Consider the following 53,366-nt stretch of genomic DNA (forward strand, 5'->3'; position numbering starts at 1 on the left):
CGCCGACTTTTACTGCGTGTTTGCCAAGACCGATCCGGACGGCGGCACACGCGGCATCAGCGCCTTCATCGTCGACGCCACGGCCAAGGGCCTGGACACGTCGCAGCACATCCACGTGATGGCGCCGCACCCGCTGGCCACGCTGGCCTTCACGGATTGCCAGGTGCCGGCCACGGCCCTGCTGGGCGAGTTGAACGGCGGCTTCAAGCTGGCCATGCGCACCCTCGACATCTTCCGCGCCTCGGTGGCCGCCGCCGCCCTGGGCATGGCCCGGCGCGCGCTGGCCGAGGCCGTGCACCATGCGCGCCAGCGCCACATGTTCGGCCAGACGCTGGCGGACTTCCAGCTCACGCAGGCGCGCATCGGCGAGATGGCGGCGCTGGTGGACAGCGCGGCGCTGCTCACCTACCGCGCCGCCTGGCTGCGCGACGAAGGCGAAAAGCGCGGCGGTACGCGGGTCACCGCAGAGGCGGCCATGGCCAAGATGAGCGCCACCGAGAACGCCCAGCGCGTGATCGACATGGCGCTGCAGCTGCACGGCGGGCGCGGCGTGGAAGTGGGCAGCAAGGTGGAGAGCCTGTACCGCGACATCCGCTCGCTGCGCATCTACGAGGGCGCGACCGAAGTGCAGCAGCTCATCATCGGCAAGGCCGCCCTGCAGGCGTCCTGAACCTCCATCGAAGAGGAGCATTCCCATGGCCCACCCCAGCGCCCAGCCCGACCATTTCGTGCACGACCGCCTGCCGCCAGCGCAGGCCCTGCCCACGCTGCGCTACGGCGCACCGGAGCTGCAGATCCCCGACCAGGCCAACCTGGTGCAGGCCCTGTTCGACCAGGCCGAACGCGCCGGCCACGGCGACCGGCCCCTGCTGCGTGGCCCGCAGCGCAGCTACACCTACCGCGAGGCACGCACCGAGGCCGCGCGCATTGCCGAGCTGCTCACGAAAGAGCATGGCCTGGTGCCCGGCAACCGCGTGCTGCTGCGCGGCGGCAACACGGTGGAGATGGCGCTGGCCTGGCTGGGCGTGGTGCATGCCGGCCTCGTCGCGGTGGCCACCATGCCGCTGCTGCGTGCGGTGGAACTGGGCAGCATCATCGAGCGGTCCCAGCCCACGCTGGCGCTGTGCGATGGCCGGCTGCTGGCCGAGCTGCAGGCGGCGCAGGCGGATCACCCGGCGCTCGCGGCCATCGTCCCCTTCCACACCGCGCCCGATGCAGGCGACCTGCTGACGCGCGCGCAGGCCCTGCCGGGTAACCAGCCGGCCTGCCCGACCGCGGCCGACGACGTGGCGCTGATGGCCTTCACCTCGGGCACCACGGGCGCACCCAAGGCCGCCGTGCACACGCACCGCGACGTGCTGGCCGCCTGCGAGGCCTGGCCGCGCCATGTGCTGCGCGCCCGGCCCGAGGACATCGTGGCGGGCTCGCCGCCGCTGGCCTTCACCTTCGGCCTGGGCGGGCTGCTGGTGTTCCCGATGTGGGCCGGGGCCAGCGTCTACTTCCCCGACCAGCCCTACACGCCCGAGACCATGGTGCGCCTGATGCGCGAGGCCGGCGTGACCATCTGCTACACCGCGCCCACCTTCTACCGCCAGATGGCGCCCTTTGCACGCCAGCTGGGCCTGCCCACGCTGCGCACTAGCGTGAGCGCGGGCGAGGCCCTGCCCGACGCCACGCGCCAGCTGTGGAAGGAGGCCACGGGCATCGACATGACCGACGGCATCGGCGCCACCGAAATGTTCCACATCTTCATCTCGGCCGCGGGCGGCGAGAGCCGAGCCGGCGCCATCGGCAAGGTGGTGCCGGGCTACGAGGCCAAGGTGGTGGACGGCCAGGGCCAGGAACTGCCGCGCGGCACGGTGGGCAAGCTCGCCGTGGTCGGCCCCACGGGCTGCCGCTACCTCGACGACCCGCGCCAGGCCAAGTACGTGAAGGACGGCTGGAACTACCCGGGCGACGCCTTCGTGCAGGACGCGGACGGCTACTTCTTCTACCAGGCGCGCGATGACGACATGATCATCACCGCGGGCTACAACGTCGGCGGCCCCGAGGTCGAGGACGCCCTGCTGCGCCACCCGGCTGTGGCCGAGTGCGCCGTGATCGGCGTGCCCGACGAGGAGCGCGGCATGGTGGTCAAGGCCTTCTGCGTGCTCAAGCCCGGCCACACGGGCGACGCCGCCATGGCCAAGGCCCTGCAGGACCACGTGAAGGCCACCATCGCGCCGTTCAAGTACCCGCGCCTGGTGGAATTCGCCACCTCGCTGCCGCGCACCGAGACTGGCAAACTCCAGCGCTTTCGGCTGCGCCAGCGCGAAGCCGCAGCAGCGTCCGCCGCTGCCAACCCGACCACCAAGACACCATGAACACCCACTTGCAACCCCCTGGCTGGGTCACCCCCAAAGGCTACGCCAACGGCGTGGCCGCGCGCGGCACGATGATCTTCACCGGCGGCCAGATCGGCTGGAATGCAGCGCAGCAGTTCGAGAGCGATGACTTCATCGCCCAGACGCGCCAGACCCTGCTCAACGTGCGCGCCGTGCTCGAAGCCGGCGGCGCCGGCCCCGAGCACCTGGTGCGCCTGACCTGGTACGTGGTCGACCGCAACGAGTACAACGCCCGCTTGAAGGAACTGGGCGTGGTCTACCGCGAGGTGCTGGGCAAGCACTTCCCGGCCATGGCCTGCGTGCAGGTGGCCGGCCTGATGGAAGAGCGCGCCAAGATCGAGATCGAAGCGACCGCCGTCATCCCGGACGCCTGAACCCGCGGCCATTTCCCAACGCCGTGCCGCGGCAGAGTCGGCATGCACACTCTCCATGAATTCGCTATGACAAAATGGAATAGCGAACCAACATGGAGGAGAACGCATGCAATCCACGACACCACGTCCCCATCGACTCCTGGCCGTCGGCCTGGCCACCACCCTGCTGCTGGCCCTGGCGGCCTGCGGCGGCAGCGACGAGGGGCCGTCCATCCGCGTCCAGGGGGCGGTGGACAGGGCCGGCAACTACGACACCGCCGCACTGCAACGCCAGACGGCCGTCACGCAGTCGGTCACGTTCACGAGCGGCAGCGGAGCGCAGTCGCGCACCTACACGGGCGCCACGCTGTGGTCGGTGCTGAGCGGTGCAGGCATCACCCTCGACGCCAGCCGTAAGAACGATGGCCTGAACCGCTATGTGCTGGCCACGGGCAGTGACGGCTACCGCGTGGCCTTCGGCATGGGCGAGATCAACCCCGAATTCGGCAACAAGGCCAGCCTGGTGGCCTATGCCGAAACGCAAAGCGGCACCTCGGGCCCGCTGACCAGCGCCGATGGCCCCTTCCGCGTGACGGCGCCCGGTGACGTCAAGGGCGGGCGCTATGTCTCCAACCTCGTGCGGCTGGAGGTGCGGCCCTCGGGCTCCACGGCAGTGGCCGCGGGTGGCGGCGTGTCCGGCAGTTTGGCGGTGTCCGGCGCAGTGACCAAGCCAATGAGTTTCGACCTGGCCGCATTGCAGGCCCTGCCGGCCAGCACGGTCACGGTGGCGGGCACCACCTATACCGGCGTGAACCTGTGGACGCTGCTGAACGGCAGCACCGGCCTGAAGACCGACGCCACGGCCAAGAACCCCACGCTGGCCATGGTGGCCGTGGCCACCGGCAGCGATGGCTACAAGGCCCTGGTGTCACTGGGCGAGATCGACCCCGGATTTGGCGCCAAGGGCGCCCTGGTCGCCTATGCCGCCAATGGAGAAGGCCTGGGCGCCAACGGGATGGCGCGGCTGATCGTGCCCGGCGAGGTCAAGCAGAGCCGCTCGGTCTCGAACCTCAGCCACATCGAGGTCATCACCGCAGCGCCTTGAAGCCCATCAGCGGACAGGCGCGCCGCCTGAGGGTACTGAGGCCCCACGGCGCGCCCAGCGCGCCTGGATGGCCTTGCCGTAGAGGATGAACACCAGCGCCGCACCGATCAGCGGCAGCGCGGCATACACCCAGCCCGTGAGCAGCTCGCCGCCCAGCGCCACGCCCACCAGCAGGGCGACGGCGGGGTTCACGAAGGAGTAGCTGCCGGCCAGCGCAGCCGAGGTGTTCTGCAGCAGCCACAGGTAGGCGTTGAGCGCCACCAGCGTGCCGAAGAACAGCAGGTACACCCAGGCCGCCCAGGACTTGGCGCTGACTTGGCCCAGCGCGCTCACGGGCTCGAAGCACAGCGCCACCACCAGGCCCATGGCCCCGCCCGTGAACCACTGCGCGGCCGAGGCCATGGCCGGTGCGGGCAGGGACAGGCGGCGCGATGCGTAGGAGCCGATGCTCCAGCACAGCGGCGCGCCAAAGGCCAGCAGCGCGCCCAGCCAGGTGACCGAGAAGTCGCCCTCCATCGCCAGCAGCAGCGCCCCAATCACGCCCAGGGCCAGCCCGATCCAGCTGGTGGCGGGCACGCGCTCGCCGCCCCAGCGCGACCACAGGGCCAGCCACATCGGCATGGTAGTGACCACCGTGGCCATGAGGCCCGAGCCGATGCCCATCTTCTGCGCAAAGCCCATGAGGTTCATCGCCAGGAACACCATGCAGCCGCCGACCACGGCCGAGTTGCGCCACTGCACGGCCGTGGGCAGGGCATGGCCCTGCCACAGCGCCACCGCCAGCATGATGGCCCCGGCACAAAGGAAACGGATGGCATTCATCAGCAGCGGCGGCATGGTCTGCACCGCGATGCCGATGGCGAAATAGGTGGTGCCCCAGACGATGTACACCAGCAGCAAGGCGATGGCGATAGCCCACACACGGCGGTTACCTGCTTGCGCATTGAAAAATGTCGGCATATTCTTCACCTGACCGGAAAATTTATGGAAATCACAGGGATTTCGGAATTTTTACCAAATTCATGCGCTTATGCAAGCAAATATTCAGACAGATGAGATAGACGCCAGAATTATTTCTGCCTTGGGCACCGATGGCCGACGTTCATACGCCGACGTCGGGGCCGAAGTGGGCCTGTCGACGGCGGCTGTGCATGAGCGGGTGAAGAAGATGCTGGACAAGGGCGTGATCCGCCGCTTCTCGATCAGCGTGGACCACGAGCGCGTGGGGCTGAACTTCACGGCCTTCGTCGCCATCCGCAACAATGGCGGCATCCACTGCCGCGACGTGGCGCCACGCCTGCGCGCCATGCCCCAGGTGGAGGAATTGCACAGCGTGGCCGGCGAGTACGACTTCCTGGCCAAGATCCGCACCACGCATGCGCGCGCGCTGGAGGATGTGATCTACGAGATCAAGGCGATTGCCGGCGTGGCCCGCACCACCAGCACCGTGGTGCTCAACACCGAGTTCGAGGACCGGCCGCTGGACTTGAACTGGATGAACGACAAGGCAGGCTGACTCTTCAGATGGCGATGCCCACCGCGGCGTTATGCACAGCGCGCACAAGGCTGTAGACCGTGAGGGCCGAGGTCTTGGGGTTGGCAGCCAACGGCAGGTTCTCCATCTGCAGTTCCAGCCGACCGAAGGCGCCGCGCGCGATGACGGCGTGCACGTTGCGGGTGACGCCCGGGTCGGCCACCAGCTCCACCTGGGTGCGATCCAGCCCCAGACCCGCCAACGACACCGTGGCCGCTACGTTGGCATTCTTCGGGAACTGCCGTGCCGCTTCGCGCGCGCTGCCGCGAAAGATGACCTGCGGTGCCACCAGGCGGGCCAGGTCGAAGGCCTGCTCGGCCGGCGTGCCCGCCCAGCTCAGCGGCGGCTTGCGCCCCACGTAGGTCACCTCGTCGAGCCCGCCGAAGCGCGCCGCTGCCAATGCGTCGATGGCGCCGATGGCACCGGACACCAGCTGCAGCCGGGTTCCGCCCTCGTGCGCGGCAGCCTTCAGCCGCGTCAGCAGGTCCGCATCGTGCAGGGCGCCCACCGAGGCCATGGCGCAGGGGATGCCGGCCTGCAGTGCGGGCACCACATGGGCCAGCACCGCCGCATGGCCCGCGCATTCGACGACGAGATCGGGGCGCTGCACCGGCCCGAGATCCAGCGTGCTGGCCACGCGCACCTGCGGCGCGAGCGCCGCGCAAGCCGCCTGGGCGGCCGCGAGGGAAGCCGGGGACACGATGACCTGCGCCAGGTGCACACGGTCATCGCCCGCCAGTTCCTGCGCCAGGGCCTGGCCGATGGCACCAAAGCCGACCACGGCAAGCCGCAGCGGTGAACGGTGCCCTGTCATGCGGCCGTACCGGGGAAATGTGCCCCACAGCGCGCATGCCAGCTGCGCCAGTCGCGGCCCGGGTGCACCTCGCCGCAGTGCGCGCAGGTGCGTTCGGCCGGTGCCGAATCGTAGAACGCGGTGTAGGTGCGCGGCAGATCCTCGACGATGCTCGTGAGCTGCAGCTCGCTGCGCACCACCAGGCCGCCGCAGGCGGCGCAGTACCACTCGAAGGCGTCGATCGAGCCCACCGGCCGGTTGCGCTCCACCACCGTGCACAGGCTGCCCGACTCGGGCCGCTGGGGCGAGTGGCGCACGTGCGCGGGCAACAGGAAGATGTCGCCCTCGCGCAGGTGCACGCGCTCGAACTTGCCGCGGTCGGCGATCAGCAGCGAGGCATTGCCCTTGAACTGGTGGAAGTACTCCTCGTAGGGGTCGTCGTGGAAGTCGGTGCGCTCGTTGGGGCCGCCCACCACGGTGCAGACCAGGTCGGCGTTTTTCCAGATCTGCTGGTTGCCCACGGGCGGCTGCAGGCGCGCGCTGTGGGCATCGAGCCACTGCTGGAAGTTCAGGGGCTTGCTGTAGTGATCGTAGGCCAGATCGGCCGGTTGGTAGGGCATGGGAACACTCACTTTCGAGACAGGGAAAACCACCGCGCCAGCAGGCGCTGCAGCCTGTGCCACGGGGAAGGAGGAGGCAGGTGACCGGCAGGCACGCCCAGCACCCGGGCGAAGCGCTCGAAGAACTCTTCGCTGAGCTTGCGCGAGCTGGCCTCGACCAGCCGGTTGCCGAACTGCGCCAGGCGCCCGCTGAGTTGCACCTGCACCCACCAGTGCAGCACCGTGCCGCCGTCGCCGGTGGGCTCGAAGCGCACACGCGCCGTGCCCTGGCCGCTGCCCAGGGCGCCGGCCTGGCCCACGAAGACCATGGTCAGCGCGCGCGGCGGCTGCAGGTCGCGCAGTGTGACCTCGCTCTTGAAACGCACCGACAACGGGCCCAGGCCGACCTTGACCGTGGCCTCGTAGTCGGTGGCGCTGCGCTGCACCAGCGCTTCGCAGCCGGGGATGCTGGCCTGCAGGTTCTGTGCATCGAGGATGGCCTGCCAGACCTGGGCCGGCGGCGCCGCCAACGCCTGGCGGCCGCCGAAGCCGTCCTTGGGCACGGCTTCGGGGTCTGGCGTGGCAGGCGCCTGCCGAACCGCCGATGGCGCCAGCGGCGCATGGCGCGGCAGTGCCTCGCCCGTGAGGGCGGCCACGCAGCGCCGGGCCAGCACCCCGGCCAGATGGCAGCGATAACCGGCCGAGGCATGCAGGTCGCCCAGCGCCGTGAGGTCATCGGAGGGGATAGCAGACAAGGCCGCCAGGCCGAACTGGCCGCCAAGCGCCTGTTCGGCCCCAGGCCAGCGCGCGATGCCCATGCCCAGCCCGGTCACGGCCACGCGCACCTGGCCCGGCGCGGTATGCGCCACAGCCACGCCCACCAGCGCAAAGCGCGAGGCAGGCTGCTCGAACTTGAGGTAATGCAGGCCCTGCAGCCGGGGGAAGCGCACGCCGACGATCAGCTCGCCCGGTTCCAGCGCCGTGCTGTACAGGCCCTGGAAGTAATCGTCTGCCGCAATCTCGCGCCGCGCGGTGACGATGGTGGCACCCGCCGCCATCACCCCGGTGGGCCAGCAGGCCGCGGGGTCGTTGTGCGCCAGCGAGCCGCCGATGGTGCCCATGGCACGCACCTGCGCATCGGCGATGCCGCCGGCCAGGGCCGCCAGGCCCGGGGCGAAGCCCCGCACGGTGGCACTGGCTGCCACGCTGGCATGCGTGGCCATGGCGCCGATCCAGAGCGCTGGCGCACCCTGCGGCCCGGTCTCCACGCGGATGTCGCGCAGGCCCGGCACGTCCTGCAGGTCGATCAGCACCGCTGGCGTGGCCATGCCCAGCTTCATCGCGGCCAGCAGCGACTGGCCGCCAGCCAGCCAGGCCTGGCTGCCTTGCGCAGACGCGGGCATCAGCGCAAGCGCCTCGGCCAGCGAAGCAGGTCGATGGAAGTCCAATGCGTTCATGCCGGCTCCGTTCCGCGCATGGCGACCAGTCCCTCGCAGACCGCGTTCACGATGCCCTCGTAACCCGTGCAGCGGCACAGGTTGCCGCCCAGGGCATGGCGCACCCAGTGCGGGTCGATGGACTCCTCGGCGGCCTCGGGCTCATCAGCCAGAGCCACCGCGCGCATCAGGAAGCCCGGCGTGCAGAAGCCGCACTGCAGCGCATGGTGCCGGCTGAAGGCCTGCTGCATGGGGTGCAGCCGATCGGGTGCCGGGGCCAGCCCTTCGACCGTGCGCACGGCCCGGCCCTGCACCTGCAGGGCCAGCACATTGCACGACTTCACGGCCCGGCCGTCCACCTGCACCGTGCAGGCACCGCACTGGGCCGTGTCGCAGCCCTGGTGCGTGCCGCGCAGGGCCAGCGGGCCACGCAGGCAATCCACCAGCAATGTGTTGGCTTCCACCTGCACGCTGCAGACCTGGCCGTTGACCTGCAACTGGATCGGCATCCTCTGGCTCATGCGGGTGCGCGCCTCAGGCCAGGCGCAGGCCGCAGCCTGCAAAGGCTTCGCGCGTGGCAGCCAGCTCGGCCTCGGTCATGTTCAGCAGCGGCCGGCGCACGGGGCCGCCGTGCTGGCCCAGCAGTTCCTGCCAGGCCTTGCCATGCGCCTGCGGCTTGCCGGCGGGCTTGCTGGCGCGGAATGCGGCGCGCACCGGTTCCAGGCTGTCGCGCACCTTGCGCGCTTCGGCGTGCTGGCCGGCAAAGGCCAGGCGGGTGTACTCGTTCATGCGCTGGTCCACCTTGGTCTGCAGCAGGAAGGGCGGCGTGGAGCACAGGTAGAGCTTCCAGTTGAGCTCGATGATGTTTTCCAGCCAGTCTTCCTCGGAGGGGTTGCTCACCTGGATCTTGTGGCCGGCCAGTTCGGTCAGGCGCTTGTAGCGCGCGCGGTCGGCGCTGTACTTGATGGCCACGATGTTGGGCAGGTCGGCGATGCGGTTGCACAGCTCAGGGCTCATGGTATAGCCGCAGTCGGGGTGGTTCCACATGGCGATGCCGATGTCAAGCTGCTCCGAAAGGTAGCGGTAGTACTCGTAGATCGTCTCTTCCGTGTCGGCGCCGAAGTGCAGCACCGGGCTGTGCACGATCACGTAGTCGGCACCGACCTGGGCCGAATGGCGCGCCAGGTCGAGCACCACGTCGAGGTTGGTGTCCGAGCACGAGGTGATGATGCCGCAGCGGCCGATGCCGCCGCGGTTGCCCGCAGCCTGCGCGGCCTCGACCGACAGGGTGATCAGGCGCTTGCGCTCCTCGATCGACATGGCGAAGAACTCGGCCTGCTTGCCCGCGATGAACAGGCCGCCCAGGTTCAGGTCGCGGATCCAGTGGTCCATGTTCTGGCGCAGCGCCTTCTCGTCGATGCGCAGGGCCCCGTCGAAGGGCGTGAGGTTGGCAGCCCAGACGCCGACGAAGTGTTCGCGGGCGTATTCCTTGGCTTCAGACTTCTTGTAATCCATGGTGTTTTCCTTTCAAGACATGGGTTGGGTTCAGAGACCCTGGCCGCTCATCGCGCGCCAGAACTGTTCGGAGGTGAGGGGAAACTGCAGCGCGCATTCGCCCACCGGCGCCAGCGCATCGCGCGCCGCGTTCATCAGCGCGGCCGGCACGCCAATGCAGCCGGCTTCGCCCACGCCCTTGGCGCCCAGCAGGTTGTGCGGGCTCGGCGTGGAAAAACTGTGGATGTCGATGGCGGCCGGCATGTCGTCAGCGCGCGGCGCGGCATAGTCCATCAGCGAGCCGGTCACCAGCTGGCCCGCGCCGTCGTAGACCAGGCGCTCCAGCAGGGCCTGGCCCAGGCCCTGGGCGAGGCCGCCGATCAGCTGGCCCTTGGCCAGCTCGGGGTGGACGATGTGGCCGGCGTCGTCGGCCCAGGTGATCTGCTCGATGGTGGGGCGGCCGGTGTCGCGATCCACCGCCATGCGCGCGATCACGCAGCCGTAGCTCCAGGCCTCGCCGCCCGTGAAACGACCCGCCGAGGTCAGCGGCAGCGCCTCGCCCGCCGCACGCCGCGCCACCAGGTCGCGGCAGGCCTGCACAATGGCGCTGCCCGCAAGGGCGGTGCTGCGGCTGGCCAGCGCGCCCACGCCGGGCGGGCACAGTGCGGTGTCGCCATACACGACCTCGACCAGCTCATCGGCCATGCCCAGTGCCTCGCCGGCAATGCGCGCATAGGTTGTGCCGTGGCCCTGGCCTTGCGCGGGGGACCCCGTGGCCACGGTCACGCGGCCGTCTTCATGCCAGTCCACGCGCGCCGACTCCCAGCCCACGCCGCAGGGCTCGACATAGAGCGCCATGCCGATGCCCACCACCTCGCCCTCGGCGCGGCGCTGCGCCTGCAGCGCGCGCTGCTCCGCGTAGCCGAAGCGCTCGCAGGCCAGCTCCAGCGCACGCCGGTAGTCGCCACTGTCGAAGACCTCGCCGGTCGGCGTGGTGTAGGGCATGTCGGCGGCTTCCACCAGGTTGCGACGGCGCAGTTCCACCGGGTCGATGCCCGCGGCGCGCGCGGCCTGCTCGACCAGGGTTTCCATCAGCAGCGCGGCCTCGGGCCGGCCCGCACCGCGGTAGATGGTGACCGGGGCCGTGTGGGCCAGGCCGGCGCGCCCCTGCACGTCGAGCCGCGCCACGCGGTAGGGCCCGGGCAGGATGCGCGCCGTGTTGCGCAGCGGCACGACGGCCGAGAACGGCAGCCAGGCGCCCAGGGTGAACTGCAGCTCGGCCTGCAATGCGGCAAAGCGCCCTTGCGCCGTGACGGACAGGCGGCCCGACATGCGCGCCCCCCGGCCGTGCATGCCCGAGGTGAACTCGTCCGAGCGCGAGGAGATCCAGCGCACCGAGGCACCCACGCGGCGTGCGGCCAGCGGGATGGCCAGCTCCTCGGGGCAGAGCGAGGACTTGGCGCCAAAGGCACCGCCCACGTTGCCGGTGATGACACGCACGCGCGCTTCGTCCCAGCCCAGCGCGGCAGCGATATCCGCCTGCGCCCGGGTCGGCGACTGCGTGCCCAGGTGGACCGTGAGGCGGGCCGGTGCAGCATCGGCACCGACTGGCCCATGCCAGTGTGCGAGCATCCCGCGCGGCTCCATCGACAGGGCCAGCACGCGCGGCACCTCCAGCGCGGCGCTGGCTTCGCTGGCGACCACGTGGGTGGAGGCATCCGCTGCCTCGAAGTGGTGCTCTACCTCGGTCACGGGACGGGTGCCATCGAAGTCCGGCACGGGCACCAGCGGCTCGATGTCGAGCTGCACGCACGACGCAGCCTGCTGCGCCTGGGCCGGCGAACGGGCGAGCACCAGGGCCACGGGTTGGCCGACATAGACCACCTCGCCGCGCGCCAGCGGCTCGATGCGCGGCACGCTGGCCACGGGCAGCAGCGGGTTGGGTGGGGGCATGTGGACCACGCGGTCCGCATCCGACGGGGCCAGCAAGGTCTCGGCAATGAGCACCGCCACGACACCGGCGGACTGCTCGGCCGCCCCGGTCGCAATCGAACGCAGCCGGCCGTGCGCCAGCGGAGAGCGCACGAACACCGCATGCAGCACGCCTTCGGCCACCACGTCGCCGGTGTACTGCCCACGGCCCGTGAGCAGGGCGGGATCTTCGCGGCGAAGGGGGGTGAAGGCCGTTTTCAGCATGGAGCGGATTAGACCGATGCCCCCTTCGCCGGGCAATCGCATAATTTTGAAAGACTTTGAAGTTTGCCGACACAATCGCGCCATGGACCTCCTGGACAATCCCTCCAACCTCAGCCTGCGCCAGCTGCGCGCGTTCTGGCTCGTCGCGCACGAAGGCACCATGACGCGGGCGGCCGCGCGCATGCACCTCACGATCTCGGCGCTGTCGATGCTGGTGCGCACGCTGGAGGAAGAACTCGGCGTGCGCCTGTTCGAGCGCACCACGCGCCGCATCGAGCTGACCGAGGCCGGCCGCCAGTTCCTGCCCACGGTGCGCGACGTGTTCTTTGCCCTCGACTCGGGCCTGCAGACGCTGCAGGAGAGCAAGCGCCGCAAGAGCGAGCGGCTCTCGGTCGTGACCTCGCCGCTGCTGGCGGCCAGCCTGGTACCCGAGGTCATCGCACGCTTTCGCGAGCAGTTCCCGAACGTCACGGTGACCCTGGTGGATGCCCCCGTGGACCAGGTCGTGGCCCACGTGCGCGAGGGCAAGTCGGATTTCGGCATCTGCACCGCCGACCTGGCCTCGACGGACCTGGTCTCCCAGGTGCTCTACAAGGACACGCTGGTGCTGGCCTGCAGCCCCGACCACCCGCTGGCCGAGCGCCGCGAGGCGAGCTGGGGCGACCTCACGGACCAGAGCCTGATCCTGCTGACCTCGAACACGGGCCTGCGCCGGCTGGCCGACCAGACCCTGGGGCAGCTCACGCTGCGCCTGAAGCCCGCGTTCGAGGTGGCCAACATCCAGACCGCCGTCGGCCTGGTCGCGGCGGGCCTCGGGGTCTCGGTGCTGCCGGCCTACAGCCTGTCGCGCGTGGACGGGCAGCGCGTGGTCTCGGTGCCGCTGACCGACCCCGTGGTGACGCGGGAAATCGTCGCGCTGTGCACCCGCGCACGGCCATTTTCAATGGCCGCTGAAGCATTCTTGAAGCTGTTCACAAAATACGCAGACCAGAGCGCGATTTAAGCGGTTTTTCGATCGGTTTTGCTGGTGTTGCCTCTGTTCAGCGGGGCAGCGCACCAGTACAAAAGTAGGGCGCCCTCACATGTCCCGGCGCACACACAAGGAAACCGATCCATGAAACCCCTTTGCGGCGCCAGCCCAACCCAGGCCCCCTCCTCCCCCTTGTCCCGCCGCCAGGTCCTGGTGCTGGGCGCCGGCGGCACTGCCGCCTGGCTGCACGCCACGCCATCGATGGCGAACACCTGGCCTTCCAAGCCCATCAAGATCACCACCGCCGCCTCCACCGGCAGCGGGCCCGATGTCTCGCTGCGGCTGGTGGCCGAGCAGCTCGCGCGCCGCTGGGGCCAGCCGGTCATCGTCGACAACAAGCCCGGCGGCAACGGTGTCGTGGCCTTCAATGCCACGCGCAGTGCCGCATCGGACGGCCATGAGCTGATCCACCTGGACAGCACCATGCTGACCTCCAACGTGCACCTGTACAGCCGCCTGCCCTACGACCCGCAGCGCGACTTCGCGCCCATCCGCCCGACGCTGCAGACCGACTTCTTCGTCGCCGTGGCCAAGGACAGCCCCTTCAAATCGGTCGACGACATCGTGCAGGCCGCCCTGGCCGCGCCGGACCGGGTCACCTACGGCTCCTGGGGCCTGGGCAGCCCCGGCCACCTGGGCGCGCTGCGCCTGCTGGCCGCCACGAACACGCACATGACGCATGTGCCCTACAAGGAAATCCCGCAGCTGTTTGCCGCCGTGGCCACCGGCGAGGTGCAGTGGGCGCTGGGCAGCATCGCCAGCGCCGGGCCCATGGAGAAGTCGGGCCGCATCCGCTTCGTGGGCGTGGCGGCTGCGCAGCCCTCGCCGTTCGCGCCGGGAGTACCCGGCATGGCCGGCTCGGCACAGGCCAAGGCCTTCGTGGCCAATGCCTGGTTCGGCCTGTTCGCCCCGCGCAACACGCCCAAGCCCCTGCGCGAGAAGATCGCGGCGGACATCACCGAGGTCCTGGCCACGCCGGACCTCACCGACCGCTACCGCACGCTGGGCTACAACCGCTTCGACCAGAAGCCCGACGAGTTCGGCGAGTACATTGGCCGGGAGACCCAGCTGTGGGGCCGCGTGATCGCCGATGCCAAGCTCAAGCTCGACTAGCAAGGCACCGGCTCGCACCAGAACGACGGAGACAGAACGAAGATGATTGCACTCAAGGACATCAGCTACGTGCGCCTGGGCACGCGCGACCTCGATGGCGCCTGCCGCTACGCCAATGACATCCTGGGCCTGCGCGAAGGGCAGCGCTACGGGCCGCCGCGGCATGGCAGGGCCGTGGGCTTTCGCAGCGACGCGCGCGAGCAGACGCTGGTGTACTTCGACGGCGACCCGGCGGACCACACCACCGGCTTCGAGCTCGCGTCCATGGCCGAACTGCAGGCTGCCGCAGCCGAGCTCGAACGCCTGGGCCATGCGGTGAGCGAGGGGCGCGCCGACGAATGCGAGCAACGCCGCGTGCAGGCCTTCATCGGCTTCAACGACCCGAGCGGCAACGCCATCGAACTGGCGGTGTCGCCCTTCCACAGCGGGGTGCGCTTTTTTCCGACGCGCGACACGGGCAACACCGGCTTCTCGCACGTGGGCCTGCGCAGCACCGACCCGGCGCGCGACGAGCGCTTCTGGACCACGGTGCTCAGCGCCAAGGTCAGCGACCGCATCGGTGCGGCGCCGCTCTTGCGCATCGACGAGGTGCACCACAAGATCGCGCTGTTCCCCTCGGGCTATGCGGGCGTGCAGCACATCAACCACCAGGTGGCCTCGATCGACGACCTGATGCGCGCCTGGTATCTGCTGCAGTCGCGCGGCATCCGCGTGGTGTTCGGGCCGGGCAAGCACCCGACCTCCGGCGCCATGTTCCTCTACTTCGAGGGGCCGGACGGCATGGTCTACGAGTTCTCGAGCGGCGTGCGCATGGTCACCGACCCGGATGCGCCACCGCGCCAGTTCCCGTTCCACCCCACGTCGTTCTGCATGTGGGGTTCCGTTCCCGATATCCCGGAATTCCGCTGAGGGTGCTTCTCTGCAGGGGCCGGGAAGCGCCCCGATGGTCCTCCAGTAGCCTGCGGCGATACCGGGGCACGGGTCTGTAGATTTGGGGTGGCAAGGCGCCTATGGTCGTGGCCTTCACGCTTCACAAGGCCGCACACCATGCCCCCACTTTCCCTTGCTTCTGTGGCCGTCTCGGCCATCGCAGCCCTCACGGTCACCCTGGCCTCGGCACAGGCGGCGGGCGATGGGATGCCCCGGGACCTGGCGGCGCGCAGCGCTGGGGGCCTGCAGGCCCGGCTGGCCCTCACGGCGGACGAGCAGGAACTGCGGCGCGTCTGGGAGACATCGCCCACACCGCCCCGGCTGTCCGTGACAGACCGGGTGCGCCTGGGCACGAGCGCCAGCACCGTGATCCTCTTCAGGGGCTGCCAGACGGACGCAGCAGGCCGCTGCGACGTGAGGGTGGATTTCGCGGTCACCGGCCCGGACGGAAAAAGCCAGGACGCCGGCTCAGCCAGCCTGTGGTCTGCCGCGCCGCTGGGGCAGAAATTCATGCTGGGTGCCGCCAGTGCGAGCCTTGCCTTCCATGGCGATGAAGACCTGGGGAACTACACCGTGCGTGCGCGCCTTGTGGACCGGGTGGCCGGGCGCCAGCTGGAGCTGTCTGCGCCCCTGCGCGTGGAGCGCTAGCCTCAGGCTGCGGCCTGGCGCACGGCGTCCATCAGGGCAAGGTAGTGGGGCAAGGGCGGCGTCGCCCGGCCCGGCACCTTCGCCAGGTCGTCGTAGCGGCGCAGGCGGATGGCCTCGTGCGCGAAGGGCTGGCTGGCAAAGCGGTCCGCCTCCACCGCACCATACGCCCCTCCTTGCAGCTCCAGGCTGTGCTGCGAAGCGGGCGACAGTGTGGCCCAGTAGCCCGCATCCACCGCGCACAGGTAGCGCTTGGCATCGACGTGCATGCGGATCGGCTCCAGCACCGCATCGGGCAGCACCCCGTGCAGGAACGGCAGGGCCATGTACTGGTGCAGGTCGTCGTGGCGCGGGGCACGGCTCTCGTGCACCTCCGCCGCCGGAGCCAGCAGATGGCCCAGGTCGTGCAGCAGGGCTGCGACCACGGTGGCCGGGGTTTCGCCAGCCCCTTCGGCCAGGTGCGCGCACTGCAGCGCATGGTCGAGCTGGCTCACGGCCTCGCGGCCGTACTGCTTTTGCCCGCGCTCGGTGAGCAGCAGGGCGATGTCGTGCGGGGTCAGTGCCATGGCGTATCCATCCCTAGATCATGGTCTTGCGGATGCGGGCGGACACCAGGTCGATCACGCTCACGGTGACCACGATGATGAGCATCACCGCACAGGTCTCGGCGTACTGGAAGCCGCGGATGATCTCCCACAGCACCACGCCGATGCCGCCGGCCCCCACCATGCCCACCACCGAGGCCGAGCGCACATTGGCCTCGAAGCGGTAGAGGGTGTAGGAGATCCACAGCGGGATCACCTGCGGGATCACGCCGTAGATGATTTCGTGCAGCGCGCTGGCACCGGTGGAGCGGATGCCTTCCACGGGCTGCGGGTCGATGGCCTCGACCGCCTCGGAGAACAGCTTGGCCAGCGTGCCCGTGGTGTGGATCCACAGCGCCAGCACGCCGGCAAACGGCCCCAGGCCCACGGCCACCACGAAGAGCATGGCGAACACCATCTCGTTGATGGCGCGGCAGGCGTCGAGCACGCGGCGCACCGGCTGGTTGACCCACCAGGGCGCGATGTTGGACGAGGCCAGCAGCGCCAGCGGCACGGCCGTGACCACCGCGAGCGCCGTGCCCCACAGCGCGATCTGCAGCGTGACCAGCATCTCCTGCACATAGATCTGCCACTGCGAGAAGTTCGGCGGGAAGAACTCGGCCGCGTACTGGGCCATGTTGCCCGAGTCGCGGACGAGGTCGAGCGGACGCATGTCGGCGCCCTTCCAGGATGCGGCCAGCACCACCAGCAGGATGCCCCAGGAGAGATACCAGGCGAGGCTGCGCTTGGGCGCAGTGGTGCTCGCCAGGGTCGCGAGCGAAGGGGTCAATGCGGAAGACATGGTGGGGACTGGCCGGATGCGTTGCGTGCTGGCTGGCTTGTTTACTTCAGGGACGCCAGCTGCTGGTCGATCTCGGCCAGGCGGGTTTTCTTGTCGGCGTCGGCCAGAGTGGCGTCGCCTTCGATCTTGTTGCGCTTGCCGAACAGGTCGAGCTGGCGGATGGGTGTCAGTTGCGCGTTGGTCGAGGGCTTGAAGCCCGAGAGCTTGGAGATCTTCATCACGATCTCCTTCTCGCGCGCATCGGTCTTGGCGTAGTTGTAGAAGAAGTCCTTGATTTTGGCCTTCAGCGGCTCGGGCAGGTCCTTGCGCATCACCAGCGGGTCGAGCGCGATCAGCGGCGAGGTCCAGACGATCTTGATGTCCTTGAACTTCTCGGGCTGGCGTTCCTTGATCTTCTCGAGGTTCTCGCTGTTGTTGGTGGCCACGTCGACCTGCTTGTTGGCCACGGCCAGGGCATTGGTCTCGTGGTTGGCACTGCGCGCCACCTTGAAATGGGTCTTGGCGTCGATCTTGTTCTGGGCAAAGGCGTAGTAGCCGGGCACCAGGAAGCCCGAGGTGGAGTTGGGATCGCCGTTGCCAAAGCTCAGCGACTTGCCGTTCTTGAGCACGTCGTCCAAGGTGGCCAGCGGGCTGTCCTTGTGCACGATCAGGTGCGAGTAGTAGCCCTGGGTGCCGTCGGCGTTGACCATCTGCGCGAAGACTTCGCCATTGGCGCGGTCCACGGCCTCCATGGCCGACTTGTTGCCCAGCCAGGCGACCTGCATCTTGTTGAAGCGCATGGCTTCGATGAGGCCGGCGTAGTCGGAGGCGAAGAAGGCGTTGATCTTCAGGCCCGTCTGCTTGGCCATGTCGTCCAGCAGGGGCTGCCAGTCGGCCTTGAGGTTCTGCGTCGCTTCGGTCGAGATCATGCCGAAGTTGATGTCCTGGGCGAAGGCGCCCGTGGTCATGCCCAGGCCGATGGCCAGGGTCGCGTACAGTTTCTTGAACATGGATGGCTCCAGTGAAAGGGAGAACGGTCGAAAGGGATGCGGAAACCGCGGGAGAGAGCGAAGAAGGAGACTCAGGCCGCCTGGGCCAGGGGCGGCACCCAGCCATTGGCGGGCTGCTGCGCAGGCGCGGTGACCGGCGCCTGGGGCAGGCTGGCGCCCAGGATCTCGTCGGCCTGCACGCCATAGAGCTCGCGCAGCAGTGCCGGCGTGAGGGCGGCCGAGGGCCCGTCGTAGACCACCCGCCCCTGGTGCAATGCGACCACGCGGGGGCAGTACTTGATGGCCACGTCCACCTGGTGCAGCGAGACGATGACGGTGCTGCCGTCCTCGCGGTTGATGCGCGCCAGGATGTCCATGACCTTGCGCGAGGATTCGGGGTCCAGCGAGGCGATGGGTTCGTCGGCCAGCACCACCTTGGCACCCTGCACCAGGGTGCGCGCGATCGCCGCGCGCTGCTGCTGCCCGCCCGACAGGGTGGAGGCGCGCTGCGCATGGCAGTCGGCAATGCCCACGCGGGCCAGGGCCTCCAGTGCCAGGGCGCGCTCGTGCGGGCGGAAAACGCGCAGCCAGCCGCGCCATTTGGGCGTACGGTGCAGCATGCCCACCAGCACGTTCATCATCACGGGCAGGCGGTCCACCAGGTTGAACTGCTGGAACACGAAACCCACCTGCGAGCGCACCTTGCGTATGTCGCGGTGGATGCGCCCGCCCTGCTGCACGCAACGGCCATCGACCTCGATCAGCGAGTGGCTGTCACCGTCGGCCACGACCAGGCCGGCCACATGGCGCAGCAGCGTGGACTTGCCCGAGCCCGAGGCACCGATCAGCGCCACCATCTCGCCGGCATGCACCGTGAGGTCGATGTCGCGCAGCGCGTGCTTGCCGTTGGCGAAATGCTTGTTCAGTTGCTCGATGCGGAGGGCGATGGGCATGGCGGATTCCAAGTCGTCTATACAAATGCAGTGTGGGAGGCGGCTGTGACAGTGCCTTGACAGTTGCGGGAAATTTGCATGTCAAGCTACGTTCAGAGAACCCGCTGCCCTTCGCGCCAGACACCGCGCACCACGGCCTGCTGGGCGCCGCCGGGCAGGTCGGCCATGTGCACCTGGATCAGGTCAGCGCGCAGGCCAGGAACCAGCTCGCCCCGGTCATGCATGCCCGAAGCGCGCGCCGGATTGCGCGTGACGGTGGCCACGGCCTCGGGCAGGGTGAGGATGCCGTCGTGCACCAGGCGCATCACGGCGCTCAGCAGGCTGCCGGGCACGTAGTCGGACGACAGGATGTCCAGGAGGCCCTGGCGCGCCAGGTCCGCCGCCGCCACGTTGCCCGAATGCGAGCCACCGCGCACCACGTTGGGCCCGCCCATCACGGTGAGCAGACCGCGCTCGTGCGCTGCCTGGGCCGCTGCCAGCGTGGTCGGAAACTCCGACATGCCCGCGCCCTCGGCATGGGCCTGCTCCACATGCGCCACCGTGGTGTCGTCGTGGCTGGCCAGCGCGATGCCATGGGTGCGGCAGTAGTCCACGAAATAGGCACGGTGCGGCTCGGCGTACTGCGCCTGCAGGGTGGCGGCATGCTGCACCTGGCGCTCGAACTTCTCGCTGCTCCAGCCCTTCTTGCCGGTGTAGTAGGTGCGCGCCTGCTCCAGGTTCTCCCACTGGCGCTGGCCCGGGGTGTGGTCCATCAGCGAGATCAGCGACAGGCGCGGGTGGCCGTGGAAGGGGCCGAACAGGTCGATGGTGTTGGGCGCGGGCAGCTCGCAGCGCACGTGCAGGTGGTGGTCGGCGCGCAGCAGGTTGCGCTCGGTGCAGGTGTCGATGGTGTCGAGCACGCGGTTCCAGGCGCTGCCGCGCAGGCTGTCCACGTCGGCCTCGCCCACGCCCAGCGCGTCGAGCACGGTGGTGATGCCGGCCGCGGCAATCTCGGCGTCGTGCGCCAGCAGCGCCGGCATCTCGGCCCACTGCACCTTGGGGCGCGGCATCAGGTGGCGCTCGAAGTTGTCGGTATGCACCTCCACCAGGCCGGGCAGCAGGTAGTCGCCGCCCAGGTCGATGCCCTGCAGCGCGGCCGTGCCGCCCGAAGCCAGGGCGTCGATGCGTCCGTCCCGCACCGACAGCGAGCCTTGCACCACCTCGCCGGGCAGCACCATGCGGGCGTTGTGAAATACAGCTGCTGCGCTCATGCGGCCACCCCGCAGAAGTCCGCCACGTTCACGCGGCGCGTGGCCACGGCGGCGCCCACATGCGCGTCGTGGAAGATGCCGACCAGCGCGGCGCCGCGCGCCACGGCCTCGCGGACCATGGCGATCACCGTGTCGGTGTTGGCGGCGTCGAGCGATGCGGTGGGCTCGTCGAGCAGCAAGAGGGGCTTGGGCTTGATCATGTTGCGGGCGATGTTGATGCGCTGCTGCTCCCCGCCCGAGAAGGTGGCGGGCGGCAGGTGCCACAGGCGTTCGGGAATGCGCAGACGGTCGAGCCAGGTGCGGGCGGTGTCGCGCGCGGCCGCCAGGGCCGCCTCGTCGCTGCCGGCGTCTTCGGCCAGCGGCTCGGCCACCACGTCGAGCGCGCTCACGCGGGGGATCACGCGCAGGAACTGGCTCACGTAGCCGATGGTGTCGCGGCGCAGCTGCACCAGCTCGCGCGGCGTGGCCCGGGTCACGTCCACCGCGGGGCCGGTGGCCGGCTGCACGCGGATGCTGCCGGCGTTGGCGCGGTAGTTGGCATAGACCATCTTGAGCAGCGTGCTCTTGCCCATGCCCGACGGGCCGTCGAGCACCACGCATTCGCCCGGGCCCACGCTCAGGTCCACGTTGCCGAGCACGGGCAGCTCGATGCCGTTCTGGTGGTGCAGGGTGAAGCGCTTTGCCACGCCCTTGAGCTCCAGGATGGGTGGGTGGGTGTTCATCATCATGGTTGCAGTACCGAGGAAACGAGGAGCTGGGTGTAGGGGTGTTGGGGGTCGTCGAGCACCTGGTCGGTGAGGCCCGACTCGACCACCCGGCCGCGCTGCATCACCACCATGCGGTGGGCCAGCAGGCGGGCCACGGCCAGGTCATGGGTGACGACGATGGCCGCCAGCTGCATCTGCCGCGTGAGCTGGCGCAACAGGTCCAGCAGGCGCGCCTGCACCGAGACATCGAGGCCCGAGGTGGGCTCGTCCATGAACACCAGGCGCGGCTGGGTGACCAGGTTGCGGGCGATCTGCAGGCGCTGGCGCATCCCGCCCGAGAAGGCGCGCGGCGCGTCGTCGATGCGGCTGGCATCGATCTCCACGCGCTGCAGCCATTCGGTGGCGGTGGCGCGCAGCCGGCCGTAGTGGCGCTCGCCCAGGCCCATGAGGCGCTCGCCCACATTGGCGCCGGCCGAAACGTCCATGCGCAGGCCGTCGGCCGCGTTCTGGTGCACGAAGCCCCAGTCGGTGCGCGCCAGCAGGCGCTGCTGTGCCTCGCCCATGGCCAGCACGTCCTGCAGCGTGCCGCTGCGGTCCTGGAAGTGCACGCTGCCCGCATCGGGCCGGCTGCGTGCGGCCACGGCGTTGAGCAGGGTGGACTTGCCCGAGCCGGACTCGCCGACCACGGCCAGCACCTCGCCGGGCCACAGGTCGAACGAGGCATCCTGCAGCGCGACGCGCTGGCCATAGCGCTTGCCGATGCCGCGCACGCTGAGCAGGGGGGTGGGGGATGAAAGGGTGGCGTCCATGGCGATCAGGGTTCGATGGAGAAGCTCAGGCCATGCTGCGCAAAGCCCAGGGATTCATAGAAGGCATGCGCATCGGTGCGCTTGCGGTGGGACGACAGGGCCAGCTTGTAGCAACCGGCCTCGCGCGCCAGCTGCACGGCGTGGGCCATCATCTGGCGACCGATGCCCTGGCCCTTGCGGTCGGCGGCCACCACCACGTCCTCGACGACGGCCGAAGGCGCGCCCCGGTGGGCCAGGTTGTGCATGACCAGCAGGGTGTAGGTGCCGACCACGTCGGCGCCCGACCCGGTGCTCTCGCAGGCCACCCACAGCCGGTAGCTCGGGTAGGTGCTGAACTGCACCAGCATGGCCCGGGCGTCCTCCAGCGTGAGCACGTGCTCGGGGGTGTCCTCGATGCCCTGGTACAGGGCCAGCACCTCGTCGAGATCGGCCTCGGTGGCTTCGCGCAGGATCACGGTGCTCATGCGGGCTCCCCTTCGGACGCGGCTACCGCCGCGGCCTGGCGCTCCTGGCAGTAGTCGGAGTCGGAGCACACATGCATGCGCGTGCCCTGGTCGTCGGTGATGACCTCGTCGAGGAAGCTGTCCGTGGCGCCGCACAGGGCGCAGCCGCAGTCCCAGCGCTGCACCTCGAAGGGGTGGTCCTCGAAGCCCAGGCTTTCCACCGGCGTGTAGGGCGGCACGGCGTAGATGCGCTTTTCGCGGCCCGCGCCGAAGAGCTGCAGCGCCGGGTTCATGTGCATCTTGGGGTTGTCGAACTTGGGGATGGGCGACGGCGCCATCACATAGCGGCCATTGACCAGCACCGGGTAGTCGTAGGTGGTGGCGATGTGGCCGTAGCGCGCGATGTCCTCGTAGAGCTTGACGTGCATGAGCCCGTACTCGGCCAGGCCGTGCAGGGTGCGTGTCTCGGTCTCGCGCGGCTCCAGGCGCTGCATGGGTTCGGGCACCGGCACTTGGTAGACGAGGACCTGACCCTCCGCCAGCGGCGTCTCGGGGATGCGGTGTCGCGTCTGGATCAGCGTGGCCTCGGTGGTGCGCGTGGTGGTGGCCACGCCCGTGGTGCGCTCGAAGAAGCGGCGGATGTTGACGGCGTTGACCGTGTCGTCCGAGCCCTGGTCGATGACCTTGATGCAGTCGTCAGGCCCGATGATGGCCGCCGTGACCTGGATGCCGCCCGTGCCCCAGCCATAGGGCAGCGGCATCTCGCGCGAACCGAAGGGCACCTGGTAGCCCGGAATGGCCACGGCCTTGAGGATGGCCCGGCGGATCATGCGCTTGGTGCGCTCATCCAGGTAAGCGAAGTTGAAGTGGCCGTCCGTGGCTGCGGCATCGGCCGGCAGGCCCATCAGTGCGGGCTCGTGGGGCGCGTTCATGCGTCGTCTCCTTCGGGGGTGTCGTCGGCAGGGGCTGTGGCCGCGGTGGCACGCATGCGGCGCACCAGCTCCAGCTCGGACTGGAAGTCCACATAGTGCGGCAGCTTCAGGTGCTGCACGAAGCCCGAGGCTTCCAGGCTGTCGCTGTGCGAGAGCACGAACTCCTGCATCTGCGCGGGCGACTCCACCGGCTCGCCCAGCTCGTCGGCGCGCAGGGCGCGGTCTACCAGGCTCATCGCCATGGCCTTGCGCTCGCTGTGGCCGAAGGCCAGGCCGTAGCCGCGCGTGAACTGCGGCGGCTGCTGCTTGCTGCCCGCGAACTGGTTGACCATCTCGCACTCGGTGAGCTCCATGTCGCCGATGGAGATGGCAAAGCCCAGTTCCTCGGGCACGACTTCCACCGCCACCGTGCCCAGGCGCAACTCGCCGACGAAGGGGTGCGAGTGCGCGTAGCCGCGCTGCGTGGAATACGCCATGGCCAACAGGAAGCCCTCGTCGCCGCGCGCCAGGTTCTGCAGGCGCGTGGCCCGGTTGGCCGGAAAGCGCAGCGGCTCGCGCGTGAGGTCGGCCGGGGCCGGGTCGCCCGGGGGCACGGGGCGGGTCTCGATCAGTCCTTCCTGGTTGAGCAGGTCGACCACGCGCGGCGTGGTCGCCGGCGCATCGGTCAGCGGCGCGGAGGCGGCCGTTGCCGCCGGTGCATCGCCCTGGGCCAGCAGCGTGAAGTCCAGCAGGCGCTGGGTGTAGTCGTAGGTGGGGCCGAGCACCTGGCCCCCGGGCAGGTCCTTGAAGGTGGCCGAGATGCGCCGGGTGAGTGCCATGCGCGCGGTGTCCAGCGGCAAGGTGGTGCCCAGGCGCGGCAAGGTGGCGCGGTAGGCGCGCAGCAGGAAGATGGCTTCCACCAGGTCGCCCGCTGCCTGCTTGATGGCCAGGGCCGCCAGCTCGGGATCGTAGACCGAGCCTTCGGTCATCACGCGGTCCACGGCCAGCTTGAGCTGCGCGCGGATCTGCGCCACCGAGAGTTCCGGCTCGGCTGTGTCGCCCCGGCGCTGCTCGGCCAGCAGGCGGTAGCTGTTGAGGATGGCGGTTTCCCCGCCCTTGACGGCAACGTACATGCGGCTCAGGCCTCCACGGTGGATGGTGATTCGATGCGGGTGGTGCGCGGCAGGCCGGCGATGTGCGTGGCCGTGGCCAGCACCACGTCCACCCCGCGCGGGAAGGCGCCGTGGTTGTCGGCCCACTGCGGCACAAAGTCCTCGGGCAGGCCGGCCACGCGCAGGTGCTGCACCGCCTGGATGCCGGGGCCCGACAGGCGCCAGCTGTCCGTGCCGGCCAGCGCGGGCGCCAGCACCGCGACGTCGATCACGCAGGTGGCAGACTGGTCGGGGTACTCGTCGCTGCCGCGCTGCAGGCTGGCCAGCGCGGGCAGGGCGTCCCCTGCGGCCACCCAGGCAAACCGGGCCTGCCCGGGGGCGTCCACCAGCACGCAGCCGGTGTGAAAGCGCAGCCAGGTGCCGGCCTGGCTGGCAGCGAGCGTGGGCGAGAGCCACAGCGTGCATTCGCTGTCGAGCAGGGCCAGCAGCACGGCGGCCGATGCGGCGTGGCCCGTGGCGGGCACCTCGGCATCGTGCTCCAGCGCCACCGGGTCACCAGGCTGGGACAGCGCCTTGAGCACCGAGCGGAACACGGCCTGGCTGCCCAGGGCCTCGCTGGAAAAGCCCGCACCCAATGCGGACAGGGAGGTCGTCGGGGTGGTGCTCATGCCTGGTCCTCCTCGCTGCCGTCGTCGTTGATGCTGCCGCTCTCGCGCGCCACGGTGAAGAAGTCCACCCGCGTGCTGGCCGCCCGGGCCTGGCGCTCGGACTGCGCCTGGGCCAGGTGGCGGCGAATGGGGTCGAGCAGGCTGGCGTCGAGCGCGGCCTGGCGCGCAGGGTCCTGCAGCAGCGCATCGGCCAGCGCGGCCAACTGCACCTGGCGGTGCGAGCGGCCGAGCACGTAGGCCACGCCCACGGTGGGCTCACCACCCTCGGCAGCATCCGCCTCCACGCGCAGTGCGCAGCGGGTGACCGTGACCTCGCCCAGGTTGAAGCGCTCGCCGGTGCCGCCGGCGCGGCCCTGCACCATCATCAGCCCGGTTTCGGGGGCACGCAGCCAGCGGGCGGGCAGCGCGGCATGGCCGTGCAGCGCAGGCTCCAGGATGTCGATGGGTGCCCGGGCGAGCAGCGCCATCCAGTGCGCCCGCGCCAGCGGGCGGCCCGGGCCGGGGTTGTCAAAGGCTTGAAACATGGAGGTGGTACTCTTGAAGTTGTATAGACAAATTGAACAACTGGCGCCAGCTTAGACAGCGCGCATGTAGGTTTCATGACAGCCACCACCAGCACACAAGTTCTTGCCCACCCCGCCCCTGCCGCACGCCCGGCACGCGACAGCTTCTGGACCCGCATTGCCGCCGAACTGGCCGAGGCCATCGGCAGCGGCATCTACCCCCCGGGCCAGCGCCTGCCCTCGGAACATGCCTTGGCCGAGCAGTTCGGGGTGAACCGCCACACCATCCGCCGCTCGCTGGCCAGCCTGTGCAACCAGGGGCTGGTGCGCATCACCCAGGGCAGCGGCACCTACGTGGAGGACTTCGCGGTGGACCTGGCCCTGGGCAAGCGCGTGCGCCACCAGCAGGGCCTGGCCCAGGCGGGCCTGCGCGGCAGCCTGGTGGTGCTGCAGGAACAATCGGTGCGCGCCACGGCCGCCCTGGCCAAGGCCCTGCAGGTGCCGGCCCGCAGCCCGCTGCTGCAACTGCGCGTGATCGGCCAGGCCGAGGGCCAGCCGCTGCACGTGAGCGAGCGCTACTTTCCCCTGCCCCGCTTCGAGGGCCTGGCCGCCGTGGTGCGCGAGACCGGCTCCATCACCGCCGGCTTCACCGCACACGGCGTGGCCGACTACACCCGGCGCGAGAGCCGCATCACCGCCGAGCTGCCCGATGCCACCGTGGCCGCCGAGCTGCGCCAGCCCGCCGCGCGCCCGGTGCTGCTGGTCGAGAGCCTGAACGTCGACCTGGCCGGTACGCCCATTGAATGGGCGCGCGCCTGGTTCGCGGGCGACCGCGTCAAACTCACCATCACCCATGACGACGAGTAACACCCCCTCCCCCGCTACCGCGCACCGCTATGCGGTGTACTTCGCGCCCCACCCCGGCACCCTGGCCTGGCTGGCCGGCAGCCACTGGCTGGGCCGATGCGCCGCGCTGCTGCAGCCTATGCAGCAACTGGACATCCACGGCGTCGCCAAGGACGCGCTGGAACGCCTGACCGCCGCCCCGCGCCGCTATGGCTGGCACGCCACGCTCAAGGCCCCGTTTGCACTGGCGCCGGGCGTGGACTGGCTCACGCTGCACCATGCCGTGCAGACCCTGGCCGGCAGCCTGCGCCCCTTCGCCCTGCCGCCCATGCAGGTCGAGCGCATCGACGACTTCCTCGCGCTGGTGCCCACGCGATCGCACCCGGCCAACGCCGAGATCCAGGCCGCAGCCGCTGCCTGCGTGAAGCAGCTGCAGCCCCTGGCCGCGCCCCTGTCGGCCGCTGACCTGGCGCGCCGCCGCGCCGCCGGGCTCACGCCCCGGCAGGATGAACTGCTGCAGCAGTGGGGCTATCCCTTCGTGCTGGAGGAGTTCCGCTTCCACATGTCGCTGACCGGATCGCTCGCGGGTGCGGATGACGAGACCGTGGAGCTGGTACAGGACGCTGCCGACCAGTTCTTCGCCGACCTGCCGCCCCTGCGCTTCAACAGCCTGGCACTTTTCGCCGAGCCCACGCCGGGCGCCGACTTCGTGCTGCTGGACCACCTGGAGCTGGGCGCATGAGCAGCACCGCGGCGAAATTGCTGTATTTCATGGGCCCCTCGGGCGCCGGCAAGGACAGCCTGCTCGAATGGCTGCGCCAGCACCTGCCGCCCGCACTGCCCATGCAATGGGCACGGCGCACCATCAGCCGCCCCGCGGCCTCCGCAGGCGAGGCCCACGAAAGCACCACGCCCGAAGAGCATGCCACGCTGCGCGCCGCCAACGCGTTTGCCCTGCACTGGGAAGCCAATGGACTGGCCTACGGCGTGCGCCACGGCGAGCTGGACCCGTTGGCCCGGGGCCGCTGGCTGCTGGTCAACGGCTCGCGCGCCTACCTGCCCGAGGCGCTGCAGCGCTACCCGGCCCTGGTGGCCGTGCACATCACGGCCAGCCCCGAGGTGCTGCGCCAGCGCCTGCAATCCCGGGGCCGGGAAAACTCCGACGAAGTGGAACAGCGCGTGCAGCGCGCGCTGCGCTTTCTGGCGCCGCCGGGCACGGCCGGCATCGAGGTGCGCAACGACACCAGCCTGGACGAGGCGGGCCGGCAATTGCTTCAGGCCCTTCAAAGGCTGCCCGGCTGGCCGGGCTGAACCGGGTCAGCGCCCGGGCACGGCGAAGTCCGCCCGCGCCTTGAGCGCCTTCTCGCGCGCATGGCAGCCTTCGAGGTGGTCGTTGACCAGGCCCATGGCCTGCATGAAGGCATACACCGTGGTCGGGCCGACGAAGCTCCAGCCGCGTTTCTTGAGGTCCTTGGACATCGCGATCGACCCGGGCGATGTGATGAAGGTGCGCGCCACGTCGCGCGTGATGCGCTCGGGCCGCTCGCCGGCCGGCGGCTCGTAGCGCCAGGCGTAGTGCGCGAGCGAGCCGAACTCCTGGCGCAGCTCCAGCACACGCTGGGCGTTGTTGATGGTCGAGACGATCTTGCCGCGGTGGCGCACGATGGCCGCGTCCGCCACCAGGCGCTCCACATCGGCGTCGGTGAACTCTGCGACCTGCACTGCATCGAACTGCGCGAACGCAGCCCGAAAGCCCTCGCGCTTGTTGAGGATGGTGAGCCAGCTCAGGCCGGACTGAAAGCCTTCCAGGCACAGCTTCTCGAACAGGCGCCGGTCATCCGCCACCGGGAAGCCCCATTCGCTGTCATGGTAGTGGCGGTACAGCGGCGTGGCCTGGCACCAGCTGCAGCGCGGGCAGCCGGCGTCGTCGGCGAACAGGCCGTCGGGTATCTCGGAGATGGCGGTGGCTTCGGTCATGAGGTTGATTCTAGGAATTCCATCCGCCATGCTGCTGACAGGCCCTAAACTGACCGCAGGATATGCCAACGCCATTCGCATCACGTTCCGCTCTGCCCGGCCTGCGGGCCGCCCTGCCGGTCCTCATGGCCAGCCTGGCCCTGGCCGGCTGCGCCAGCAATGGCAATGCCCTCGGCTACTACTGGCAATCGGTGCGCGGCCATGTGCAGCTGATGCGCTCGGCCGAGCCACTGGAGGACTGGATCGCGCGCACCGACATCCCCGTGCCCCTGCGCGAGCGCCTGCAACTGGCCCAGCGCGCCCGCGCCTTTGCCGTGGCGGAACTCGGCCTGCCCGACAACGCCAGCTACCGCCGCTATGCGGACCTGAAACGCACGGCCGCCGTGTGGAACGTGGTGGCCGCGCCGCCCTACTCGCTCACGCTGCACACCTGGTGCTTTCCGGTCACGGGCTGCATCGGCTACCGCGGCTACTTCGACGAAGCCGATGCGCGCGCCGAGGCCGATCGGCTCGCCAAGGAGGGGCTGGAGGTCGAGGTCTATGGCGTGCCCGCCTATTCCACGCTGGGCTACATGAACTGGGCCGGGGGCGACCCGCTGCTGAGCACCTTCATCGGCTGGCCCGAGGGCGAGTTCGTGCGCCTGCTGTTCCATGAATTGGCCCACCAGGTGGTCTACGCCAAGGGCGACACCCTGTTCAACGAATCCTTTGCCACCGCAGTGGAGCGGCTGGGCAGCGCACGCTGGCTGGCCCAGCAGGCCACGCCCCAGGCCAGTACGGCCTTCGCGGCCAGCGAGGTGCGCCGGCGCGATTTCCGCGCGCTGACCCAGGCCACGCGCGAGCGTCTCGCCAAGCTCTACGCCCAGGACAGCGTGCCGAACAGGGAGGCGCTGAAGGCCGCAGCCATGCAGTCCTTTCGCGCCGACTATGCGGCCCTGCGCGAGCGCTGGCAGGCCACGCCGGCCCAGACCGCCGGATACGACCGCTGGGTGGCCAGCGCCAACAACGCCAGCTTTGGTGCCCAGGCGGCCTACAACGAGTTCGTGCCCGCCTTCGTGGCGATCTTCGAGCGCGAGGGACACGACTGGCGCCGGTTTTATGATGCGGTGCGTGTGCTGAGTGAACAACCCCAGGCGCAGCGCCACGAAGTGCTGCGCCAATTGCTACCCAACCAGGAGACCCCCGGTGCCTGACATCCACATCCACCGCGAACACCAACTGGGCTTCAAGCAGGCCCGTAAAGTCGCTTTTTCCTGGGCCGAAAAGGCCGAGGAGAAGTTCGACATGGAATGCACCTACGAAGAAGGCGACACCGAGGACACGCTGCACTTCAGCCGCTCGGGTGTGAAGGGCACGCTGCTGGTCGATGCAACGCGCTTCGAGATGAATGCCCAGCTCGGCTTCCTGTTCGGAGCGTTCAAGGACCGCATCGAGAGCGAGATCGGCGAGCAGCTCGATGCGCTGCTCAACGCACCCGCACCCGCACCCGCCGCCGCCAAGAAGGCCGCTCCCAAGAAAAAGGCCACCGAAGAGGCTCCGGCCAAACCGGCCGCCAAGGCACCGGCCAAGGCCAGGAAGGCCTGAGGCGGGCCATGACCACGCCTGCGCACGACACCCTCTCCGAGCTGCTGCACACGCGCTACAGCTGCCGATCCTTCCTGCCCGAGGCCCTGCCCCGCGCGACCATCGAACGCATCCTGGCCACGGCACAGCGCACGGCCTCGTGGTGCAACGCCCAACCCTGGCAGGTGCACATCGCCAGCGGCCAGACCCTGGCCCGGCTGCGTGCCGCCTTTGAGGACGCCATCACCCGTGCGCAACCCTCGCCCGACCTGCCCTGGCCACGCGAGTACCGCGGCGTCTACCAGGAGCGCCGGCGCGAATGCGGCTACGGCCTGTACGAGGCGCTGGGCATCGCCAAGGGCGACCGGGCTGCGTCGGCGCGCCAGGCGGCCGAGAACTTCAGCATGTTCGGCGCACCGCACGTGGCCATCGTGAGCAGCGACGAGGCCCTGGGCGTGTACGGCGCGGTGGACTGCGGCGCCTACGTGGGCAATTTCCTGATCGCCGCGCACAGCTTGGGTGTGGCCGCGGTGCCGCAGGCGGCGCTGGCCTCCTACCCGGGCGTGCTGCGCGAGGTGCTGGGCATCGGCACAGACCGCAGCATCGTCTGCGGCATCTCGTTCGGCCTGGCCGATCCGGCGCACCCTGCCAACCAGTTCCGTACCACGCGCGCCGACCCGGCCAGCAGCGTGGTGTGGCGCGATTGAGCGGCGGCAGCCCCCTGCATGCGCCCGGCACCCGCGTGGTGCTGCAGCGCTTCAACGGCACGGCCGAAGGCCCGCCGGATGGCAAGCCCGCGGACGACTACTGGCGGCTGATCGGCAGCAGCGGCACGGTGCTCGGCCCCGCCAATGCGCAAGGCCGTATGCTCGTTCGCTTCGATGAGGACGTGGCGGCACGGGGCCTGGCCTGCCACAACCCCGAGCCCAACAGCCTGCTGATCGCCTTATCCGACCTCGCCCCGGCGGCCTGAACCTCAGGCCACGGCCTGCAGGCGCGGAGCCGCAACCGCCACGGCCTGCCGCAGGATGCCGAACAGGTCCTTGGGGTCGGCCAGGTCGGGGATCAGCTGGATGCGCTCACCCACACCCAATTCCAGCGCCGCATCGCGCATGAAGCGCAGGGCCGAGAAATCCTCCAGCGCAAAGCCCACGGAGTCGAACACCGTCACCTCGTCATCGCTGCGGCGCCCGGCCTGGCGGCCGGCCAGCACCTGCCACAACTCGGTCACGGCGAAGTCGGCCGGCATCTGCTGGATCTCGCCCTCGATGCGGGTCTGGGGTGGGTATTCGACGAAGACCCGGCCGCGCGTGAGCACCTCGGCCTGCAGCTCGGTCTTGCCGGGGCAGTCGCCGCCCACGGCGTTGATGTGCATGCCCGGCTCCACCATGTCGGCGGTGATGATCGTGGCACGCGCCTTGTCCGCCGTGATGGTGGTGACGATGTCGGCACCGCGCACCGCCTCGGCCGTGCTGGCGCACACCGTCACCACCAGGCCCGAGGTCTGCAGGTTGGCCTGCAGCTTGGCGGTGGCGGCGGGGTCGGTGTCGTACAGGCGCACTGCGGTGATGCCCACCAAGTGCTGGAAGGCCAGCGCCTGGAACTCGCTTTGCGCACCGTTGCCGATCAGCGCCATCACCCGGCTGTCCGGCCGCGCCAGGGCCTTGGCGGCCACGGCTGACATGGCGGCCGTGCGCAGGGCGGTGGTCAGGGTCAGTTCGCTGAGCAGTTGCGGCGTGCCCGTGGCCACGTCGGCCAGCACGCCAAAGGCCATCACGGTGGACAGGCCCAGGCGCGTGTTCCTGGGGTGACCGTTGACGTACTTGAAGGTGTAGGTCACGTCGTCGGCGATCGGCATGAGCTCGATCGCGCCGTCGCGCGAGTAGCTGGCCACCCGGGCGGACTTGTCGAAGCTCTCCCAGCGCAGGAAGTCTTCGGTGATGTGGGCGGCAATGCCGGACAGGCAGGCCGCAAGGCCCTTGCGCCGGATCAGCTCCACCGCTTCGGGCGCACTCAGGTAGAGGGTGGATACGCTGGTGTGTTGGGGGCTGGCGTCGTGTCGCATGGTGGTGTCTCCGGTTCGGTGGCATCCAGTGTCCGGCGGGCACGAGGCAATGTGAATCGTCAAAAATGTACCGAAATGCAGGATTGATTGTCAAAATGACAGTCATCGCTCACTTTATGGCATGACACCATGGATGAACTCGACCGCTCCCTGATTGCCCTGCTGCGTGGCAATGCGCGCATGAACGTCGCCGACCTGGCGCACAAGCTCGGCGTCTCCCGCGGCACGGTGACCAACCGCATCCGCAAGCTCGAAGACAGCCAGGTGATCGTGGGCTACACCGTCAAGCTGCGGCCCGAGGCCGAGCCCGACCGCATCCGCGCCTGGATGGGGGTGCTGGTGGAGGGCAACCAGTCGCGGCAGGTGGTGGCCAGCCTGCTGGGCGAGCCCGGCGTGGCCACCCTGCACGACACCAACGGCCGCTGGGACCTGCTGGCCGAGCTGGAGGCACGCAGCATGGCCGAACTGGCCCAGGTGCTCGAACGCATCCGCCTGATCGCGGGCATCCGCAGCACCGAGACCAATATCCACCTCACCACATACCGTTGAAGAAAAGGCTTCAGCCTACCTGACCGCTGAGGCTGCGCGCTGCCTCGAGCACGCTCTTCACATAGCGCTCGTCGTAGCGGTGGGCCGGCATGGTCAGTGTGACGGCGGCGGCCACCGCGCCATCGGCCGCAAACACCGGTGCCGAGATGCCCGCCACCTCGCTGAGCCGGTCGCCCACGCTGGCGAGGTAGCCGTCGGCGCGGATGCGCGCGTACAGCGCGCGGTCGTGCCGGCCCAGTGAATTGGACAGCGCGGCATCGAAGGCCACCAGCACCCGCCCGCCCGTGCCCCGGTCCAGCGGCAGCAGGTCGCCCGCGCGGATGTGGTCGCGGATCGGGTGCGGCGAATCCACGCGGAACTGGCACAGTCGCGCATCGCCCTGGCGCACGTGGTAGGCCGCGCTCTCGCCCGTGGCGGCCACCAGTTCGCGCAGCACGGGCATGACCACCCGGTCGAGCGAGAACGAGGCCGCATACAGCGCATGCAGCCGCCCCACCTCGGGCCCGATGGCATAGCGACCATCGTCCAGCCGCTGCACCCAGCGCGCATGTTCGAGCGAGGCCAGCAGGCGCAGCGCCGTGCTCTTGTACAGCCGGGTCCGCGTGGCCAGCTCGGTCAGGGCCAGGGGCCCGTCGCCCTGGCGGAAGGCGGCCATCAGGGTCAGGGCGCGGTCCACGGCAGCCGCGCCGCCTGGGGCGGCATCGGCATCGGCGACGGATTCGGAAACGGCTTTGCGGGGCATCGGAGACAGACGCAAAAGAGAATGCAGTTCCGTCCATTGGAACATCGGCGCTTTGCCCCGTCCATGAAAAAAGCGGCCGGAGCCGCTTTTTCTGCAGGGGAATCCCGGGGCTCAGCTGAGCTCGGTGATCAGGTCGATGTACTGCTGCTTGGCCGCATCCGCCTCGGTGCCCTTGAGCGCGTTCCAGGCATCCCACTTGGCGCGGCCCACCATGTCGGAGAAGCTGGGCTTCTTTTCGGTGTTGTCGCCCACGGTGGCCTGCTTGTACAGCGCGTAGATCTTGAGCAGCGTGGCATTGTTGGGACGCTCGCTCAGGTTCTCGGAATTGGCTTTGGCGGCTTCGAAGGCGGCATTCAGGTCGGCCATGGGGTTGCTCCTTGGATATCGAAAAATGGGGGAGGGAAAGAACGGTGTCGGCAATTGTTTGCGGCGTTGTATCTTAGAGCCTGTTCCATGCCTTTTTGCAGCCGCGTTGGAGTGCAATCGGGATGAGTGGATGCTTCGGGTGCGCCGCATGGGCTCATGCCCATGCAAGCAGCCGGGGCGTGCAATCGCCCGATTTCACTCCAACCCGAAGGGCAAGTGCCTTTTCGGGCGGTCTGCGGCGTTGCGGCGCTTGCCAATAGCCGAGCTATTGGCTGCACCCCGCGCCTTGCATTCCATCCCGAAAAAGGACTTGCGCGGCTTCAAAAAGGCATGGAACAGGCTCTTTGTCTGTGCATGGTGAGAGGCCGTGCAATCCATAGAGGCAAGCCCCCAAAACAACCACAACAGGTGTACATCCGATGGTGACCCGCATTGCTGCTCCCAACGCCACCCGCTCCGAGGGCCTGGCCAACCCGCTGAACACGGCCTCCCAGGTCGCTCGCAAGGCCCGGGACACCACGGCGGCGGCGGCCCGCCGCGGCGCCCAGGCCCTGCCCCCTGCGGCGCGCAAGGCCGCCGGCGTGGTGCAGAAGAACGTGCGCCGCGCCGCCACCGGCATGCTCGGCCTGTCGGGCGAGCGCATGAGCAAGGTCGACACGGCCTGGCTGCGCATGGACTCGGACAGCAACCTGATGATGATCAACGGCGTGTGGACGCTGGCCCCCGGCATCGGCTGGGAGGCGCTGTGCGAGCGCGTGCAGCAGCGCCTGCTGCAGTACCCGCGTTTTCGCCAGCGCGTGGTGGAAGACGCGGCCGGTGCCACCTGGGTCGAAGACCGGCAGTTCGACATCGCCGCCCACGTGCTGCGCGAGACCCTGCCGCAAGAGCCCGGCCAGAGCATGCAGCGCGCCCTGCAGGACCGCGTGGGCGAACTCGCCATGGAGCCGCTGGACCCGCGCCGCCCGCTGTGGCAGATGCACCTGGTCGAGAACTTCCGGGGCGACGACGGCCAGCAGGGTAGCGCACTGATCGTGCGCATCCACCACTGCATTGCCGACGGCATCGCGCTGATCTCGGTCACCATGTCGCTGGTGGACGGTGGTTCCGAGCCGCCCAAGCGCAGCCGCAAGGAGCGCGAGGCTGCGGCCACGGCCGAGGACTGGATCGCCGACGCGTTGATCAAGCCCCTGGCCGGCCTCACCGTCAAGGCGCTGGACCTGGCGGGTGACGGCGCGGCGCGCTCGTTCAAGGTGCTGGGCGATCCCGAGAAGGCCATGCAGCACGGCCTGGCCGGCACCATGGACATGGCGCGCGTGGCCTACCAGCTGGTGAGCGACGCGGCGGCCCTGGCGCTGATGCCCGATGACTCGCCCACACGCCTGAAGGGCCAGCCCGGCCAGGCCAAGCGCGTGGCCTGGTGCCCGCCGATCCCGCTGGAGGAGGTCAAGGCCATCGGCAAGGCGCTCAACTGCTCGATCAACGACGTGCTGCTGTCCTGCGTGGCCGGCGCCATCGGCGGCTACCTGCGCAGCCAGGGTGACGACCCCACGGGCCAGGAGATCCGCGCCATGATCCCCGTGAACCTGCGCCCCATGGAAGAGGCCTGGAAGCTGGGCAACCGCTTCGGCCTGGTGCCGCTGGTGCTGCCCATCGGCGTCGCCAACCCGGTGGAGCGGGTGTACGAGGTGCGTCGGCGCATGAATGCCTTGAAAGGCAGCACCCAGCCCATCCTGGCGTTCGCCATGCTGGCCGTGGCCGGCCTGATGATCAAGCCCGCGCAGGATGCGCTGCTCAACCTGTTCGGCCGCAAGACCACGGCCGTGATGACCAACGTGCCCGGCCCCAAGGAGCAGCTCACGCTGTGCGGCGCGCGCGTCACGCAGTGCATGTTCTGGGTGCCGCAGTCGGGCGACATCGGCCTCGGTGTCTCGATCCTGAGCTATGGCGGCGGCGTGCAGTTCGGAGTGATCACCGACACCACGCTGTGCCCCGAGCCCCAGCTCATCATCGACGCCTTCGCGCCCGAGTTCGACCAGCTCTCGCTGCTCACGCTGATGCTGCCCTGGGGAGACTGAGACCTTGCGCAGGCTTGCCGTTCTGGCGGCAGCAGCAGCGGTGCTGCCGCTGCTGCCCGCCCGCGCCGCCGTGGTGCAGGAGCATGTGCATCGGCCCTACACCGTTCACCTGCAAACCGGGCAGACATTGCGCCAGGCGCTGCAGGCGGCCACGCCCATCGTGGTGGATGGCCGGCGCTTCCATGGCTACACGCGCTGGCATGTGCGCTGGAGCTACCGCTGGTGGCGCGAGGCCTCGGGGCGCTGCGCGATCACGGAGGTCACCACGCGCCTTTCCACCGAGGTGCAGTTGCCCGAACTGCACAACGCCTCGCCGCAACAGCAGGCCGCCTTTGACCGCTACCTGCGCGCCTTGGCGCAGCATGAGCAGGGGCATGCGCAGTTCGGGCGGGATGCGGCCCAGGCCATCGACCAGGGCATTGCCCGGCTGCCGGCAGCCGCCGATTGCGCCACCCTGGAGCGCGAAGCCGACGCGCTGGGGCGCCGCCTGCTGCAGGAGCACGTGGAACGCGAGAAGCAGTACGACCGGGACACCGGCCACGGCGCCACGCAGGGCGCACGGCTGGAGTAGGTCAGCGCCGGGGCAGCAATGCGGGCAAGAGGTGCGACACGCTGGCCAGCACCGCAGGCACCGGCTCACCCAGTTGCGCCCGCACGATGGCACCCTCCACCACCAGGGCCAATGCCTGCGCATCCTGCGCTTGCGTGGCCGATGGCGGCAACAGCATGGCCAGCAGGTCTGTCATGTCCTGCTTGTGGCGGCGGGCAATGGCATTCACTTCGGGCACCGTGTCGCCCAACTCGCTCACGCTGTTGATGAAGGCGCAGCCGCGGAAGTCCTCGCGGGTGAACCACTCGCCCAGCGCGGGCGCCAGGGCGGCCAATCCGGTGCCGGCCTTGCCATGGCGCGCCAGCGCATCGGCGAACCAGGCCATCCACAGGGCGTGGCGCATCTCCAGGTAGGCGCAGACGAGGTCGTTCTTGCTCGGAAAGTGCCGGTAGAAGGTCACCTTGGTCACGCCCGATTCGGCGATCACCTTGTCGATGCCCGTGGCGCGGATGCCCTCGCGGTAGAACAGCCGGTGCGCCGTGTGCAGCAGGCGCTCGCGCGCGGGCAGGTCCTGGACGTCGATGGGGGGAGCAAGCAGCATGGGGCCATTGTAGACAAGTCTGTCTACATGCGTTTATGATGACGACGTAGACAGACTTGTCTACACCTTATCGGCTCTGCCCATACCGAGGTGCCGCCCATGGAATCCCGCCCGCCCCTGCCCCCCTTTTCGCTGGAAACCGCGATCCAGAAAGTCCGCCTGGCCGAAGACGGCTGGAACTCGCGCGATCCGGCACGCGTAGCGCTGGCCTACACCGAGGACACACGCTGGCGCAACCGCGCCGAGTTCCCGGTCGGGCGCGCGGCAGCGCAGCAGTTCCTCGAGCGCAAGTGGGCGCGCGAGCTCGACTACCGGCTCATCAAGGAAATCTGGGCGTTCAGCTCGCACCGCATCGGGGTGCGCTTCGCCTACGAATGGCACGACGATGCAGGCAACTGGTTTCGCAGCCACGGCAACGAGAACTGGGAATTCAACGACGCCGGGCTCATGGCCGTGCGCCATGCCAGCATCAACGACCAGCCGATCAAAGCGGCCGACCGGCTGTTCCACTGGCCCCAGGGCCGGCGCCCGGATGACCATCCAGGGTTGACCGAACTGGGCCTGTAAGTCAGTTGCTCAAGCCGTCCACGGCTTGGAACATCGACTGGCGGGCCTGGCTTACGATCTGACCCTTCCAGGCGTCGGTGTCGGTGTAGAAGGCTTCCAGCATCTGCGCCTTGATCTGTTTCGCCTGTTCGGCCGGTGCATCCGGGTGCAGGTTGAGCCACTGTTCGGCGCGGATCGCATTCATCACGTCGAGCACCGGCACGGTGCCGTACTCCATGGCGATGCCCGTGCTCTCGGCGTGCGGGCATTCGTCGTAGATCGCGTTCCACATCAGCCCGGTGAGGAAGGCCGAGGTCGAGGAGCCGTCGTAGATCGAGGTCACCGGCGTGGCACCGCCGCCACCCCACCAGGCGCGGGCACGGGCCACCGAGGCAGCGTCGTCCTTGCCCGCGTAGATGCGCTCGCCATGGCCGTTCGGGCCCAGGCCGGTGTGCAGGTCGATCCAGGCGATCTGCGAGGCGCCGGCGCCATGCTGGCGCAGCACCTGGCGCAGCGTGCGGTTGCTCCAGGTGGGCTTGGTGCCGCCGAAGAACAGGCCCTGCGGAAACTCGTGCTGGCCGCGCGATATTGCGGCCTGCCAGGCACCCTCGCCATGCGTGTCGATGTACTGCTGCACGGCAGCCAAGTTGTCGGCACCGGGTGGCCATTGCTCGGGCAGCAGCAGGGGCTGCACCTCGCGGTAGGCCTCGTTCACGGGCAGGGGCTGGCTGAAATCCTGGAAGTTGCGGTTCAGGTCCACGTTCTCGTGCGTGAAGCGGCGCACGTGCGAGAAACCATAGGGGTTGAGCGCATGGATGTAGAGCGTGGCCACACCGGCCGCGTGCGCCTTGTCACGCCACTCCTGGTCGTGCAGCGCGAACACCTGCACGCCCGTGCCGCAGTAGCCTTCCACCCCGTGGCAGGCACTGCTCACGATGAGCAGCTTCTTCGCGCCGGCCGGACCATCGCGCACCACGTCCATGGCCAGGTCCTCGCCATCGCGGCCCTTGAGCGGATGGGCATACGACTCGATGGGCAGGCCGGCCGCCGCCGCGCCCTCCAGAAACTTCTTGCGGGCCTGGGCGTAGCTGGGCGAAAAGGCGTCGACGATGCCGATCATGGGGCGGTTGCTTTCGTGGGTGGGTTGGGAACACAAAGAAAACCCGGGGCACGCAGGGGCGCCCAGGGCTTCAGGACAGAAACGACAACCGGTGTCAGTCAGGCCGCCGTGGGCTGGGCCAGCCACTCTTCGGCCAGCTTGACCCAGTAGGTCGCGCCCAGCGGGATCAGGTCGTCGTTGAAGTCGTAGCTCGGGTTGTGCAGCGTGCAGGGGCCGCCGCCATGGCCCATCTCGCGGTGGGCGCCGTCGCCGTTGGCGATGAAGCAGTAGGCACCGGGCTTGGCCTGCAGCATGAAGGCGAAGTCCTCGGCGCCCATGGTGGGCTCCTGCACCATCACATTGGCCTCGCCGACGATGCCGGCCATGACCTTGCGCGCGAACTCGGCCTCGGCCGGCGAGTTCACGGTCGGCGGGTAGTTGCGGTGGAAGTGGAATTCGCAGGTGGCGTCGTGCGCGGCGCAGGTGTGCTCGGCCACCTGCTTCATGCGCTTTTCGATCAGGTCCAGCACCTCGATGGAGAAAGTGCGCACCGTGCCCTGCAGCTCGCAGCTGTCGGGCACCACGTTGGTGGCTTCGCCCGCGTGCACCATGGTCACCGAGATCACGCCCGCGTCCACCGGCTTCTTGTTGCGGCTGATGATGGTCTGGAAGGCCTGCACCATCTGGCAGGCGATCGGCACCGGGTCGATGCCGTTGTGCGGCAACGCGGCGTGGCTGCCCTTGCCGCGGATGGTGATCTTGAACTCGTTGCTCGACGCCATCACCGGCCCCGGGCTCACCGCGAACTGGCCCACGGGCATGCCGGGCCAGTTGTGCATGCCGTAGACGGCCTGCATGGGGAACTGCTCGAACAGGCCGTCGGTGATCATCTCGCGCGCACCGCCACCGCCCTCTTCGGCCGGCTGGAAGATCAGGTACACGGTGCCGTCGAAATTGCGGTGCTTGGCGAAATGCTGCGCTGCAGCAAGCAGCATGGCCGTGTGGCCGTCATGCCCGCAGGCGTGCATCTTGCCGGTGTGCTTGCTGGCATGGGCAAAGGTGTTGAACTCCTGCATGGGCAGGGCGTCCATGTCGGCGCGCAGGCCGATGGCCCGGCCGCTGGCCCCCCCGTCACGCCCCTTGACGATGCCGACCACGCCCGTGGTGCCCAGGCCGCGGTGGATGGGAATGCCCCATTCGGTGAGCTTGTTGGCCACCACGTCGGCCGTGCGCACCTCTTCGAAGCACAGCTCGGGGTGGGCGTGAATGTCCCGGCGCACCGCTGCAATACTGGCGGCCTGGGTGACGATGGAGTCAATAACGTTCATGATATGTGTCCTTACGATTTCACAGTCTAGCGCGAGAACGTATTTATGGCTTTTCCGGGGATCGCGCAAGTTCCTTGTCGGGATGAGATGCTAGGCGCGGTGCGCTGCCAATAGCCCAGCTATTGGCGAGCGCCGCAACGCCGCAGACCACCCGACAAGGCACTTGCCCTTCGGGTTGAGGTGCAATCGGGCGATTGCGGGGCGAAGCCGCTTGCATGGGCACGAGCCCATGCGGCGCAACATTGGCACCGCACTCATCCCGATTGCACCTCAACGCGACCCCGGAAAAGCCGTAAATACGTTCTCACAGCAACCTATGTGCCAACCCGGGTTAATCACCAGTCCATGCCCATGATTTCCTCCCCCGCCCTCGACCTTGCGCAGACCCTGGTGCGCATGAACACGGTGAGCCAGAACTCCAATCTGGAGCTGATCCACTTCATCCGCGACCACCTGGCAAAGCTGGGCGTGAAAAGCCGCCTGACCTACAACGACGACAAGACCAAGGCCAACCTGTTCGCCACGCTGGGCGAGGGCAAACAGAGCGGCATCATCCTCTCGGGCCACACCGACACCGTGCCCTGGGACGGCCAAGACTGGACGATGGACCCGCTGAGTGCCCTCGTCAAGGACGGCAACCTGTACGGCCGCGGCAGTGCCGACATGAAGGCCTTCATCGGCATCGCGCTCTCGCACGCCGCGCAGTTCCTGGCCAGCGACGCGCCATTTGCCGTGCACTTCGCCTTCAGCTATGACGAAGAAGTGGGCTGCTTCGGCGTGAAGGAGCTGATCGCCGACCTGCGCGACGCCAACATCCGTCCGCTGGCCTGCATCGTGGGCGAGCCCACGAGCATGGTGCCGGCCATTGCCCACAAGGGCGTGTACCGCTACAAGTGCTGCGTGCGCGGCAAGGAAGCACATTCCTCGCTCACGCCGCATTCGGTGAACGCCATCGAGATGGCGGCGCGCGTGGTGGGCCGGGTGCGCGACATGGCCGAGGGCTTCGAGCGCAGCGAGCCGCGCTTCGAGGGTTTCGACGTGCCGTTCTCCACCGCCAGCGTGGGCCAGTTCCACGGCGGCATTGCCGACAACGTGGTGCCGCGCGACGCCGAATTCCGCTACGAATTCCGCGACCTGCCCACGGCCAACGCCGCCCAGATGCAGTCCGAGGTGTTGGCCTATGCGCGCTCGCTCGAACCTGCGATGCAGAAGGTGGCGCCACAGACCGGTTTCAGCTTCGAGACCATCTGCGAGATCCCGAGCTTTCTGGGCAGCAAGGACGACGCCGTGACCCGCCTGGCGCAGGAACTGAGCGGCGAGCAGGGCACCACCCTGGTGGCCTTCGGCACCGAAGCCGGGCTGTTCAAGAACGCCGGCATCCCCACCGTGGTCTGCGGCCCCGGCAGCATCCAGCAGGCGCACCAGCCCGACGAGTACGTGAGCCTGGAACAACTGGGCCGCTGCGAGGCCTTCATGCAGGGCCTGGCATCGACCAAGGCCTTCGGCTGACACGCAAGGGGCGTCAGGTCCTCACGCGCCCATCACCGGTCAGCATCGACATCTCGACGAAGTTCGAGGCCGCATGGTCGGTGGCGCTGTAGGACACCTGGAAGCCCGAGATGGCCTGGCTGCCCAGGCCTTCGAGCCCGGCGATCAGGCTGTCGCGGGTGATCTTGCCGTTGGCCTGGCGCAGGCCTTCGGCAAAGACGCGAGCCGCCACGAACCCCTCCATGCTGGAGTAGTTGGCCTGCACCTTGTCGCCTCCCTTCTTGATGGCCTCCAGGAACTCGCGCGTGATCTGGCGCGAGGGCTGGTAGGGCGAAGGCATGACCTGCGAGACCACCACGCCGGCGCCGTCCTTGCCCAGCTCGTCGGCCAGGGCCTGCGTGCCCACGAAGGACACGTTGTAGAACGTGCCGCCAAAGCCCGCCTTGCGCGCGGCCCGCACGAAGGCGGCGCTGCCCGCGTACGCGGCGATCTGCACCACGGCATCGGGCTTGGCGGCCACCAGCTTCTCGACGGCGGCCTTCACATCCACCGAATTGCGCTCCACCGTCGCCGTGGCCACGGGCGCCAGTTTCTGCTCGGTCAGCGCACGCACCACGCCATCGAGCCCGGCCTTGCCATAGGCATCGTTCTGGTGGAAGACCGCGATCTTCTTGAGCCCCAGGTTGGTGAGCTGGCGCACGATGAGCGCGGTTTCGTCGTAGTACGAGGCGCGCACATGGAACACCAGCCGGTTGAACGGCTGGCGCAAGGCCTCGGCCCCGGTGAACGGGCCGAAGAACGGCACCTTCTCCTTGGTGAACAGTGGCAGCGCCGCCAGGCTGGTGGGGGTGCCGATATAGCCGAACAGCGCGAACACGTCGTCGGCCATGAGTTTTCGGGTGTTTTCGGCGCAGCGGTCCGGCTCGTAGCCATCGTCGAGCGTGCGGATCTCGATCTGCCGCTTGCCCACGCCGCCCTGGGCATTGAGCTGGTCGAAGAACAGCTTGGCCCCCTGGTGGAACTGGATACCGAGCTGCGCCGCCGGCCCCGTGAACGGGGCCGACTGGCCCAGCACGATGCGCCCTTCGCTCTGCGCCCGGGCGGTCTGAAAGCCGGCGAGTGCCACGGCACCCAAGCCCACGGAAAACTGCCTGCGCCCCAATACAACGTGGTTCATGGTGAAATCCCGGTTCTAAGAAAATCCCAAGAGCGGTGCGTCCGCGATACGCCCGGACGGGCCGCGCCACAAGCGCGCCACCAGCCCTGCATGCCAGTTTAACGACCAGCCCCACCCATGCCTACGATTTCGGCCCCTGTTTCCCCTGAATCCGTGTCCCTGATGGTACGTGGCGCCTGCCCCCACGACTGCCCCGACACCTGCGCGCTGCTGACCACCGTGGTCGATGGCGTGGCCACCCGGGTGCAGGGCAACCCCGCGCATGCGCACACCGATGGCGTGCTGTGCGCCAAGGTCTCGCGCTATACCGAGCGCAGCTACCACCCGGAGCGGGTGCTCACACCGCTCAAACGCAGCGGCCCCAAGGGCAGCGGGCAGTTCACGCCCGTCAGCTGGGACGAGGCCCTGGGCGACATCGCACAGCGCCTTTCCACCATCGCCGCGCACGACCCCGAGGCCATCCTGCCCTACAGCTACGCCGGCACCATGGGCATGGTGCAGGGCGAGAGCATGGACCGGCGCTTCTTCCACCAGCTCGGCGCCTCGCTGCTGGACCGCACCATCTGCGCCTCGGCCGGCGCCGAGGCCCTGGTGCAGACCCTGGGCGGCAAGGTCGGCATGAAGGTGGAGTTCTTCGCCGAGGCACAGCTGATCCTGATCTGGGGCAGCAACTCCATCGGCAGCAACCTGCATTTCTGGCGCTATGCCCAGCAGGCCAAGCGCAACGGTGCGAAGCTGGTCTGCATCGACCCGCGCAAGACCGAGACAGCCGACAAGTGCCACGAGCACATCGCCCTGCGCCCCGGCACCGATGCCGCGCTGGCCCTGGCGCTGATGCACGAGCTGATCGCCCACGACTGGCTGGACCACGACTACATCGCACGCCACACCCTGGGCTGGGAAGGCCTGCGCGAGCGCGCCCTGCAGTGGCCACCCGAACGCGCGGCCGAAGTCTGCGGCATTTCCGTGGAGCAGATCCGCCAGTTGGCCAAGGACTACGGCACGACCCAGCCCGCCGCCATCCGCCTGAACTACGGCATGCAGCGCGTGCGCGGCGGCGGCAATGCCGTGCGCGCCGTCACCTGCCTGCCGGCGCTCACGGGCGCCTGGCGCCACCGTGCGGGCGGCATGCTGCTGTCCAGCTCGGGCCAGTACCCGGTGCAGCGCGCCGTGCTGCAGCGCCCCGACCTGCTGGCGGGCCGCCAGCCGCGCACCATCAACATGTCCACCATCGGCGACGACCTGCTGCGCCCGGCCTCGCCCGGCTTCGGCCCCCAGGTGCAGGCCGTGGTGGTGTACAACAGCAACCCCGTGGCCGTGGCCCCCGAGTCGGGCAAGGTGGTGCAGGGCTTTGCGCGCGAAGACCTGTTCACCGTGGTGCTGGAGCACTTTCACACCGATACGGCCGACTACGCCGACTACATCCTGCCGGCCACCACGCAGCTCGAGCACTGGGACGTGCACCTCTCTTACGGCCACACCGACGTGGTGCTCAACCGCCCGGCCATCGCCCCGCTGGGCGAGGCGCGCTCCAACGCCCAGATCTTCCGCGACCTAGCCGCGCGCATGGGCTACACCGACCCGTGCTTTGCCGACGACGACGCCACCCTGTGCCGCCAGGCCTTCGGCGATGCGGTGGACTATGCGCTGCTCGAATCGCAGGGCTTTGCCACGCTGGCCATGCCCGACGCGCCGTTTGCCGAGGGCCAGTTCCCCTCGCCCTCGGGCAAATGCGAGTTCTACAGCGCACGCCTGGCCACCCAGGGCCTGGACGGCCTGCCCGACCACCTGCCCAACTACGAGCTGCAGGGCAGCTCGGCTGCCTACCCCTTGGCGATGATCTCGCCGCCCGCGCGCAACTTCCTGAACTCCAGCTTCGTCAACGTGAAGACCTTGCGCGACATCGAAGGCCGGCCGCTGCTGGAGATCCACCCCGACGACGCCGAGGCGCGCGGCATCGCCAACGACAGCATCGTGCGCGTGTTCAACGCCCGGGGCAGCTACCGCTGCCACGCCAGCGTGTCGCGCCGGGCCCGGCCCGGCGTGGTCAACGGCATGGGCATCTGGTGGCGCAAGCTGGGGCTCGACGGCACCAACGTCAACGAGATCACCAGCCAGGCCCTGACCGACCTGGGCCGCGCCCCCACCTTCTACGACTGTCTGGTGGAGGTGGAGGCCGTGGACGAGCAGGCCGCCTGAGCCCTCAAGCCCCTGGCGCCAGCGCCAGGTAGTGGTGCACCACGGGCTTGCCAGGCCCCTGGTGAAAGCGCAGCGCCTGGGCCTGCAGGTCGGCATCGGCCTGGGAGACGCGGTCGTGCTGGCGCAGGTGCTCGGCCCAGGATTCGACCAGGAACCATTCGATCACGCGCTCGGGCTCGCCCGTGTGCTCGGCCACGCCCCAGGCATAGGCGCCGTCGCGCCGGCGCTCCGCGGCCACCCGTTGCATGGCCTGCAGGAAGGCCGGCTGGTCCTCCTTGCGGATGCGGTACTCCACCTGCACCATGACCGGGCCGCGGTCGTGCGCCACGGGTTCGGCCAGCAGGGGCTCGGGCCAGTGGCGCGAGGGCTGCAGGTCCGCCTCGCCCGTGGGCAGCTTCACGCGGTGGAACACGAAGGCCACCAGCACCAGCCCGGCCGCGCCGATGAGCAGCGTGGTCGCCAACCCCATTTGCCCCGCCACCAGGCCCCAGCCCAGGCTGCCGGCCGCCATGGCACCGTTGAACACCATGAGGTAGATGGCCAGGCCGCGCCCGCGCACCCAGTTGGGCAGCACCGCCTGGGCCACGCCGTTGAGCGTGGTCAGCGCAATGATCCAGCCCAAGCCCAGCACCAGCATCAGCGCCACGGCGGCCCATTGCGGCGGCGCCAGGGTCAGCGCCCCCATCACAACCGCGGTGAGCAGCGAGGCGGTGAGCACCAGGCCATCGGTGTCGAGCCGGCGGCGCAGCCGGGGCAGCAGCACGGCGCCCAAGATGGCGCCCGCACCCACCGCGCCCAGCAGCACGCCATAGAACCCGGCCGAGCCGCCCAGCATGCGCCGGGCCACCAGCGGCAACATTGCCCACACCGAGCTTGCGAACAGGAAGAACACCGCCGCGCGCAGCAGCACCACGTGCAGCTCGCGGCTGGCGCGGGCATAGCGCACGCCAGCCCGGAAGGCGCCGAAGAACTGCTCATTGCGCCCCGTGTCCACGGCCGGCGGCCGGCGCCACCACAGCAGGGCCGCGACCACAAACACGTAGCTCAGCACGTCGAGGCCATAGGCCGCTGCCGCGCCGAAGCTGGCCAGCAGCAGGCCGCCCACCGCCGGGCCCACGGCACGGGCGATGTTGATGCCCAGCGAGTTGAGCGCCACGGCATTGCGCAGCTCGCTGCGCGGCACCAGCTCGGGCACGATGGACTGCCAGGTCGGGCCCATCAGGGCTGCGCCCACGCCGCCCAGGAAGGTCAGCGCGATCAGGTACTCCACCGTGAGGGTGTGGGTGTGCGCCAGCAGCAGCAGGGCACCGCTCACGCCGGCCAGCAGGATCTGCACGCCGATCAGGAAGCGCCGCCGGTCAAGGATGTCCGACAGCACGCCGGCCGGCAACGCGAGAAGGAAGATCGGCAGCGTGGCCGCCGTCTGCACCAGGGCCACGGCCGTGGGGCTGGTGGACAGCTCGGTCACCATCCAGGCGCTGGCCACGTCGCGCATGAAGCTGCCGATGTTGCCCAGGATGGTGGCGGCCCACAGCACCGCGAACACCGGCAGGCGCAGCGGGGCGAAGGCGCCGCCGCTGGCTGCAGCGGCAGGTTGCGCGGAGGGGTGTTGGTGTTCATGCGCCATAAAGGCCTCCCAGGTCGTGCCAGGCCACGAGCACGAAACCGCCCGCCAGACCCCAGTGTTCAAAGAATGCGTTGGCCGTGGCCCGGCGCTCTGCCGGTGCGGCCTGCCAGAAGCGGTCGGCCACGAAGGCCGCCAGCACCGTGAAGCCCGCCAGGGCCAGCGCCCCCAGCCACCGGTGCCAGCCCGAGACCACCAGGGCCGAAGCGCCCAGCTGCAAGGCAATCGTGGCCAGCGCCAGCGGCGCGGCCGGCGCCAGGCCGAAGTGCCGCATCTCGGCCACGGCACCAGCGAAGTCGCGCGCCTTGGCCAGGCCGCCCTGCAGGTAGGCCGCACACAGGCACAGCAGGGCCAGCGACTGCACCCAGGGCGCGGTCGCTGCGGAGTGAAGGACTTCCGACATCACACCGCCCAGCAGGCGCAGCCCAGCGCGCCCCAGAAGCCCTTGAGGTCGGCAATCGGCAGCTGGCTGCTCCAGGCCGTGGCGTGCTGGTGGCCGTGCACATTGCAGTCATTGGCGCAGGCACAGGCGGCAGCCGCCTGGCGCAGGGCCGCCTGCAGGGGCTTGCCTTCCTGGTCGCCCCAGCCGGCGTAGCCGCCGAAGGTGCGCACCGGCGACCAGTCGGGCATGGCGGGCGGCGGCGCGGCACCGTCGTGCGCGGCGAATTCGCCCACGCCGTAGACCACCTTGCCACCCACCACGGTGAGCAGGGCCGTGGTGTCGGCGATGTCGGATTCGGGGCAGGCGAAGAAGTCGCGGTCGGGCACCACCAGGTCGGCGAGCTGGCCCACCTCTATGCGGCCCTTCTTGCCCTCTTCGTTGGAAAACCAGGTCACGTTCTCGGTCCACATGCGCAGCGCGGCCTCGCGGTCCAGGCAGTTGCGCTGCGGGGTCAGCTGCAGGCCGCCCACCGTCTTGCCGGTGACCAGCCAGGACAGGGATACCCAGGGGTTGTACGAAGCCACACGCGTGGCGTCGGTGCCTGCGGAGACCTTGACGCCTTTTTCGAGCATGCGCTTGACGGGCGGCGTGGCCTCGGCCGCGCCGGCGCCGTAGCGTTCGACGAAGTACTCACCCTGGTAGGCCATGCGGTGCTGCACGGCCACGCCGCCGCCCAGCGCCGCGATGCGGTCGATGGAGCGCTCGGAGATGGTCTCGGCATGGTCGAAGAACCAGTTCAGGCCGGCCAGCGGCGTGTCGCGGTTCACCTTCTCGAACACGTCGAGCGCGCGGGTGATGGTCTCGTCGTAGGTGGCGTGCATGCGCCAGGGCCAGCGGTTCTGCGCCAGGATGCGCACCACGTCTTCCAGGTCGTCCTCCATCTCCGGGCCCATGTCGGGCCGGGGCTGGCGGAAGTCCTCGAAGTCGGCAGCCGAGAACACCAGCATCTCGCCCGCGCCGTTGTGGCGAAAGTAGTCCGTGCCCTGCTTGTACTGCGAGGTGGCTGTCCAGTGCAGGAAGTCCTCTTTCTCCTGCTTGGGCTTTTGCGTGAACAGGTTGTAGGCCAGGCGGATGGTGAGCTGGTCGGCGTCGGCCAGCTCCTGGATTACGGCGTAGTCGTCAGGGTAGGCCTGGAAGCCCCCGCCCGCGTCGATGGCGCCCGTGACACCGAGGCGGTTGAGCTCGCGCATAAAGTGGCGCGTGGAATTGACCTGGTAGTCGTGCGGCAGCTTCGGGCCCTTGGCCAGCGTGGCGTAGAGGATGGCGGCATTGGGCTTGGCCAGCAGCAGGCCTGTGGGGTTGCCCGCGCTGTCGCGCACGATCTCGCCGCCCGGGGGCGCGGGGGTCTCGCGCGTGTAGCCCACGGCGCGCAGCGCGGCGGCGTTGAGCAGGGCGCGGTCGTACAGGTGCAGGATGAACACCGGCGTGTCGGGCGCCACGGCATTGAGCTCGGCGATGGTGGGCAGGCGCTTCTCGGCAAACTGGTGTTCGGTGAAGCCGCCCACCACGCGCACCCACTGCGGCGCGGGCGTCACCGCCACCTGGCGGCGCAGCATGGCCATGGCGTCGGCCAGGCTGCGCACGCCGTCCCAGCGCAGTTCCATGTTGAAGTTCAGGCCGCCGCGGATGATGTGCAGGTGGTTGTCGATGAGGCCGGGCAGGACCGAACGGCCCTGCAGGTCGATGACGCGGGTGCCGGGGCCGGCCAGCGGCAGGATCTCGCGGTCCGTGCCGACCTGGATGAAGCGGCCACCCGCGATGGCCACGGCGCTGGCCGTGGGCTGGGCCCGGTTGAGCGTGGTGAAGCGGCCGTAGTGCAGGATCAGGTCGGGCGTGCTGGTCTGGGCCATGGGAAGGATTCTTTCAGAAGCGGGAATTGAGCGGATGGCACTTGCGGCCACAACGGCGCCTGGAGGTTACCCCCGGCGCGGCTGAGAAAACTCAGCGAAGCGGTTCTGGCTAGGCGCTGCGTCGCAGGCAGTACGCGAGTACGACAAGACGCAGCAACGACGCCAGAAGAGTTTTATCAGCCGCGCTCAGCCTTCGTGGGCGTTGAACATGGTCTTGGCGTAGGTGATGCCAAGACCGTAGCCCCCGCCGAACTTCTTGGCGATGCCCGTCGTCATGTCATAGGTCTCCGTGCGGGCCCAGTCGCGTTGCAGCTCCAGCAGGTACTGCAGCGCGGTGATGGGCCGTGCACCGGCCTGCACCATGCGCTCCATGGCGCGGTTGTGGGCCTCGGTGGAGATGTCGCCGCTGGCGTCGGCGATCACGTAGGCCTCGAAGCCCTGGTCCAGTGCCGACAGGGCCGGCCCGACGATGCAGACGCTGGTCCACAGGCCGGCCAGCACGATGCGCGGCTTGCCGATGGCATTGATGCGATCGATCACCGCGGCATCCTCCCAGGTGTTCATGGAAGTGCGGTCCAGCAGCGCCTGGCCGGGGAAGGGGGCCGTGACTTCCTCGAACATGGGGCCCGAAAAGCTCTTTTCGGCCACGGTGGTGAGGATGGTCGGCACCTGGAAGCCGGCCGCTGCGCTGGCCACCAGGCCGGCGTTGGAGCGCAGCGTGATCGCGTCGATGGAATGCGTGGCAAAGGCCATCTGCGACTGGAAGTCGATCATCACCAGGGTGTGGTCGTTCGGGGTGAGCAGCGTGGAACCGGCGGTGGGCTTGGCGATGGGCGTCATGGGAATTTCCTGGAAATTGAAAAAAATGGCTTGAAAAAAGAAAGCGAACTCAGCGGGGCATCACGGGCAGCTCGTTGGGGCGCAGGTCGAACACCAGCACCTCGGCCTGCTCACCGTCGGCAAAGCGCAGCTCCCTGGGCTCGCGGATGCGGGCCCCGTCGCCTTCGGACAGGCGCTCGCCGTTGACCGTGAGGCTGCCGCGGGCCACGTGCACATACACATGGCGGTCGGCAGCCACGTCCAGCGTGGCCCATTCATCGCCATCGAACAGACCGGCATAGACCCGGGCGTCCTGGTTCACGGCCAGGGAGCCGTCCGCGCCTTCGGGCGAGATGATCTGGCGCAGGCGGCCACGCTTGTCGGCCTCGCTGAAGTGCACCTGCTGGTAGCGCGGTGCGGCACCGCGCACACCGGGCACGAGCCAGATCTGCAGGAAGTGCACGGCTTCGTCACCCGAGTGGTTGAACTCGCTGTGCTCCACGCCGGTGCCGGCGCTCATCATCTGCACGTCGCCGGGGCGGATGACCGAGCCCGTGCCCATGGAGTCCTTGTGCTCCAGCGCGCCTTCAAGCACGTAGGAGAAGATTTCCATGTCGCGGTGGCCGTGGGTGCCGAAGCCCTTGGAGGGGGCGACGCGGTCGTCGTTGATCACCAGCAGGTCCGAAAAGCCTTGCTGCTTGAGGTCGCGGTAGTGGCCGAACGAAAAGGTGTGGCGCGAATGCAGCCAGCCGTGGTTGGCGTTGCCGCGTTGGTGGGCTTTGCGGATGTCGAGCATGGTGGTGTCCTTTCTTCAGATTCGATGGGGTTCACACTGAACTCCTGTCCTGCCATCTGGCAGTTGTCATAGAGCTGCAGTGCTCGGGTGAAGGAAGTATCTTGCCGCAGAGGGGGCCTTAGGTTGAAACATCAAAGGCTCCATGATCGATAATTTCGATGATGAAAATTTCACCCGCCTGACCATGCTGAAACTGACCCTCGACGCCATCGAACTCGTGGATGCCATTGCCCGGCACGGCTCCTTCGCGGGTGCGTCCGAGCAACTGCACAAGGTGCCGTCCACCATCTCCTATGCCGTGGGCAAGCTGGAGGAACAGCTGGGCTTTGCCCTGTTCACGCGCAACGGCCCGCGCGTCACGCTCACGCCTGCGGGGCAGGAGATGCTCAAGGAAGGGCGTTGGCTGCTGGTGGCGGCCGGCCACCTGGAATCGCGCATGCGCCAGATCGCCACGGGCTTCGAGTCGGAACTGCGCCTGGTGCACGACTCGCTGATCCCCACCAGCGCCTTCAACGACGACATCTGCGCCTTCGAGGACCTGAACTGCGGCACGCGCCTGCGCATTGGCTGCGAGGCCCTCACCGGCACCTGGGAGGCGCTGCGCGAAGGCCGCGCCGACATCATCGTGGCGGCGGGCGAAGGCCCGGCTGGCGGGGGTTACAAGGCGGTGGCCGTGGGCAGCCTGGAATTCGCCTTCTGCGTGACGGCCACGCACCCGCTGGCGCAACTGCAGCGCCCGCTGGCCCGCAACGACCTGCTGGAGCACACCGCCGTGGTGGTGGGCGATGGCGCGCGCTCGCTGTCGGACCGCACGGTGGGCCTGCTGGCAGGGCAGCGGCGCATCACCGTGCCCTCCATGGCGGCCAAGATCGCCTGTCAGAGCGCGGGCCTGGGCCACGGCTTCGTGCCGCGCGCCTGCGTGCTCCACGAGCTCCAGACCGGCATCCTGGTGGAGCTGGTGGTGCAGGAGCCCCGGGCCGACGAGACCTTCTGGCTGGCCTGGAAGCCCGAGCACATGGGCGAGGCGCTCAAGTGGTGGCGCCAGCGGCTGGCCCGGCCGCTGCTGCCGGGAATCCTGCCGCACTGATCTGGCCGGGGCCCAGGCCCCGGGGGCCTGGCTTCAGCCCAGTTGCTGCAGCACGGCGTGCGCGCCCTGCTCCGAGGAGGCCGGGTTCTGCCCGGTGATCAGGTTGCCATCGGTCAGCACGTAGGGCGCCCAGTCGGCCCCCTTGGCGTACTGGCCGCCCGCGGCCTTGAGCATGTCTTCCACGAGGAAGGGGACCACTTTGGTCAGTTGCACGGCCTCTTCCTCGGTGTTGGTGAAGCCGGTGACCTTCTTGCCGTCGACCAGGTGCTTGCCGTCCGGTGCCTTGGCGTGGCGCAGCACGCCCGGGGCATGGCAGACCAGGGCCAGGGGCTTGCCTGCGGCAAAGGTCTTCTCGATGAGCGCGATCGACAGCGCATCCTCGGCCAGGTCCCACAGCGGGCCGTGGCCGCCGGGGTAGAACACGGCGTCGAAGTCCTCTGCGCGCACGCTGGCCAGCGCCACGGTGTTCGCCAGCACGCGCTGCGCGTCAGTGTCTGCCTTGAAGCGGCGCGTGGCGTCGGTCTGTGCGCTGGGGTCGTCGCTCTTGGGGTCCAGCGGCGGCTGGCCGCCCTGGGGCGAGGCCAGCGTGATCTGCACGCCCGCATCCTTGAACACGTAATACGGCGCGGCAAACTCTTCGAGCCAGAAGCCCGTCTTCTTGCCGGTGTCGCCGAGCCGGTCGTGCGAGGTCAGGACCATCAGGATCTTTTTCGTCATGGTGTGGCTTTCAGGGGTGGTGGGTGGAGTGGAAGGTTCTTACAGTGCCGCTTCGAGCACGCGGCGGCTCACCGCCAGCGTCACGTCGCGGTGTTCACCCAGCGTGACCATGCCGTGCGCTTCGAGCTGCGCCACCAGCTTGGCCACGCTGTCCGCGCCCACGCCGTAGGCCGACAGGCGTGTGGGAATGCCCATGCGCTCGAAGAAGTCGCGCGTGGCGGCAATCGTGGCGTCGATGCGCTCGTCGTCGGTGCCGCTGCGGATGCCCCAGACCCGCTCGCCGTACTGCAGCAGCTTGGCAGCCTTGGTCGCGCGCTGCGCATCGAGCAGCGAGGGCAGCACCACCGCCAGCGTGCGCGCATGGTCGATGCCGTGCAGGGCGGTCAGTTCGTGGCCGATCATGTGTGTGGCCCAGTCCTGCGGCACGCCGGCGCCGATCAGGCCGTTGAGCGCCAGGGTGGCCGTCCACATCAGGTTGGCGCGGTCGGCGTACACCGGCTCGGGCGCGGCCAGGATGCGCGGGCCCACCTCGATCAGCGTCTGCAAAATGCCTTCGGCGAACCGGTCCTGCACCGCGCCGTCCACCGGGTAGGTCAGGTACTGCTCCACCGTGTGCACGAAGGCATCGACCACGCCATTGGCCAGTTGCTGCGGCGGCAGGGTATAGGTCTTGGTCGGGTCCAGCACCGAGAACACCGGGTAGGTGTGCTTGCTGCCGAAGGCCAGCTTGGCGCCCTTGGCACGGTGCGTGATGACGCCGCCGTTGTTCATCTCCGAGCCCGTGGCCGGCAAGGTGAGCACCGAGCCGAAGGGCAGCGCGCCGGTGACGTTGCGGCCATGCTGCTCCAGGATGGCCCAGGGATCGCCGCCGTCGAACTGCACGGCCGCGGCGATGAACTTCACCGCGTCGATCACCGAGCCGCCGCCCACGGCGAGCAGGAAATCGAAGCCGCCGCCCTTGATCTGCGCCACGGCCTTCATCGAGGTCTCGTAGCTCGGGTTGGGCTCGATGCCGCTGAAGGTGGCGTGCTGGCGTGCGCCGAGTGCCGTGCGCACCTCGGCCAGCGTGCCGGTCTTCTCGGCGCTGGCGCCGCCCACCAGGATGAGCACCTTGGCCGCGGCGGGCACCAGGGTGGCGAGGTCGGCAATGCGGTCCTTGCCGAAGGCGATGTGGGTCGGGTTGTGGAAATCGAAGTTGAGCATGGGGGTTCCGTGGGTTGTGGTGGTGAAGGGTGGAAAGGAATTCGATCGAAGTAGACCGGTCGGCTAGTTATTCAAATGGGCACCGCGAGGTACTGAAACGACTGCTTTCAGGCGGACAGACGCGGCGCCTTGCCTTTGCCCGCGCGAGGCGCCGCCCGGCCTCCCTGCGCATGTGCGACTTGCGGCCTGGCCGGCGCCGATGGAGCACCGGGCCTGGGATCCGCGCCGCCCAGCAAGGCATCCGTGGCGCGCAGCGCATGCTCGAACGATGAGCCATCGCGCCGCAGCTTGGCCAGCAGGCTAGCGCCCAGCCACATTTCGTAGAGCGTGAGCGC

The 53,366-nt window shown here is 69.1% G+C and carries 58 protein-coding genes and 1 pseudogene (2 of these 59 only partly in view); 23 read left to right on the forward strand and 36 right to left on the reverse strand.

Features of this window, described 5'->3' with window-relative positions:
• The 4 genes from AC07PA_RS08500 to AC07PA_RS08515 form a co-directional block, all read left to right on the forward strand.
• Positions 1-670, forward strand: partial view of an acyl-CoA dehydrogenase family protein gene (locus AC07PA_RS08500; protein ID WP_494609230.1) — the 3' portion only. The gene continues 530 nt to the left of window position 1, outside the view; the window shows 670 of its 1,200 coding nt (coding positions 531-1,200); its start codon lies beyond the left edge, outside the window; its stop codon occupies positions 668-670.
• Between the two features lie 25 nt (positions 671-695).
• Positions 696-2,363 (forward strand): AMP-binding protein, encoded by a 1,668-nt coding sequence (locus AC07PA_RS08505; RefSeq protein WP_007854303.1) that lies wholly within the window; start codon positions 696-698, stop codon positions 2,361-2,363.
• Positions 2,360-2,758: a RidA family protein gene (locus tag AC07PA_RS08510; RefSeq protein ID WP_007854301.1), complete on the forward strand. Its 399-nt coding sequence runs from the start codon at positions 2,360-2,362 to the stop codon at positions 2,756-2,758. Before AC07PA_RS08505 ends, AC07PA_RS08510 begins: the two co-directional genes overlap by 4 nt.
• 106 nt (positions 2,759-2,864) lie before the next feature.
• Positions 2,865-3,842 (forward strand): molybdopterin-binding oxidoreductase, encoded by a 978-nt coding sequence (locus AC07PA_RS08515; RefSeq protein ID WP_494609229.1) that lies wholly within the window; start codon positions 2,865-2,867, stop codon positions 3,840-3,842.
• Between the two features lie 6 nt (positions 3,843-3,848).
• On the opposite strand, the gene AC07PA_RS08520 is transcribed toward AC07PA_RS08515, so the two are convergent.
• Positions 3,849-4,802, reverse strand: a complete 954-nt coding sequence (locus AC07PA_RS08520; RefSeq protein WP_494609228.1) for an EamA family transporter — start codon at positions 4,800-4,802, stop codon at positions 3,849-3,851.
• Positions 4,803-4,872: 70 nt separating this feature from the next.
• Here AC07PA_RS08520 and AC07PA_RS08525 point away from each other — a divergent pair, with 70 nt between their 5' ends.
• On the forward strand, positions 4,873-5,358 hold the full coding sequence (locus AC07PA_RS08525; protein ID WP_494609227.1) for an Lrp/AsnC family transcriptional regulator: 486 nt from the start codon (positions 4,873-4,875) through the stop codon (positions 5,356-5,358).
• A gap of 4 nt (positions 5,359-5,362) precedes the next feature.
• Here the strand turns inward: AC07PA_RS08525 and AC07PA_RS08530 are convergent, their stop codons facing one another.
• The 7 genes and pseudogenes from AC07PA_RS08530 to AC07PA_RS08560 form a co-directional block, all read right to left on the reverse strand.
• Positions 5,363-6,190 carry an aspartate dehydrogenase gene (locus AC07PA_RS08530; RefSeq protein ID WP_494609226.1) on the reverse strand — a complete coding sequence of 276 codons (828 nt, stop codon included), beginning with the start codon at positions 6,188-6,190 and terminating at the stop codon, positions 5,363-5,365.
• The gene (locus tag AC07PA_RS08535) at positions 6,187-6,789 is read right to left on the reverse strand and encodes a 3-hydroxyanthranilate 3,4-dioxygenase (protein ID WP_494609224.1); all 603 of its coding nucleotides are present in this window, start codon (positions 6,787-6,789) and stop codon (positions 6,187-6,189) included. Before AC07PA_RS08535 ends, AC07PA_RS08530 begins: the two co-directional genes overlap by 4 nt.
• 8 nt (positions 6,790-6,797) lie before the next feature.
• The gene (locus AC07PA_RS08540) at positions 6,798-7,442 is read right to left on the reverse strand and encodes an SRPBCC family protein (RefSeq protein ID WP_494655370.1); all 645 of its coding nucleotides are present in this window, start codon (positions 7,440-7,442) and stop codon (positions 6,798-6,800) included.
• Positions 7,416-8,225, reverse strand: a pseudogene (locus AC07PA_RS08545) (FAD binding domain-containing protein); the annotation flags it as partial. The gene AC07PA_RS08540 and the pseudogene AC07PA_RS08545, both read right to left, overlap by 27 nt.
• Positions 8,222-8,725, reverse strand: a complete 504-nt coding sequence (locus AC07PA_RS08550) for a (2Fe-2S)-binding protein (protein ID WP_007862031.1) — start codon at positions 8,723-8,725, stop codon at positions 8,222-8,224. The pseudogene AC07PA_RS08545 and the gene AC07PA_RS08550, both read right to left, overlap by 4 nt.
• A 13-nt stretch (positions 8,726-8,738) precedes the next feature.
• On the reverse strand, positions 8,739-9,719 hold the full coding sequence (locus AC07PA_RS08555) for a dihydrodipicolinate synthase family protein (protein WP_007862032.1): 981 nt from the start codon (positions 9,717-9,719) through the stop codon (positions 8,739-8,741).
• Between the two features lie 30 nt (positions 9,720-9,749).
• On the reverse strand, positions 9,750-11,894 hold the full coding sequence (locus AC07PA_RS08560) for a xanthine dehydrogenase family protein molybdopterin-binding subunit (RefSeq protein WP_494609222.1): 2,145 nt from the start codon (positions 11,892-11,894) through the stop codon (positions 9,750-9,752).
• A gap of 82 nt (positions 11,895-11,976) precedes the next feature.
• On the opposite strand from AC07PA_RS08560, the gene AC07PA_RS08565 reads away from it, so the two are divergent.
• The 4 genes from AC07PA_RS08565 (at position 11,977) to AC07PA_RS08580 (ending at position 15,615) form a co-directional block, all read left to right on the forward strand.
• Positions 11,977-12,897, forward strand: a complete 921-nt coding sequence (locus tag AC07PA_RS08565; protein ID WP_007862035.1) for a LysR family transcriptional regulator — start codon at positions 11,977-11,979, stop codon at positions 12,895-12,897.
• A 111-nt stretch (positions 12,898-13,008) separates the two neighbouring features.
• Positions 13,009-14,037, forward strand: coding sequence for a Bug family tripartite tricarboxylate transporter substrate binding protein (locus AC07PA_RS08570; protein ID WP_007862037.1), 1,029 nt, complete (start codon positions 13,009-13,011; stop codon positions 14,035-14,037).
• A 42-nt stretch (positions 14,038-14,079) separates the two neighbouring features.
• Positions 14,080-14,946, forward strand: coding sequence for a VOC family protein (locus tag AC07PA_RS08575; RefSeq protein WP_494609220.1), 867 nt, complete (start codon positions 14,080-14,082; stop codon positions 14,944-14,946).
• A gap of 138 nt (positions 14,947-15,084) precedes the next feature.
• Positions 15,085-15,615: a hypothetical protein gene (locus AC07PA_RS08580; RefSeq protein WP_494609219.1), complete on the forward strand. Its 531-nt coding sequence runs from the start codon at positions 15,085-15,087 to the stop codon at positions 15,613-15,615.
• A 2-nt stretch (positions 15,616-15,617) separates the two neighbouring features.
• Here the strand turns inward: AC07PA_RS08580 and AC07PA_RS08585 are convergent, their stop codons facing one another.
• The 12 genes from AC07PA_RS08585 to phnG form a co-directional block, all read right to left on the reverse strand.
• Complete coding sequence (locus AC07PA_RS08585; protein WP_494609217.1) at positions 15,618-16,178, reverse strand: phosphonate degradation HD-domain oxygenase; 561 nt, start codon at positions 16,176-16,178, stop codon at positions 15,618-15,620.
• A 13-nt stretch (positions 16,179-16,191) separates the two neighbouring features.
• Positions 16,192-16,998 carry a phosphonate ABC transporter, permease protein PhnE gene (gene phnE / locus AC07PA_RS08590; protein WP_007862043.1) on the reverse strand — a complete coding sequence of 269 codons (807 nt, stop codon included), beginning with the start codon at positions 16,996-16,998 and terminating at the stop codon, positions 16,192-16,194.
• A 41-nt stretch (positions 16,999-17,039) separates the two neighbouring features.
• Positions 17,040-17,987 (reverse strand): phosphonate ABC transporter substrate-binding protein, encoded by a 948-nt coding sequence (phnD, locus tag AC07PA_RS08595; RefSeq protein WP_494609216.1) that lies wholly within the window; start codon positions 17,985-17,987, stop codon positions 17,040-17,042.
• Positions 17,988-18,058: 71 nt separating this feature from the next.
• Positions 18,059-18,919, reverse strand: coding sequence for a phosphonate ABC transporter ATP-binding protein (phnC, locus tag AC07PA_RS08600; protein WP_007862048.1), 861 nt, complete (start codon positions 18,917-18,919; stop codon positions 18,059-18,061).
• 92 nt (positions 18,920-19,011) lie between these two features.
• Complete coding sequence (locus tag AC07PA_RS08605) at positions 19,012-20,169, reverse strand: alpha-D-ribose 1-methylphosphonate 5-triphosphate diphosphatase (RefSeq protein WP_494609215.1); 1,158 nt, start codon at positions 20,167-20,169, stop codon at positions 19,012-19,014.
• On the reverse strand, positions 20,166-20,897 hold the full coding sequence (gene phnL / locus AC07PA_RS08610; RefSeq protein WP_494609214.1) for a phosphonate C-P lyase system protein PhnL: 732 nt from the start codon (positions 20,895-20,897) through the stop codon (positions 20,166-20,168). The genes AC07PA_RS08605 and phnL overlap by 4 nt, the downstream gene beginning before the upstream one ends.
• Positions 20,894-21,685: a phosphonate C-P lyase system protein PhnK gene (gene phnK, locus AC07PA_RS08615; protein WP_145694866.1), complete on the reverse strand. Its 792-nt coding sequence runs from the start codon at positions 21,683-21,685 to the stop codon at positions 20,894-20,896. Before phnK ends, phnL begins: the two co-directional genes overlap by 4 nt.
• Before the next feature lie 5 nt (positions 21,686-21,690).
• The gene (locus tag AC07PA_RS08620; RefSeq protein ID WP_494609213.1) at positions 21,691-22,149 is read right to left on the reverse strand and encodes a GNAT family N-acetyltransferase; all 459 of its coding nucleotides are present in this window, start codon (positions 22,147-22,149) and stop codon (positions 21,691-21,693) included.
• Positions 22,146-23,060 (reverse strand): alpha-D-ribose 1-methylphosphonate 5-phosphate C-P-lyase PhnJ, encoded by a 915-nt coding sequence (locus AC07PA_RS08625; RefSeq protein ID WP_494609212.1) that lies wholly within the window; start codon positions 23,058-23,060, stop codon positions 22,146-22,148. The genes AC07PA_RS08620 and AC07PA_RS08625 overlap by 4 nt, the downstream gene beginning before the upstream one ends.
• The gene (locus tag AC07PA_RS08630; protein WP_494609211.1) at positions 23,057-24,172 is read right to left on the reverse strand and encodes a carbon-phosphorus lyase complex subunit; all 1,116 of its coding nucleotides are present in this window, start codon (positions 24,170-24,172) and stop codon (positions 23,057-23,059) included. The genes AC07PA_RS08625 and AC07PA_RS08630 overlap by 4 nt, the downstream gene beginning before the upstream one ends.
• A gap of 5 nt (positions 24,173-24,177) precedes the next feature.
• Positions 24,178-24,819: a phosphonate C-P lyase system protein PhnH gene (phnH, locus tag AC07PA_RS08635; protein WP_494609210.1), complete on the reverse strand. Its 642-nt coding sequence runs from the start codon at positions 24,817-24,819 to the stop codon at positions 24,178-24,180.
• On the reverse strand, positions 24,816-25,343 hold the full coding sequence (phnG, locus tag AC07PA_RS08640; RefSeq protein WP_494609209.1) for a phosphonate C-P lyase system protein PhnG: 528 nt from the start codon (positions 25,341-25,343) through the stop codon (positions 24,816-24,818). Before phnG ends, phnH begins: the two co-directional genes overlap by 4 nt.
• A 75-nt stretch (positions 25,344-25,418) precedes the next feature.
• Here phnG and phnF point away from each other — a divergent pair, with 75 nt between their 5' ends.
• From phnF to phnN, 3 genes are read left to right on the forward strand one after another with little or no spacing between them, the layout of a single operon-like run.
• The gene (gene phnF / locus AC07PA_RS08645; protein WP_494609208.1) at positions 25,419-26,189 is read left to right on the forward strand and encodes a phosphonate metabolism transcriptional regulator PhnF; all 771 of its coding nucleotides are present in this window, start codon (positions 25,419-25,421) and stop codon (positions 26,187-26,189) included.
• A complete protein-coding gene (locus tag AC07PA_RS08650; RefSeq protein WP_494609207.1) occupies positions 26,176-26,910 on the forward strand; it encodes a DUF1045 domain-containing protein in 735 nt (244 codons plus the stop codon). The genes phnF and AC07PA_RS08650 overlap by 14 nt, the downstream gene beginning before the upstream one ends.
• Positions 26,907-27,479, forward strand: coding sequence for a phosphonate metabolism protein/1,5-bisphosphokinase (PRPP-forming) PhnN (gene phnN, locus AC07PA_RS08655; RefSeq protein ID WP_494609206.1), 573 nt, complete (start codon positions 26,907-26,909; stop codon positions 27,477-27,479). The genes AC07PA_RS08650 and phnN overlap by 4 nt, the downstream gene beginning before the upstream one ends.
• Positions 27,480-27,485: 6 nt before the next feature.
• On the opposite strand, the gene AC07PA_RS08660 is transcribed toward phnN, so the two are convergent.
• Positions 27,486-28,145 (reverse strand): DNA-3-methyladenine glycosylase I, encoded by a 660-nt coding sequence (locus AC07PA_RS08660; protein ID WP_494609205.1) that lies wholly within the window; start codon positions 28,143-28,145, stop codon positions 27,486-27,488.
• Positions 28,146-28,270: 125 nt separating this feature from the next.
• Between AC07PA_RS08660 and AC07PA_RS08665 the strand changes: the two genes are divergently transcribed.
• From AC07PA_RS08665 to AC07PA_RS08680, 4 genes are read left to right on the forward strand one after another with little or no spacing between them, the layout of a single operon-like run.
• Positions 28,271-29,338 (forward strand): aminopeptidase, encoded by a 1,068-nt coding sequence (locus AC07PA_RS08665; RefSeq protein ID WP_494609253.1) that lies wholly within the window; start codon positions 28,271-28,273, stop codon positions 29,336-29,338.
• Positions 29,331-29,729, forward strand: a complete 399-nt coding sequence (locus tag AC07PA_RS08670; protein ID WP_494609203.1) for a polyhydroxyalkanoic acid system family protein — start codon at positions 29,331-29,333, stop codon at positions 29,727-29,729. Before AC07PA_RS08665 ends, AC07PA_RS08670 begins: the two co-directional genes overlap by 8 nt.
• A gap of 8 nt (positions 29,730-29,737) precedes the next feature.
• On the forward strand, positions 29,738-30,415 hold the full coding sequence (locus tag AC07PA_RS08675) for a nitroreductase (RefSeq protein WP_494609202.1): 678 nt from the start codon (positions 29,738-29,740) through the stop codon (positions 30,413-30,415).
• Entirely contained in the window at positions 30,403-30,681 is a 279-nt protein-coding gene (locus AC07PA_RS08680) for a hypothetical protein (protein WP_494609201.1), read from the forward strand. Before AC07PA_RS08675 ends, AC07PA_RS08680 begins: the two co-directional genes overlap by 13 nt.
• Before the next feature lie 3 nt (positions 30,682-30,684).
• Here AC07PA_RS08680 and ocd read toward each other — a convergent pair whose 3' ends face one another.
• Positions 30,685-31,773, reverse strand: coding sequence for an ornithine cyclodeaminase (ocd, locus tag AC07PA_RS08685; RefSeq protein WP_007860942.1), 1,089 nt, complete (start codon positions 31,771-31,773; stop codon positions 30,685-30,687).
• A 129-nt stretch (positions 31,774-31,902) separates the two neighbouring features.
• Between ocd and AC07PA_RS08690 the strand changes: the two genes are divergently transcribed.
• A complete protein-coding gene (locus AC07PA_RS08690) occupies positions 31,903-32,322 on the forward strand; it encodes an Lrp/AsnC family transcriptional regulator (RefSeq protein ID WP_007860943.1) in 420 nt (139 codons plus the stop codon).
• Between the two features lie 10 nt (positions 32,323-32,332).
• Here the strand turns inward: AC07PA_RS08690 and AC07PA_RS08695 are convergent, their stop codons facing one another.
• Positions 32,333-33,064, reverse strand: coding sequence for an IclR family transcriptional regulator (locus AC07PA_RS08695; RefSeq protein ID WP_494609200.1), 732 nt, complete (start codon positions 33,062-33,064; stop codon positions 32,333-32,335).
• Between the two features lie 111 nt (positions 33,065-33,175).
• The gene (locus AC07PA_RS08700; protein ID WP_007860945.1) at positions 33,176-33,430 is read right to left on the reverse strand and encodes an acyl-CoA-binding protein; all 255 of its coding nucleotides are present in this window, start codon (positions 33,428-33,430) and stop codon (positions 33,176-33,178) included.
• Positions 33,431-33,849: 419 nt separating this feature from the next.
• On the opposite strand from AC07PA_RS08700, the gene AC07PA_RS08705 reads away from it, so the two are divergent.
• Together AC07PA_RS08705 and AC07PA_RS08710 are read left to right on the forward strand one after the other, a co-directional pair.
• A complete protein-coding gene (locus AC07PA_RS08705; protein ID WP_494609199.1) occupies positions 33,850-35,505 on the forward strand; it encodes a wax ester/triacylglycerol synthase family O-acyltransferase in 1,656 nt (551 codons plus the stop codon).
• A 4-nt stretch (positions 35,506-35,509) separates the two neighbouring features.
• Positions 35,510-36,076: a DUF922 domain-containing Zn-dependent protease gene (locus tag AC07PA_RS08710; RefSeq protein ID WP_494609198.1), complete on the forward strand. Its 567-nt coding sequence runs from the start codon at positions 35,510-35,512 to the stop codon at positions 36,074-36,076.
• A 1-nt stretch (position 36,077) separates the two neighbouring features.
• Here AC07PA_RS08710 and AC07PA_RS08715 read toward each other — a convergent pair whose 3' ends face one another.
• Positions 36,078-36,656, reverse strand: coding sequence for a TetR/AcrR family transcriptional regulator (locus AC07PA_RS08715; RefSeq protein ID WP_007848847.1), 579 nt, complete (start codon positions 36,654-36,656; stop codon positions 36,078-36,080).
• Between the two features lie 99 nt (positions 36,657-36,755).
• Between AC07PA_RS08715 and AC07PA_RS08720 the strand changes: the two genes are divergently transcribed.
• The gene (locus AC07PA_RS08720; protein WP_007848846.1) at positions 36,756-37,223 is read left to right on the forward strand and encodes a nuclear transport factor 2 family protein; all 468 of its coding nucleotides are present in this window, start codon (positions 36,756-36,758) and stop codon (positions 37,221-37,223) included.
• A gap of 1 nt (position 37,224) precedes the next feature.
• Here AC07PA_RS08720 and AC07PA_RS08725 read toward each other — a convergent pair whose 3' ends face one another.
• Both AC07PA_RS08725 and AC07PA_RS08730 read right to left on the reverse strand, forming a co-directional pair.
• Positions 37,225-38,322, reverse strand: coding sequence for a M14 family metallopeptidase (locus AC07PA_RS08725; protein WP_494609197.1), 1,098 nt, complete (start codon positions 38,320-38,322; stop codon positions 37,225-37,227).
• Between the two features lie 98 nt (positions 38,323-38,420).
• A complete protein-coding gene (locus AC07PA_RS08730) occupies positions 38,421-39,629 on the reverse strand; it encodes a M20 aminoacylase family protein (RefSeq protein WP_007848842.1) in 1,209 nt (402 codons plus the stop codon).
• Between the two features lie 351 nt (positions 39,630-39,980).
• Between AC07PA_RS08730 and argE the strand changes: the two genes are divergently transcribed.
• Positions 39,981-41,138, forward strand: a complete 1,158-nt coding sequence (gene argE / locus AC07PA_RS08735; RefSeq protein ID WP_494609196.1) for an acetylornithine deacetylase — start codon at positions 39,981-39,983, stop codon at positions 41,136-41,138.
• Between the two features lie 13 nt (positions 41,139-41,151).
• Here argE and AC07PA_RS08740 read toward each other — a convergent pair whose 3' ends face one another.
• The gene (locus AC07PA_RS08740; protein ID WP_494609195.1) at positions 41,152-42,294 is read right to left on the reverse strand and encodes an ABC transporter substrate-binding protein; all 1,143 of its coding nucleotides are present in this window, start codon (positions 42,292-42,294) and stop codon (positions 41,152-41,154) included.
• Positions 42,295-42,411: 117 nt separating this feature from the next.
• Between AC07PA_RS08740 and AC07PA_RS08745 the strand changes: the two genes are divergently transcribed.
• The gene (locus AC07PA_RS08745; RefSeq protein WP_494609194.1) at positions 42,412-44,493 is read left to right on the forward strand and encodes a molybdopterin-containing oxidoreductase family protein; all 2,082 of its coding nucleotides are present in this window, start codon (positions 42,412-42,414) and stop codon (positions 44,491-44,493) included.
• Positions 44,494-44,497: 4 nt separating this feature from the next.
• Here AC07PA_RS08745 and AC07PA_RS08750 read toward each other — a convergent pair whose 3' ends face one another.
• The 5 genes from AC07PA_RS08750 to AC07PA_RS08770 all read right to left on the reverse strand — a co-directional run bounded on the left by AC07PA_RS08750 (position 44,498) and on the right by AC07PA_RS08770 (position 50,024).
• Positions 44,498-46,120 carry an MFS transporter gene (locus AC07PA_RS08750; protein ID WP_494609193.1) on the reverse strand — a complete coding sequence of 541 codons (1,623 nt, stop codon included), beginning with the start codon at positions 46,118-46,120 and terminating at the stop codon, positions 44,498-44,500.
• Positions 46,110-46,520 carry a DoxX family protein gene (locus AC07PA_RS08755; RefSeq protein ID WP_494609192.1) on the reverse strand — a complete coding sequence of 137 codons (411 nt, stop codon included), beginning with the start codon at positions 46,518-46,520 and terminating at the stop codon, positions 46,110-46,112. Before AC07PA_RS08755 ends, AC07PA_RS08750 begins: the two co-directional genes overlap by 11 nt.
• Complete coding sequence (locus AC07PA_RS08760; RefSeq protein WP_494609191.1) at positions 46,520-48,409, reverse strand: amidohydrolase; 1,890 nt, start codon at positions 48,407-48,409, stop codon at positions 46,520-46,522. The genes AC07PA_RS08755 and AC07PA_RS08760 overlap by 1 nt, the downstream gene beginning before the upstream one ends.
• Positions 48,410-48,595: 186 nt before the next feature.
• On the reverse strand, positions 48,596-49,249 hold the full coding sequence (locus AC07PA_RS08765) for a hydrolase (RefSeq protein ID WP_494609190.1): 654 nt from the start codon (positions 49,247-49,249) through the stop codon (positions 48,596-48,598).
• A gap of 49 nt (positions 49,250-49,298) precedes the next feature.
• Positions 49,299-50,024, reverse strand: a complete 726-nt coding sequence (locus tag AC07PA_RS08770; protein ID WP_494609189.1) for a pirin family protein — start codon at positions 50,022-50,024, stop codon at positions 49,299-49,301.
• 184 nt (positions 50,025-50,208) lie between these two features.
• Between AC07PA_RS08770 and AC07PA_RS08775 the strand changes: the two genes are divergently transcribed.
• Positions 50,209-51,111 (forward strand): LysR family transcriptional regulator, encoded by a 903-nt coding sequence (locus AC07PA_RS08775; RefSeq protein ID WP_494609188.1) that lies wholly within the window; start codon positions 50,209-50,211, stop codon positions 51,109-51,111.
• Between the two features lie 33 nt (positions 51,112-51,144).
• On the opposite strand, the gene AC07PA_RS08780 is transcribed toward AC07PA_RS08775, so the two are convergent.
• From AC07PA_RS08780 to AC07PA_RS08790, 3 genes are all read right to left on the reverse strand, one after another.
• Positions 51,145-51,828 (reverse strand): type 1 glutamine amidotransferase domain-containing protein, encoded by a 684-nt coding sequence (locus AC07PA_RS08780; protein ID WP_494609187.1) that lies wholly within the window; start codon positions 51,826-51,828, stop codon positions 51,145-51,147.
• 39 nt (positions 51,829-51,867) lie between these two features.
• The gene (locus AC07PA_RS08785; protein WP_494609186.1) at positions 51,868-53,031 is read right to left on the reverse strand and encodes an iron-containing alcohol dehydrogenase; all 1,164 of its coding nucleotides are present in this window, start codon (positions 53,029-53,031) and stop codon (positions 51,868-51,870) included.
• A gap of 107 nt (positions 53,032-53,138) precedes the next feature.
• Positions 53,139-53,366: the final stretch of a TetR/AcrR family transcriptional regulator gene (locus AC07PA_RS08790; protein WP_494609185.1), read on the reverse strand. It continues 501 nt past the right edge of the window; 228 of the gene's 729 nt are visible here — the last part of the coding sequence; the start codon falls outside the window, past its right edge — the gene reads right to left on this strand; it ends in the stop codon at positions 53,139-53,141.

The organism is Acidovorax sp. GW821-FHT09B03 (assembly GCF_059418305.1).

Coding starts and splice junctions, on each gene's coding strand:
- AC07PA_RS08505 (WP_007854303.1), top strand. CDS start 696: ATGGCCCACCCCAGCGCCCAGCCCGACCATTTCGTGCACGACCGCCTG.
- AC07PA_RS08510 (WP_007854301.1), top strand. CDS start 2,360: ATGAACACCCACTTGCAACCCCCTGGCTGGGTCACCCCCAAAGGCTAC.
- AC07PA_RS08515 (WP_494609229.1), top strand. CDS start 2,865: ATGCAATCCACGACACCACGTCCCCATCGACTCCTGGCCGTCGGCCTG.
- AC07PA_RS08520 (WP_494609228.1), bottom strand. CDS start 4,802: ATGCCGACATTTTTCAATGCGCAAGCAGGTAACCGCCGTGTGTGGGCT.
- AC07PA_RS08525 (WP_494609227.1), top strand. CDS start 4,873: ATGCAAGCAAATATTCAGACAGATGAGATAGACGCCAGAATTATTTCT.
- AC07PA_RS08530 (WP_494609226.1), bottom strand. CDS start 6,190: ATGACAGGGCACCGTTCACCGCTGCGGCTTGCCGTGGTCGGCTTTGGT.
- AC07PA_RS08535 (WP_494609224.1), bottom strand. CDS start 6,789: ATGCCCTACCAACCGGCCGATCTGGCCTACGATCACTACAGCAAGCCC.
- AC07PA_RS08550 (WP_007862031.1), bottom strand. CDS start 8,725: ATGAGCCAGAGGATGCCGATCCAGTTGCAGGTCAACGGCCAGGTCTGC.
- AC07PA_RS08555 (WP_007862032.1), bottom strand. CDS start 9,719: ATGGATTACAAGAAGTCTGAAGCCAAGGAATACGCCCGCGAACACTTC.
- AC07PA_RS08560 (WP_494609222.1), bottom strand. CDS start 11,894: ATGCTGAAAACGGCCTTCACCCCCCTTCGCCGCGAAGATCCCGCCCTG.
- AC07PA_RS08565 (WP_007862035.1), top strand. CDS start 11,977: ATGGACCTCCTGGACAATCCCTCCAACCTCAGCCTGCGCCAGCTGCGC.
- AC07PA_RS08570 (WP_007862037.1), top strand. CDS start 13,009: ATGAAACCCCTTTGCGGCGCCAGCCCAACCCAGGCCCCCTCCTCCCCC.
- AC07PA_RS08575 (WP_494609220.1), top strand. CDS start 14,080: ATGATTGCACTCAAGGACATCAGCTACGTGCGCCTGGGCACGCGCGAC.
- AC07PA_RS08580 (WP_494609219.1), top strand. CDS start 15,085: ATGCCCCCACTTTCCCTTGCTTCTGTGGCCGTCTCGGCCATCGCAGCC.
- AC07PA_RS08585 (WP_494609217.1), bottom strand. CDS start 16,178: ATGGCACTGACCCCGCACGACATCGCCCTGCTGCTCACCGAGCGCGGG.
- phnE (WP_007862043.1), bottom strand. CDS start 16,998: ATGTCTTCCGCATTGACCCCTTCGCTCGCGACCCTGGCGAGCACCACT.
- phnD (WP_494609216.1), bottom strand. CDS start 17,987: ATGTTCAAGAAACTGTACGCGACCCTGGCCATCGGCCTGGGCATGACC.
- phnC (WP_007862048.1), bottom strand. CDS start 18,919: ATGCCCATCGCCCTCCGCATCGAGCAACTGAACAAGCATTTCGCCAAC.
- AC07PA_RS08605 (WP_494609215.1), bottom strand. CDS start 20,169: ATGAGCGCAGCAGCTGTATTTCACAACGCCCGCATGGTGCTGCCCGGC.
- phnL (WP_494609214.1), bottom strand. CDS start 20,897: ATGATGATGAACACCCACCCACCCATCCTGGAGCTCAAGGGCGTGGCA.
- phnK (WP_145694866.1), bottom strand. CDS start 21,685: ATGGACGCCACCCTTTCATCCCCCACCCCCCTGCTCAGCGTGCGCGGC.
- AC07PA_RS08620 (WP_494609213.1), bottom strand. CDS start 22,149: ATGAGCACCGTGATCCTGCGCGAAGCCACCGAGGCCGATCTCGACGAG.
- AC07PA_RS08625 (WP_494609212.1), bottom strand. CDS start 23,060: ATGAACGCGCCCCACGAGCCCGCACTGATGGGCCTGCCGGCCGATGCC.
- AC07PA_RS08630 (WP_494609211.1), bottom strand. CDS start 24,172: ATGTACGTTGCCGTCAAGGGCGGGGAAACCGCCATCCTCAACAGCTAC.
- phnH (WP_494609210.1), bottom strand. CDS start 24,819: ATGAGCACCACCCCGACGACCTCCCTGTCCGCATTGGGTGCGGGCTTT.
- phnG (WP_494609209.1), bottom strand. CDS start 25,343: ATGTTTCAAGCCTTTGACAACCCCGGCCCGGGCCGCCCGCTGGCGCGG.
- phnF (WP_494609208.1), top strand. CDS start 25,419: ATGACAGCCACCACCAGCACACAAGTTCTTGCCCACCCCGCCCCTGCC.
- AC07PA_RS08650 (WP_494609207.1), top strand. CDS start 26,176: ATGACGACGAGTAACACCCCCTCCCCCGCTACCGCGCACCGCTATGCG.
- phnN (WP_494609206.1), top strand. CDS start 26,907: ATGAGCAGCACCGCGGCGAAATTGCTGTATTTCATGGGCCCCTCGGGC.
- AC07PA_RS08660 (WP_494609205.1), bottom strand. CDS start 28,145: ATGACCGAAGCCACCGCCATCTCCGAGATACCCGACGGCCTGTTCGCC.
- AC07PA_RS08665 (WP_494609253.1), top strand. CDS start 28,271: ATGGCCAGCCTGGCCCTGGCCGGCTGCGCCAGCAATGGCAATGCCCTC.
- AC07PA_RS08675 (WP_494609202.1), top strand. CDS start 29,738: ATGACCACGCCTGCGCACGACACCCTCTCCGAGCTGCTGCACACGCGC.
- ocd (WP_007860942.1), bottom strand. CDS start 31,773: ATGCGACACGACGCCAGCCCCCAACACACCAGCGTATCCACCCTCTAC.
- AC07PA_RS08690 (WP_007860943.1), top strand. CDS start 31,903: ATGGATGAACTCGACCGCTCCCTGATTGCCCTGCTGCGTGGCAATGCG.
- AC07PA_RS08695 (WP_494609200.1), bottom strand. CDS start 33,064: ATGCCCCGCAAAGCCGTTTCCGAATCCGTCGCCGATGCCGATGCCGCC.
- AC07PA_RS08700 (WP_007860945.1), bottom strand. CDS start 33,430: ATGGCCGACCTGAATGCCGCCTTCGAAGCCGCCAAAGCCAATTCCGAG.
- AC07PA_RS08705 (WP_494609199.1), top strand. CDS start 33,850: ATGGTGACCCGCATTGCTGCTCCCAACGCCACCCGCTCCGAGGGCCTG.
- AC07PA_RS08715 (WP_007848847.1), bottom strand. CDS start 36,656: ATGCTGCTTGCTCCCCCCATCGACGTCCAGGACCTGCCCGCGCGCGAG.
- AC07PA_RS08720 (WP_007848846.1), top strand. CDS start 36,756: ATGGAATCCCGCCCGCCCCTGCCCCCCTTTTCGCTGGAAACCGCGATC.
- AC07PA_RS08725 (WP_494609197.1), bottom strand. CDS start 38,322: ATGATCGGCATCGTCGACGCCTTTTCGCCCAGCTACGCCCAGGCCCGC.
- AC07PA_RS08730 (WP_007848842.1), bottom strand. CDS start 39,629: ATGAACGTTATTGACTCCATCGTCACCCAGGCCGCCAGTATTGCAGCG.
- argE (WP_494609196.1), top strand. CDS start 39,981: ATGATTTCCTCCCCCGCCCTCGACCTTGCGCAGACCCTGGTGCGCATG.
- AC07PA_RS08740 (WP_494609195.1), bottom strand. CDS start 42,294: ATGAACCACGTTGTATTGGGGCGCAGGCAGTTTTCCGTGGGCTTGGGT.
- AC07PA_RS08745 (WP_494609194.1), top strand. CDS start 42,412: ATGCCTACGATTTCGGCCCCTGTTTCCCCTGAATCCGTGTCCCTGATG.
- AC07PA_RS08750 (WP_494609193.1), bottom strand. CDS start 46,120: ATGGCGCATGAACACCAACACCCCTCCGCGCAACCTGCCGCTGCAGCC.
- AC07PA_RS08755 (WP_494609192.1), bottom strand. CDS start 46,520: ATGTCGGAAGTCCTTCACTCCGCAGCGACCGCGCCCTGGGTGCAGTCG.
- AC07PA_RS08760 (WP_494609191.1), bottom strand. CDS start 48,409: ATGGCCCAGACCAGCACGCCCGACCTGATCCTGCACTACGGCCGCTTC.
- AC07PA_RS08765 (WP_494609190.1), bottom strand. CDS start 49,249: ATGACGCCCATCGCCAAGCCCACCGCCGGTTCCACGCTGCTCACCCCG.
- AC07PA_RS08770 (WP_494609189.1), bottom strand. CDS start 50,024: ATGCTCGACATCCGCAAAGCCCACCAACGCGGCAACGCCAACCACGGC.
- AC07PA_RS08775 (WP_494609188.1), top strand. CDS start 50,209: ATGCTGAAACTGACCCTCGACGCCATCGAACTCGTGGATGCCATTGCC.
- AC07PA_RS08780 (WP_494609187.1), bottom strand. CDS start 51,828: ATGACGAAAAAGATCCTGATGGTCCTGACCTCGCACGACCGGCTCGGC.
- AC07PA_RS08785 (WP_494609186.1), bottom strand. CDS start 53,031: ATGCTCAACTTCGATTTCCACAACCCGACCCACATCGCCTTCGGCAAG.